Source organism: Brachybacterium massiliense (assembly GCF_900184245.1).
Lineage (GTDB): Bacteria > Actinomycetota > Actinomycetes > Actinomycetales > Dermabacteraceae > Brachybacterium > Brachybacterium massiliense.
Map to the genome: position 1 here is coordinate 1 of NZ_FXXB01000005.1, position 57,671 is coordinate 57,671.

General features: G+C 68.8%; 43 protein-coding genes, 1 pseudogene and 2 riboswitches (1 of these 46 running past the window's edge). Of the genes and pseudogenes, 24 read left to right on the top strand and 20 right to left on the bottom strand.

All coding sequences use genetic code 11. The features are described from left to right. Window positions 1–982 precede the first annotated feature (982 nt). Both BN4251_RS03045 and BN4251_RS03050 read right to left on the bottom strand, forming a co-directional pair. Window positions 983–1,996: an ABC transporter permease gene (locus BN4251_RS03045; protein WP_087483703.1), complete on the bottom strand. Its 1,014-nt coding sequence runs from the start codon at window positions 1,994–1,996 to the stop codon at window positions 983–985. Next, window positions 1,993–3,168, bottom strand: coding sequence for a glycoside hydrolase family 5 protein (locus tag BN4251_RS03050; protein ID WP_087483704.1), 1,176 nt, complete (start codon window positions 3,166–3,168; stop codon window positions 1,993–1,995). Before BN4251_RS03050 ends, BN4251_RS03045 begins: the two co-directional genes overlap by 4 nt. A 50-nt stretch (window positions 3,169–3,218) precedes the next feature. On the opposite strand from BN4251_RS03050, the gene BN4251_RS03055 reads away from it, so the two are divergent. Next, window positions 3,219–3,866: a TetR/AcrR family transcriptional regulator gene (locus tag BN4251_RS03055; RefSeq protein WP_170931810.1), complete on the top strand. Its 648-nt coding sequence runs from the start codon at window positions 3,219–3,221 to the stop codon at window positions 3,864–3,866. Window positions 3,867–3,872: 6 nt separating this feature from the next. Here BN4251_RS03055 and BN4251_RS03060 read toward each other — a convergent pair whose 3' ends face one another. Continuing rightward, window positions 3,873–5,552, bottom strand: a complete 1,680-nt coding sequence (locus BN4251_RS03060) for an extracellular solute-binding protein (RefSeq protein WP_087483706.1) — start codon at window positions 5,550–5,552, stop codon at window positions 3,873–3,875. Window positions 5,553–5,769: 217 nt separating this feature from the next. On the opposite strand from BN4251_RS03060, the gene BN4251_RS03065 reads away from it, so the two are divergent. Together BN4251_RS03065 and BN4251_RS03070 are read left to right on the top strand one after the other, a co-directional pair. Beyond that, window positions 5,770–7,242: a type I restriction-modification system subunit M gene (locus BN4251_RS03065; RefSeq protein ID WP_087483707.1), complete on the top strand. Its 1,473-nt coding sequence runs from the start codon at window positions 5,770–5,772 to the stop codon at window positions 7,240–7,242. Continuing rightward, window positions 7,239–8,318 (top strand): restriction endonuclease subunit S, encoded by a 1,080-nt coding sequence (locus BN4251_RS03070; protein WP_087483708.1) that lies wholly within the window; start codon window positions 7,239–7,241, stop codon window positions 8,316–8,318. The genes BN4251_RS03065 and BN4251_RS03070 overlap by 4 nt, the downstream gene beginning before the upstream one ends. Before the next feature lie 41 nt (window positions 8,319–8,359). Here BN4251_RS03070 and BN4251_RS03075 read toward each other — a convergent pair whose 3' ends face one another. Together BN4251_RS03075 and BN4251_RS03080 are read right to left on the bottom strand one after the other, a co-directional pair. Continuing rightward, on the bottom strand, window positions 8,360–8,899 hold the full coding sequence (locus tag BN4251_RS03075) for an RES family NAD+ phosphorylase (protein ID WP_140398376.1): 540 nt from the start codon (window positions 8,897–8,899) through the stop codon (window positions 8,360–8,362). A gap of 101 nt (window positions 8,900–9,000) precedes the next feature. Continuing rightward, window positions 9,001–9,594: a hypothetical protein gene (locus tag BN4251_RS03080; RefSeq protein WP_087483710.1), complete on the bottom strand. Its 594-nt coding sequence runs from the start codon at window positions 9,592–9,594 to the stop codon at window positions 9,001–9,003. 249 nt (window positions 9,595–9,843) lie between these two features. Here BN4251_RS03080 and BN4251_RS03085 point away from each other — a divergent pair, with 249 nt between their 5' ends. Continuing rightward, window positions 9,844–13,284 (top strand): DEAD/DEAH box helicase family protein, encoded by a 3,441-nt coding sequence (locus BN4251_RS03085; RefSeq protein ID WP_087483711.1) that lies wholly within the window; start codon window positions 9,844–9,846, stop codon window positions 13,282–13,284. Here the strand turns inward: BN4251_RS03085 and BN4251_RS03090 are convergent. Together BN4251_RS03090 and BN4251_RS03095 are read right to left on the bottom strand one after the other, a co-directional pair. Then, a complete protein-coding gene (locus tag BN4251_RS03090) occupies window positions 13,262–14,593 on the bottom strand; it encodes an LLM class flavin-dependent oxidoreductase (RefSeq protein WP_245810172.1) in 1,332 nt (443 codons plus the stop codon). The two genes, BN4251_RS03085 and BN4251_RS03090, sit on opposite strands and share 23 nt — an antisense overlap. Then, window positions 14,590–15,390: a 3-oxoacyl-ACP reductase gene (locus BN4251_RS03095; protein ID WP_087483712.1), complete on the bottom strand. Its 801-nt coding sequence runs from the start codon at window positions 15,388–15,390 to the stop codon at window positions 14,590–14,592. Before BN4251_RS03095 ends, BN4251_RS03090 begins: the two co-directional genes overlap by 4 nt. 245 nt (window positions 15,391–15,635) lie before the next feature. Continuing rightward, window positions 15,636–15,729, bottom strand: a riboswitch (TPP riboswitch). A 192-nt stretch (window positions 15,730–15,921) separates the two neighbouring features. Here BN4251_RS03095 and BN4251_RS03100 point away from each other — a divergent pair. From BN4251_RS03100 to BN4251_RS03115, 4 genes are read left to right on the top strand one after another with little or no spacing between them, the layout of a single operon-like run. Beyond that, window positions 15,922–17,193 (top strand): ABC transporter substrate-binding protein, encoded by a 1,272-nt coding sequence (locus tag BN4251_RS03100; protein WP_087483713.1) that lies wholly within the window; start codon window positions 15,922–15,924, stop codon window positions 17,191–17,193. 13 nt (window positions 17,194–17,206) lie between these two features. After that, window positions 17,207–18,154: a carbohydrate ABC transporter permease gene (locus BN4251_RS03105; RefSeq protein ID WP_087483895.1), complete on the top strand. Its 948-nt coding sequence runs from the start codon at window positions 17,207–17,209 to the stop codon at window positions 18,152–18,154. Next, window positions 18,151–18,972, top strand: a complete 822-nt coding sequence (locus BN4251_RS03110) for a carbohydrate ABC transporter permease (protein ID WP_212647578.1) — start codon at window positions 18,151–18,153, stop codon at window positions 18,970–18,972. Before BN4251_RS03105 ends, BN4251_RS03110 begins: the two co-directional genes overlap by 4 nt. A 10-nt stretch (window positions 18,973–18,982) precedes the next feature. Then, on the top strand, window positions 18,983–20,815 hold the full coding sequence (locus BN4251_RS03115; protein ID WP_087483714.1) for a hypothetical protein: 1,833 nt from the start codon (window positions 18,983–18,985) through the stop codon (window positions 20,813–20,815). A gap of 120 nt (window positions 20,816–20,935) precedes the next feature. On the opposite strand, the gene xylB (BN4251_RS03120) is transcribed toward BN4251_RS03115, so the two are convergent. Both xylB (BN4251_RS03120) and xylA (BN4251_RS03125) read right to left on the bottom strand, forming a co-directional pair. Then, the gene (gene xylB / locus BN4251_RS03120; protein ID WP_087483715.1) at window positions 20,936–22,327 is read right to left on the bottom strand and encodes a xylulokinase; all 1,392 of its coding nucleotides are present in this window, start codon (window positions 22,325–22,327) and stop codon (window positions 20,936–20,938) included. Between the two features lie 234 nt (window positions 22,328–22,561). After that, a pseudogene (gene xylA, locus BN4251_RS03125) lies at window positions 22,562–23,623 on the bottom strand (xylose isomerase); the annotation flags it as partial. Between xylA (BN4251_RS03125) and xylA (BN4251_RS03130) the strand changes: the two are divergent. Together xylA (BN4251_RS03130) and xylB (BN4251_RS03135) are read left to right on the top strand one after the other, a co-directional pair. Continuing rightward, window positions 23,591–24,673: a xylose isomerase gene (gene xylA, locus BN4251_RS03130; protein WP_425426178.1), complete on the top strand. Its 1,083-nt coding sequence runs from the start codon at window positions 23,591–23,593 to the stop codon at window positions 24,671–24,673. The pseudogene xylA (BN4251_RS03125) and the gene xylA (BN4251_RS03130) overlap by 33 nt on opposite strands. Before the next feature lie 234 nt (window positions 24,674–24,907). Next, window positions 24,908–26,299, top strand: a complete 1,392-nt coding sequence (xylB, locus tag BN4251_RS03135) for a xylulokinase (protein WP_087483715.1) — start codon at window positions 24,908–24,910, stop codon at window positions 26,297–26,299. Window positions 26,300–26,419: 120 nt separating this feature from the next. Here xylB (BN4251_RS03135) and BN4251_RS03140 read toward each other — a convergent pair whose 3' ends face one another. From BN4251_RS03140 to BN4251_RS03155, 4 genes are read right to left on the bottom strand one after another with little or no spacing between them, the layout of a single operon-like run. Beyond that, complete coding sequence (locus BN4251_RS03140) at window positions 26,420–28,252, bottom strand: hypothetical protein (protein ID WP_087483714.1); 1,833 nt, start codon at window positions 28,250–28,252, stop codon at window positions 26,420–26,422. A gap of 10 nt (window positions 28,253–28,262) precedes the next feature. Beyond that, entirely contained in the window at window positions 28,263–29,084 is an 822-nt protein-coding gene (locus BN4251_RS03145; RefSeq protein ID WP_212647578.1) for a carbohydrate ABC transporter permease, read from the bottom strand. Continuing rightward, the gene (locus tag BN4251_RS03150) at window positions 29,081–30,028 is read right to left on the bottom strand and encodes a carbohydrate ABC transporter permease (RefSeq protein ID WP_087483895.1); all 948 of its coding nucleotides are present in this window, start codon (window positions 30,026–30,028) and stop codon (window positions 29,081–29,083) included. The genes BN4251_RS03145 and BN4251_RS03150 overlap by 4 nt, the downstream gene beginning before the upstream one ends. 13 nt (window positions 30,029–30,041) lie before the next feature. After that, on the bottom strand, window positions 30,042–31,313 hold the full coding sequence (locus BN4251_RS03155) for an ABC transporter substrate-binding protein (RefSeq protein ID WP_087483713.1): 1,272 nt from the start codon (window positions 31,311–31,313) through the stop codon (window positions 30,042–30,044). 192 nt (window positions 31,314–31,505) lie between these two features. Beyond that, window positions 31,506–31,599, top strand: a riboswitch (TPP riboswitch). 245 nt (window positions 31,600–31,844) lie between these two features. Here BN4251_RS03155 and BN4251_RS03160 point away from each other — a divergent pair. Then, window positions 31,845–32,645 (top strand): 3-oxoacyl-ACP reductase, encoded by an 801-nt coding sequence (locus BN4251_RS03160; protein ID WP_087483712.1) that lies wholly within the window; start codon window positions 31,845–31,847, stop codon window positions 32,643–32,645. Then, complete coding sequence (locus tag BN4251_RS03165) at window positions 32,642–33,973, top strand: LLM class flavin-dependent oxidoreductase (protein ID WP_245810172.1); 1,332 nt, start codon at window positions 32,642–32,644, stop codon at window positions 33,971–33,973. Before BN4251_RS03160 ends, BN4251_RS03165 begins: the two co-directional genes overlap by 4 nt. Here BN4251_RS03165 and BN4251_RS03170 read toward each other — a convergent pair. Further along, window positions 33,951–37,391, bottom strand: coding sequence for a DEAD/DEAH box helicase family protein (locus tag BN4251_RS03170; RefSeq protein WP_087483711.1), 3,441 nt, complete (start codon window positions 37,389–37,391; stop codon window positions 33,951–33,953). The genes BN4251_RS03165 and BN4251_RS03170 overlap by 23 nt on opposite strands. Before the next feature lie 249 nt (window positions 37,392–37,640). Here BN4251_RS03170 and BN4251_RS03175 point away from each other — a divergent pair, with 249 nt between their 5' ends. Next, window positions 37,641–38,234: a hypothetical protein gene (locus BN4251_RS03175; protein ID WP_087483710.1), complete on the top strand. Its 594-nt coding sequence runs from the start codon at window positions 37,641–37,643 to the stop codon at window positions 38,232–38,234. A 101-nt stretch (window positions 38,235–38,335) separates the two neighbouring features. Then, a complete protein-coding gene (locus BN4251_RS03180; protein ID WP_140398376.1) occupies window positions 38,336–38,875 on the top strand; it encodes an RES family NAD+ phosphorylase in 540 nt (179 codons plus the stop codon). 41 nt (window positions 38,876–38,916) lie between these two features. On the opposite strand, the gene BN4251_RS03185 is transcribed toward BN4251_RS03180, so the two are convergent. After that, window positions 38,917–39,996: a restriction endonuclease subunit S gene (locus BN4251_RS03185; RefSeq protein ID WP_087483708.1), complete on the bottom strand. Its 1,080-nt coding sequence runs from the start codon at window positions 39,994–39,996 to the stop codon at window positions 38,917–38,919. Next, window positions 39,993–41,465 (bottom strand): type I restriction-modification system subunit M, encoded by a 1,473-nt coding sequence (locus tag BN4251_RS03190; RefSeq protein WP_087483707.1) that lies wholly within the window; start codon window positions 41,463–41,465, stop codon window positions 39,993–39,995. The genes BN4251_RS03185 and BN4251_RS03190 overlap by 4 nt, the downstream gene beginning before the upstream one ends. Before the next feature lie 217 nt (window positions 41,466–41,682). Here BN4251_RS03190 and BN4251_RS03195 point away from each other — a divergent pair, with 217 nt between their 5' ends. Continuing rightward, window positions 41,683–43,362 (top strand): extracellular solute-binding protein, encoded by a 1,680-nt coding sequence (locus tag BN4251_RS03195; protein WP_087483706.1) that lies wholly within the window; start codon window positions 41,683–41,685, stop codon window positions 43,360–43,362. Window positions 43,363–43,368: 6 nt separating this feature from the next. Here the strand turns inward: BN4251_RS03195 and BN4251_RS03200 are convergent, their stop codons facing one another. Beyond that, window positions 43,369–44,016 (bottom strand): TetR/AcrR family transcriptional regulator, encoded by a 648-nt coding sequence (locus BN4251_RS03200; RefSeq protein ID WP_170931810.1) that lies wholly within the window; start codon window positions 44,014–44,016, stop codon window positions 43,369–43,371. A 50-nt stretch (window positions 44,017–44,066) separates the two neighbouring features. Here BN4251_RS03200 and BN4251_RS03205 point away from each other — a divergent pair, with 50 nt between their 5' ends. The 4 genes from BN4251_RS03205 to BN4251_RS03220 are packed head-to-tail and all read left to right on the top strand — an operon-like array spanning window position 44,067 to window position 49,676. Beyond that, on the top strand, window positions 44,067–45,242 hold the full coding sequence (locus BN4251_RS03205; protein WP_087483704.1) for a glycoside hydrolase family 5 protein: 1,176 nt from the start codon (window positions 44,067–44,069) through the stop codon (window positions 45,240–45,242). Further along, the gene (locus BN4251_RS03210) at window positions 45,239–46,252 is read left to right on the top strand and encodes an ABC transporter permease (RefSeq protein ID WP_087483703.1); all 1,014 of its coding nucleotides are present in this window, start codon (window positions 45,239–45,241) and stop codon (window positions 46,250–46,252) included. Before BN4251_RS03205 ends, BN4251_RS03210 begins: the two co-directional genes overlap by 4 nt. Continuing rightward, window positions 46,252–47,274 carry an ABC transporter permease subunit gene (locus BN4251_RS03215; protein ID WP_087483716.1) on the top strand — a complete coding sequence of 341 codons (1,023 nt, stop codon included), beginning with the start codon at window positions 46,252–46,254 and terminating at the stop codon, window positions 47,272–47,274. Before BN4251_RS03210 ends, BN4251_RS03215 begins: the two co-directional genes overlap by 1 nt. After that, a complete protein-coding gene (locus BN4251_RS03220; RefSeq protein WP_087483717.1) occupies window positions 47,271–49,676 on the top strand; it encodes a glycoside hydrolase family 3 protein in 2,406 nt (801 codons plus the stop codon). The genes BN4251_RS03215 and BN4251_RS03220 overlap by 4 nt, the downstream gene beginning before the upstream one ends. A 12-nt stretch (window positions 49,677–49,688) precedes the next feature. On the opposite strand, the gene BN4251_RS03225 is transcribed toward BN4251_RS03220, so the two are convergent. Beyond that, window positions 49,689–50,600, bottom strand: a complete 912-nt coding sequence (locus BN4251_RS03225) for an ATP-grasp domain-containing protein (RefSeq protein WP_087483718.1) — start codon at window positions 50,598–50,600, stop codon at window positions 49,689–49,691. An 86-nt stretch (window positions 50,601–50,686) separates the two neighbouring features. On the opposite strand from BN4251_RS03225, the gene BN4251_RS03230 reads away from it, so the two are divergent. Next, complete coding sequence (locus BN4251_RS03230; protein ID WP_087483897.1) at window positions 50,687–51,118, top strand: MmcQ/YjbR family DNA-binding protein; 432 nt, start codon at window positions 50,687–50,689, stop codon at window positions 51,116–51,118. Window positions 51,119–51,178: 60 nt separating this feature from the next. Here BN4251_RS03230 and BN4251_RS03235 read toward each other — a convergent pair whose 3' ends face one another. Beyond that, entirely contained in the window at window positions 51,179–52,201 is a 1,023-nt protein-coding gene (locus tag BN4251_RS03235) for a Gfo/Idh/MocA family protein (RefSeq protein ID WP_087483719.1), read from the bottom strand. 521 nt (window positions 52,202–52,722) lie between these two features. On the opposite strand from BN4251_RS03235, the gene BN4251_RS03240 reads away from it, so the two are divergent. Beyond that, window positions 52,723–54,453 carry a sodium:solute symporter family protein gene (locus BN4251_RS03240; RefSeq protein ID WP_087483720.1) on the top strand — a complete coding sequence of 577 codons (1,731 nt, stop codon included), beginning with the start codon at window positions 52,723–52,725 and terminating at the stop codon, window positions 54,451–54,453. A gap of 61 nt (window positions 54,454–54,514) precedes the next feature. Then, a complete protein-coding gene (locus tag BN4251_RS18420; RefSeq protein ID WP_087483721.1) occupies window positions 54,515–54,643 on the top strand; it encodes a putative transporter small subunit in 129 nt (42 codons plus the stop codon). Between the two features lie 80 nt (window positions 54,644–54,723). On the opposite strand, the gene BN4251_RS03250 is transcribed toward BN4251_RS18420, so the two are convergent. Continuing rightward, window positions 54,724–55,659: an aldo/keto reductase gene (locus tag BN4251_RS03250; protein WP_087483722.1), complete on the bottom strand. Its 936-nt coding sequence runs from the start codon at window positions 55,657–55,659 to the stop codon at window positions 54,724–54,726. 235 nt (window positions 55,660–55,894) lie between these two features. On the opposite strand from BN4251_RS03250, the gene glpX reads away from it, so the two are divergent. Then, window positions 55,895–56,881 (top strand): class II fructose-bisphosphatase, encoded by a 987-nt coding sequence (gene glpX / locus BN4251_RS03255; protein ID WP_087483898.1) that lies wholly within the window; start codon window positions 55,895–55,897, stop codon window positions 56,879–56,881. An 81-nt stretch (window positions 56,882–56,962) separates the two neighbouring features. Beyond that, window positions 56,963–57,671, top strand: the 5' portion of a protein-coding gene (locus BN4251_RS03260; protein WP_087483723.1) for an NUDIX hydrolase. It continues 11 nt past the right edge of the window; 709 of the gene's 720 nt are visible here — the first part of the coding sequence; it begins with the start codon at window positions 56,963–56,965; its stop codon lies beyond the right edge, outside the window.

A 57,671-nucleotide genomic window follows, 5' to 3' on the forward strand; every position in this document is an offset into this window, starting at 1 on the left:
AAGGAGTATCGTCGGCAGCGTCAGAGGGGTATAAGAGACAGCTTGATCGCCCCCGTGAGCACGCCCTTGGTGAAGAAGCGCTGCGCGAACGGGTAGACGATGAGGATCGGCACCGTGGCGACCACGACGATCGCCATCTGCACGGTCTGGGCGGGCGGGGCAGGACGGTCCGGCGCCTGGAGGTCGCTCATCGCATTGCCCTGCACGACGTACTGGTTCAGCACCAGCTGGATCGGCCACTTGGTGGTGTCGTTGATGTACAGCAGCGCATTGAAGAACGAGTTCCAGTATCCGACGGCGTAGAACAGCGCGATCACGGCCAGCACCGCCTTCGACAGGGGTAGCACGATGGATCCGAAGATCCTGAACTCGCTGGCCCCGTCGATGCGGGCGGATTCGAGCAGCTCTTGCGGCAGCTCCATGAAGAAGTTGCGCATCACGATCATGTTGAACGCACTGATGAGCCCGGGAAGGATCAGCGCCCAGTAGCTGTCCAGCAGCCCGAGCTCCTTGATGAGCAGGTAGTTCGGGATGATCCCGGCGCCGAAGAACATGGTGCACAGCACCAGCACCATCGCGCCCTTGGAGAAGGGGACGTCACGCGTGCGGGTCAGCCCGTAAGCGAGCATCGAGGTGAACAGCAGCGACAGCAGGGTGCCCACGATGGTGATCCCGGCGGTCACCATCAGCGACCTGGTCACCACGCCGCCGGCGAAGATCGACTCGTAGGCCGCGGTGGAGAAGGAGGTGGGGAAAAGCTGCCCCGAGGTCACCGATCTGCCGTCCGCGAAGGAGAACATGATGACGTACAAGAACGGGTAGAGCATCACCAGCACGATCACGGCGATGACGACGACCTTGAGGGCCTGCATCGTCGGGGAGGGCCGGTCCATCCAGGGCGGTCGCCCGGAGGGCGCGCCCCGGGAGCGCCGTGCGGCACGGCCGGTCACGTCGGGGCGTGCGATCTGGTCGATGACGGCCATCAGTAGATCCCTCCGGTTCCGAGACGCTTCGCGATCCGATTCGCGAAAATGACGAGGATGGTGGCGATGACGCCCTTGAGCAGGCCGGCGGCTGCGGAGAGTCCCCAGTCGCCCCCTGCGATGCCGCGGAAGTACACGAACGTGTCCAGCACCTGGGCGGCGTTCGCGCCGACGGCGGGCTGCTGCAGCAGCAGCTGCTCGAAGCCGACGGTGAGCACGTTGCCGACGGTGAGAATGAGCAGCAGGGAGATCACGGGCACCAGTCCCGGCAGGGTGATGTGCCACATGCGGCGCCAGCTGCCTGCGCCGTCGGTGGCCGCCGATTCGTAGAGCTCGGTGGGGATCGACGAGATCGCCGCGAAGAAGATGATCGTCCCCCATCCGACGTCCTTCCAGATCACCTGGCTGACCAGGAGGATCTTGAAGGTCTCCGGGTTCGTCATGAGGTTGACGCCCTCGACCCCGATCATGTCGAAGAGCTGCGCGATCGGCCCGGCCCCGCCGAGGATCTTCTGCCAAATCGCGATGACAATGACCCAGGAGATGAAGTGCGGGAGGTAGACGACGGTCTGGATGATGCGCTTGATCCGCTCGCCCAGCAGGGAGTTCAGGAACAGCGCCAGGATGATCGGCGCGGGGAACGCGAACACGATCTGCAGGAACGAGATCACCAGGGTGTTGACCACCGCTCGCAGCACCTCGTCGTCCGTGAAGAGGTTCGCGAAGTTCTGCAGGCCCACCCACTGGGAGTCGAAGACTCCGCGGAAGGCGGAGTAGTCCTGGAAGGCGACCACGTTCCCCGCCAACGGCACGTACGCGAACAGGAGGAAGAACGCGACACCGGGCACGATGAACACGTACATCTGCCACTCGCGCTTCATCCGCTGCCACCGGGACCTGGTGCGAGGGCGCGATGCTCCACCCGCGCCGGGATTCGTGGGGCTCTCCTCGGGGACGCCGGCCACCGCCTGCTCGAGCGAGGGGGCTTCGGTGTCACGTGCTTCGATGCTCATCGGTTCGCTCCTTCCTGCAGCACGCCGGGGATCCGGTGGACGGACGGGGCGGCGGCGATCCCCGGGAGGGCGTCGAGCACGGCGGCACGCACCGTGCATCTCGAGGCCGCGACGTTCTCGAGGAGCTGCTCGAAGATCTCGTGCGCGCGCGGCGGTCTGGGCCCACGTCCGGCGGCGAACTGCCTGATCTCCTCCCACCTGTCCGGTGACGGGATGATCCGCGGCGAGGTGTCGCGGTCGATCTTCTTCCAGGTCCAGAAGGTCCAGGGGATGCCGTGCTGTGCGAACAGCGAGAACGCCTCGGCGTACCACCGGTCGTCGTTCTCGCCGCTCTCCCCCATCCACAGGGGCAGGCCCAGGCGCTCCCGCAGGTCGAGATACTGCTGGATGCTCCGGGTGGTGGGCTCCGACCAGTACTTGTGGAAGTGCAGGCAGGCGTTCTCGTCCCAGAGCCGATCGATCCCCTCGAAGCGTGTGGCCCAGTTCCAGCCCTCGATCGAGAGGAGGTGATGGGGGTCCTCCGCACGGATCACGGCGATGACGTCGCGGTAGAAGTCCGCGAGCCGGGGCACGAGGGACTCGTGCTTCTGCGGCAGCGGCTCGTTGAGGAGGTCGTAGGCGCTCACGGTCGTCTCCTCGGCGTAGCGCTGCGCGAGCAGCTCCCACAGCCGCAGGCCCTGGCGGTAGGCGGCCGGGTCGGTGAAGAGCTCGGGAAGCCGGTGCGGGGAGTCGTCGATGTTCGCTCCGGTCTGACCGCCCGGTGCCCCGTGGAGGTCGAGCACGCAGCTGATCCCGGCCTCGCGGCACCAGGAGATCGCGCGATCGACGTGCGCGATGCCCTCCTCGATCAGCTCGTCCCCGTCGAAGATCCCCCGGGCGTTCATCGGCAGTCGCACATGGTCGAAACCGGCGGCGGCGATCTCGGCGATGTCCTGTGCCGTGATGAACCGTGCGCGGTACTCCTCCCAGAACTCGGCGCCGGTGACCGGACCGATCAGCTCGGCGACGAGCTGCTCCATGCGCCGCGGGGAGTCCGCAGGCCCCTCGAGGTCCCACATGTAGCCCTCCGGGAGCAGCCAGCCCCCGAGCCCCATGCCGCGCTCGAAGGGCAGCGCCCCCTCGGGAGCGCGGATGCGATCACCCTCACGTCGGTAGTAGTCCTGTCCCGTCATCCCTGTCCCTCTGTTCTTGGTCGACGTGGTGAGGCGTTATGGTGCCGACCATGTCCAGCCCCACCACGGATCCGGCCGACGCCTCTCTCGGCCCTCGTGCGCGTCGCTCCGCGCTGCGGCGCAAGGAGATCCTCGAATCCGCCGTTCGCACGATCGGTCTGCGCGGCTATGCGGGGGCGACGCTCGCTGCGATCGCGGAGGACGTGGGCATCTCCGCCCCGAGCCTCCTGCACCATTTCCGCAACAAGCAGTCCCTGCTCATCGAGCTGATCGACTATCGCGACGACCTCTCGCGGCAGATCGGGGGCACGTCCTTCGACAGCGGCGGCCAGGCGGCGCTGGACCACCTCGGCGACACCGCAGCGGCCAACGCTGCCAGTCGCGGCCTGACCCAGCTCTACGCGGTGCTGCTGGGCGAGTCGATCACCGAGGACCACCCTGCGCAGTCGTACTTCCGGCGCCGGCTCTCCGGCCTTCGAGCCATGGTGAGCGATGCGATCCTCACGGCGATCGCGGATCCCGCAGTCCCCGAGGGCGATGTGCTCGAGACGGCGGCGGCGATCGTGGCCGTGATGGACGGCGTGCAGTACCAGTTCCTGCTGGACCCAGACGCGGTGGACATGGCCGCGGTGACGCGGAGGACCATCCGGGCGCTGCTGGCGGATCTGCGAACGGCCTCCGGCAGCGACGAGCGCTGACATTCCTCAGTCCGCCCCGTCGAGCGCGGCGGTGAACTCGTCGCACAGGGTCTGCCCGCCCGCGCTGAGCCAGGCCTCGCGGTACTCGGAGAGCTCACTGAGGGGCCGGCGGCCGGTGATGAATCCGTTGCGGTAGTCCTCATTGAGCGAGTCCAGCTTCGCGTTCAGCGACGCCGCGCTGGGGGCGACGATGCCCGCCACCGGGTTGGGGACGGTGGAGGCGACGAGCTGCTCCATCGTGGTGCGGAAGTTGTCCACGTAGTCGGTGAGCGTGGGGGCGATGGAGTAGATCGGCGAGTTGAACGCACCCAGCCACTGGAGGGCGGCACGGTCGGCATCGGCCTGGTCGTCACCGAGCCCGACGACCTCGTGGTCCGGGCCGAACTCGTAGTTGACGCCCTCCGTGCCGGATCCGATGAACAGGGCCTCCTCGGAGCCGAACGGCGCACGCCAGTAGTTGATGATCCCCAGCAGTTCGTGCAGGCGGGCCTCGTCCTCGGCGGCCGCGGCGGAGATCGCCACGATGCCCCAGTAGCCGTCATCCCGCTGGATGACGATATCGCCGCCGTCGAAGGCGGGCGGGACGAAGAACTCGGGCTCGGCCTCCGGGGTCGAGTCCACGACCTGGCCGATGATGGGGTTGCCGAAGAATCCGTTGAAGGAATCGATGGTCAGGGCGATCTGTCCGGTGGTGAAGAGGTCCCCGAGCTCGCCGCCGATGCCGTCGGGGTGGATGACCCCTGCATCCCACAGCTGCTTCTCGAACTCCATGACCTGCTCGAAGGCATCGGTCATGAGCACATTGACGATCTTGCCGGAATCGTCCACCTGCCAGGTGGTGCCCGCCCGGAACATCCACTCGAACATCGCCTGCTCGTTGCCACCGATGGTGGCCATGCCCCAGATCTTCTTGCCGTGGGCGGTCCCCAGCGCGGCGATGTCGCTCATCACCTGCAGCCACTCCTCCGCGGTGGAGCCCATGGACTCGTGGCCGGCGAGCCGCATGAGGTCGCCGCGCACCAGGGGGAAGTTCGTCAGGAACGGGTTCTCGTTCGGGACGCCGTAGATGTGGCCGTTCTTGGCGGAGACCTGCCAGGCGTTGGTGGAGATGTTGGCGAGGTTCGGCCACTGCAGGATGTTGTCTCCGGCGAGCACCTCGGAGAGGTCGGCGAACGCGCCGTCCGCCAGGGCTCGCTGTCCGATCGCGTCGGTGTCCTGCACGAAGGAGAGGTCCGGCACCGAGCCCGAGGCGATGGTGGTGGAGAACTTGTCGTTGTAGCCGTCCGCCGCGGTCAGCGTGGGGGTGAACGTGACGTTCAGCCGCTCCTCGAGCTGCTGCCAGTAGTCGTTCTGCTCGCGCGGACGAGGAGGCGCACCCCACAGCACCTGGAAGGTCGTCACCTCCTCGCCGCTGCCGGGCGGCTCCTCGACCGAGGTGAAGTACTCCTGCAGGGGCGAGGTGAAGATCATCGGCATGCCCTCGACCTCGGAGGCGATGCCGCCTTCGGGGACCGGTGGCTCGACGTGGGTGGGCAGAGTGAGCTCCTGCTCCTCGAAGCCGCCGGAGCCGGAGCCGCCGGAGGACCCGGAGCACGCGGCGAGCCCGGTGACCGAGACGGCGGCGGCGCCGAGGCCGAGGACGGAACGGCGCGAGGGACGGAACTGCGGGGATGACACGGTGGTCATGACGCTCTCCTTTGAGGTCGACTGGCACGATGCAGACCAAACGCCTAATAGCCGTTAGGCGTTCATGTCGAGGGACTCTACACGCCGCGCGACGATCCGCCAGAGGTCGACGATCACGATCGGGCAACGGCCCGGTGCCGAGGTGCACGGGGAGCACGCTCCGTCGCGACGAAGGCACGGCACTCACCGGTCGGAGGACGCACATAGACTCGCTCGGGTGATCACGGGAGAACTGAAGAACCGCGTGGACCGCGTCTGGGACGCCTTCTGGTCCGGAGGCATCTCGAACCCGCTCGAGGTGATCGAGCAGGTCACCTACCTGCTGTTCATGCGCCAGCTGGACGAACAGCAGATGCGAGCAGAGCGCGAGCTGCGCCGTCTGGGTCGCACCAGCACCCCCATGCCGTTCCCGGAGGGGACCTCGCACCTGCGCTGGTCGAAGATCAAGGTGATGACCGACACCGCGGAGATGCACCGCCTCATGGGTGACGAGGTGTTCCCGTTCCTGCGGTCGCTCGGAGACACGCCGGATGGTGCGACCAGCTCATACGGCGAGCACATGGCCGGGGCTCGCTACACGATCCCCAGCGCCGGGCTGCTGAGCAGGGTCGTGGACATGCTCGACGAGATCCCTCTGGATGATCGGGACACCAACGGGGACCTCTACGAGTACCTGCTCTCGAAGCTCGCGACCTCCGGCACCAACGGCCAGTTCCGCACCCCACGGCACATCATCTCGCTGATGGTCGACATGATGGCCCCCACCGCGCAGGACGTGGTCTGCGACCCCGCATGCGGCACGGCCGGCTTCCTGATGGCCGCGGGCGAGTACGTGCGCACGCACCACGGTGACGCCCTGATCGACCGCGCCCAGACCCCGGGCCGGGCTCCGGCGATGTTCCACGGCTTCGACTTCGATACGACGATGCTGCGGATCGGCAGCATGAACATGCTGATGCACGGGGTGGGCTCCGCGAAGATCGAGTACCGCGACTCGCTGTCCGAGGGGGCGGCGGGTGAGGCCTCGCGGTACACGATGATCCTCGCGAATCCGCCCTTCGCCGGGTCACTCAACTACGAGGAGACGAGCAAGGACCTCCAGAGCGTGGTGAAGACGAAGAAGACGGAGCTGCTGTTCCTGGCCCTCTTCCTGCGCCTGCTGAAGACGGGTGGTCGCGCCGCGGTGATCGTTCCGGACGGCGTGCTGTTCGGCTCCTCGAAGGCGCACAAGGATCTGCGGAGGTCCCTGGTCGAGAACCACAAGCTCGACGCGGTGGTGAAGCTGCCCTCGGGGGTGTTCAAGCCGTACGCCGGGGTCTCCACCGCGATCCTGTTCTTCACGAAGACGGGCGCCGGCGGCACGGAGGACGTCTGGTTCTACGACGTCACGGCCGACGGCTTCTCGCTCGATGACAAGCGCACCAAGATCACCGACGACGATCTGCCCGACGTGCTGGCCCGCTGGCAGAACCTCGACGGCGAACGAGATCGCGCCCGCACTGATCAGAGCTTCCTGGTGCCGAAGGCGGACATCGTCGCCGAGGGCTACGACCTCTCGATCAACCGCTACAAGGAGATCGAGCACGAGGAGATCGAGCACCGCCCGACAGCGGACATCCTCGCCGACGTCGAACGGCTGAACGGCGAGATCGCCGAGGGTGTGGCGCGGCTGCGGGAGGCGCTGGGGTGAGCAAGTGGGCCAGAGAAAAACTCGGTGACGTCGCGACGATTGACCGCGCCACAGTTAACCCGCGCAACCTTCCCGAATCGACTTACTATCTCGGGCTCGAGCATATCGCGCGCGGCGGGGAGATCATCGCTTCAAGCACTGTGGGCGATGCACAGCTGTCCAGCAACAAGTTCCACTTCGATACGCGGCACATTTTGTACGGAAAGTTGCGACCGAACTTAGTCAAGGTAGCCAACCCTACCAGGCACGGGGTCTGCAGCACAGATATCCTCCCAGTCCTGCCCGGAGAGCGCCTAACCCGACACTACCTACTTCATTACCTACGTCAGCCGTCAATGGTATCACTCGCTTCGTCACGAGCCTCTGGCGCAAATCTACCTCGGCTGAGTCCGGCGGAGCTTTTATCTTTCACAGTGCCGCTCCCACCCATCGAAGAACAGCGCCGCATCGCCTCAATCCTCGACGAGGCCGACGCGATCCGCGCGAAGCGCCGAACCCAGCTCAGCCACCTCGACAAGCTCCCGCTGGAGTTGTTCCACCAGCGGTTCGCCAACACCAACAATACGCACCCAACCATTCCACTCAGCGATATTGCTCGCTGGTCGAGCGGAAAATTCTTACCAGCCTCTAAGCAAGCAGGAGGTGACGTCCCCGTATATGGCGGCAATGGAATCACTGGCACTCACGACCGCGCCATGCACAAGCCGCGCCGACTGATAGTCGGGAGAGTTGGGGCGAACTGTGGCGCCGTGCACGTAACACGACCAAACTCTTGGGTTACCGATAATGCATTAGTCGCCGAGATCCTGCGCCCTGACGTTGATATCTCATACCTGGAATATGCACTCCGGTCTGCAGACCTGAATCAGTATTCAGCCCAGTCCGGCCAGCCTTCAATTAACGGTGCACGGATATCTGGAGTCCCAATCCGGCTGCCACCTCTCGAAGCTCAAGAGTCCTTCGCCGACGCTCTTAGGGAGATCCGCGCTGAGCGCGACCGCGTCGCCAAGGCGCTCGAAGCCGACGAGGAGCTGTTCGCCGCGCTCCAGCATCGAGCGTTCCGCGGCGAGCTCTGACCGGCGGCCGACGGCTGGACCACCGCTCTCCGGCGCGCCGGTCAGCGGATCGACCACCCCAGGCGCTCCCGCACCCGCGCGGCGAGCGTCAGCACATCAGCGTGCTCAAGGTTGCGGGAGAAGCTGGGCGCGGCGGGGAAGGCAGCGACCGAGCGGGAGAAGAGCACGATCACCGGGTCGCCGGTGACCGTCGAGGGGACCAGCAGCCCGTCGAGGCGATCTCCCAGCTGGTCATGGATGGCCGCGGCCCACGCACGGCAGATGTCTTTCGAGGCCTGCGGGAGCGAGGCGGACGCTCCGTGGCGCACGGCCCAGTCCCCGTTCCCCTCCCCGCCGATCAGGTTCAGCAGGTCCAGGGGTCGCGATGGGCGCCAACCGGACAAGGCTCGTTCGGCGGTGAGGGTGATCGCCCGGTCCCGTTGGAAGAGCTCGGCGAAGGCCGTGGTGTAGGCGGGTGCCGTGTAGGAGACGCCGGCTACGGAGCGGACGGAGAGCGGACCTGCCTGCGGGTCCCAGCGGTTGCTGCGGATCGGCCCGTTCCATCGCAGCTCGTCCCACGCCATCGGGTGCCTTCCGGCCACCGCATGGATCCTCCACAGCGGCCCGCCGAACGAGGCGACGGTGCCGTCCGGGAGTGTGAGCGGAACCGACGGGCGGCGGGGATTCTTCGCGTGCGCCGAGTTCACTCGTAGCCGAGCTCGTCGACCAGTGAGACCACAGCGTCCACCTGTCCCCCGTCGAGCAGCCATCGCACGGGAGACCGCTGATCGAGCGACTCGTTCGGCGTCGTCATGAAGCGCTGGATCGACAGAGGGTGCGTGTACTGCGGGAACGCCGGGATGATCGCGCGCAGCCCCGGAACCACCTCCCCGTCGTCGAACTGCCAGTGCGGGAATCGAGTCGTGCGCCCCCCGCTGCTCGGCAGCGCATACAGATCGCCCGTCGCCTTCGACCGCCGGATGCTCGCCTCATGTCGCTCGAGGAGCGTCGCGACCTCCGCCGTGCTGAGCGAGGCGCTGTGCACCTGCTCCTGCGCCGCCGCCCTGTCCCGTGCGACGCGGCTCTGCGAGAGGGTGCGCGCCGTGGGAGTCAGATCCTCCTCCGTGAGGTCCGTGTTCTCCAGCAGGAACTCCCGCTCCCCTGCGGAGAGCGACTCCGAGGTGGCATCGCTGGCCTCGCGCAGGAGGTCCAGGAGCGCGTCGACGCTCAGAGGATTGCCTCGCCGGTCCAAGGCGTCCTCCAGGCGAGCCGTGAAGTCATGCGTCGCGCTGCTCATGAGTATCATGTTACGCCGTAACCGTCTGCAACAGAAGGGTTCTCGTGGACTCACGGGAGATGCCTGCAAGGCGGCGCCCACCAGCATCGTTTCTCGGTTTACCGTGTTTCCCGTAGCGAGAAGCACGCTCGATCGAGAAGCAGTCGGTGGGCCACCCCTTCGACGTCGCGTCTCCCTACCCTCCGACATTCCCCGCCGTCGCACCCCGTCGATACACTCTGACCTGGGAAGCGACCGAGGAGGGCGGCAGTGAGCAACTTCGGATTCATCCGGGGGCAGTGGCCGGAGCTGTTCGACGTGTGCCAGCGCGCCGAGTCCTACGCCCTCTCCGACCCCGACAGCGCCGCCTTCCATGCTCGCGTCGCGGTGGAGAAGGTCGTCGAGTACCTCTTCGTGGACGTGTTCGGGCTGCCTGAGGGCTACCGCTCGGACCTCAGCGCCCGGATGAACGACCCGGCGTTCAAGAACCGCACCTACGCCATCAACAATCAGCTGAACCTCCTGCGCCGGCGCGGCAACGACGCTGCGCACGGCAACCGTCGACTCTCCCGCCAGGAGGGCGTCGCCACACTGCGGGATCTCTTCGACGTGATCGTCTGGACGGTCAAGCACCAGTCCACATTCCCCGAGGCCGCACCACTGGGCACCGCCTTCGACGTCTCCATCGTTCAGAAGCGCGCCCCGCTCGGCCCCGCCGAGCTCGCCAAGCTGGTGAAGCGCTTCACCGAGCAGCAGGAGACCTCCCGGCGCGAGATCGCCGAGCGCGATGACAAGCTCTCCGCCCTGGAGGAGGAGCTCGAGGCGCTGCGGAAGCAGATCGCCGACGCAAAGGCAGCCGACACCGCCGCCGACACCCACGACTACCGCGAGGACGAGACCCGCAACGACCTCATCGACGAGCAGCTGCGCGATGCGGGATGGGCCCTGGAGAACCCCGAGAATCGCGAGTACCCCGTGGACGGGCTCCCCGTCCTGCCGGGGGTCAACGAGAGCGGCACCGGCAGGGTCGACTACGTGCTGTGGGGAGAGGACGGCCGGCCGCTCGGCCTCGTCGAGGCCAAGCGCACCAGCCGTGACCCCTCCGTCGGCGCCCGCCAGGCCCAGCTCTACGCCGACGCTCTCGAGCGCAAGTTCGGTCGGCGGCCGATCATCTTCCTGACCAATGGCCGGCAGCACGAGATCTGGGACGATGCACCCTGGAACGGTGCTCCCGGCTACCCCGCCCGTGCGATCGAAGGGTTCTACACCCGCGGCGAGCTCGAGCAGCTCCACCACCGACGTACGCAACGCCGCCCGCTGAGCAGCGCGGGCGTCGACGCGGAGATCGCCGGTCGCCCGTACCAGCAGCGAGCGATCGCGAAGGTGGGAGCGCACTTCGACGCCCGTCAGCGCCGTGCCCTGCTGGTCATGGCAACCGGAACCGGCAAGACCCGCACCGCGATCGCCCTGGTGGACCAGCTGATGGAGCGCGGTTGGGCCAAGCGCGTGCTGTTCCTCGCCGACCGCACCGCCCTAGTGCGCCAGGCGCACAAGGCGTTCTCGAAGCTGTTACCGGGTGTGACGAGCATCGACCTCACCTCGGACAAGCACTCCGAGGCGCGCGTCCACCTGGCCACCTATCCCACGATGATGAACCTCGTCGATGCGGCGCGCGACGGCGGCGGGCGACGCTTCGGCCCGGGCTATTTCGACCTGGTGATCATCGATGAGGCCCACCGCTCCGCCTACCAGAAGTACGGAGCCCTGTTCGACTGGTTCGACGGCCTGCTGCTGGGACTGACCGCCACCCCGGTCGATGACATCGCCCGCAGCACCTACCGCCTCTTCGAGCTCGAGCCCGGCGTGCCAACCGACTCCTACCCGCTGGAGGAGGCCATCGGCGAGGGCTATCTCGTGGGCCCGGAGAACCTCGTCTACGACCTCGGCTTCCACCGCAGCGGCATCCGCTACGACCAGCTCTCCGAAGAGGAGAAGGAGCAGTGGGAGGAGATCGACTGGGACGAGGGCGAGGACTCCGACCCGGTGGAGGAGATGCCCACCGCGGTCGAGGCGCCGCGCGTGTTCCGCTCCCTGTTCAACGCCGACACCGCGGACAAGGCCCTCGCCGAGCTGATGCGCGCCGGCCACCACGTGGCCGGCGGCGACCGTCTCGGCAAGACCATCGTGTTCGCGATGAACCAGCGCCACGCCCAGTTCCTCAAGGAGCGCTTCGACGCCCAGTACCCACATCTGGGCGGAGACTTCGCCCAGGTGATCACCAGCGACTCCGCCTATGCGCAGGACCTCATCGAGTCCTTCTCGATCAGCGACCGGGCCCCGCACATCGCGATCAGCGTGGACATGCTCGACACTGGGATCGATGTCCCCGAGGTGCTGAACCTGGTGCTGTTCAAGCAGGTGCTCTCCAAAACCAAGTTCTGGCAGATGATCGGGCGCGGCACCCGGCTGTGCCCTGACGCCCACGGGGACGGAGCCGACAAGACCGGGTTCCGCGTCTTCGACTTCTGCGGCAACGTGGAGTACTTCGGGCAGGACCCCGCGGACCGCGCCTCGAGCGTGCAGAAGCCGCTGTCCCATCGACTGTTCGCCACCCGCGCCCGGATCGTGGCCGGCATCGACCTCACCGCAGGGGACCTGCAGGTGCGGGAGGGCGCGGTGGAATGGCTGAGCGAGTTCGTGGGCGGCATCCCCACCCACTCCTTCCTCGCGCGCAGGCATGGCGAGGCGATCTCGCGGTACTCGCGTCCCGAGGGCTGGGCGGCGCCGCTCGGCAGGATCGACGCGGAGGATGCCGCAGAGTCCCTGGGGTCCCTGCCCTCGGCCGGCACCACAGAGGACGAGCACGCCAAACGCTTCGACCTGCTCGTGCTGCGTCGCGAGCTCGCCCAGCTCGAGGGAGACGAGGCCCTGGCCGAGCGCACTCGCTCAGCGGTGCAGGAGGTCGCCTCTCAGCTGCTCGAGAAGCAGACGATCCCCCAGGTCGCCACCGCAGCCGCTCTGCTGCAGGAGGTCGCGGGCGAGGACTGGTGGGAGGGGGTCACCCTCGCGATGCTGGAGCGAGCCCGCCGAGAGCTGCGCTCCCTGGCGCAGTTCCTCGACGCACACCGACGCTGGAGCGTGGTGACCGACTTCGAGGACGACCTCGGCGAGGCCCGCTCCGCCGACCTTCCGCTGGTCGCCGTGGGCGTGGACCAGGCCAGGTTCCGGGAGAAGGTCACCGCGTACATCCGTGAGCACCGCGATCACGTCGCGATCCAGCGTCTGCGCCGCAACCTGCCGCTGACCGAGACGGATCTCAGTGAGCTCGAGCGGATCCTCGTCGAACAGGGAGACGGCACCCCCGAGGCGCTGGCGGCGCTCAGCGGCGAACGGGGCCTCGGAGTGTTCGTCCGCTCGCTCGTCGGCCTGGACCGCGCAGCCGCCGAGTCAGCCTTCGCCGAGAAGATCGCCCTGGGCGGCCTGAACTCAGCGCAGATGGAGTTTCTGACGATGGTGATCGACGAGCTCACCCGGCGCGGCGAGATGCGGCCCGAGCGCCTGTTCCAGTCGCCCTACGAGGACAGGGCCGCGACCCGCATCGACATCGTGTTCCCGGACGAGGCGGAGGCCGATGCGGTCATCACGGTGCTGCACGACATCGAGCGCGCCGCCACACCCGTCGACATCATCACGGAGAAGTCGCTGGCCTGACCTCGGGCAACCTCAGGTGCTCCCGCAATGTGGTCCCCTCGTACTCGCGCCGGAACCGGCCGCGCCGCTGCAGTACGGGCACGACCTGATCGACGAAGTCTGTGATCCCGCCGGGGAGGGTGGGCGGCATGAGATTGAAGCCGTCGGCCGCTCCCGCGTCGACCCAGCGCTCGATCTCGTCGGCCACCGACTCCGGTGTACCGATGACGGTCGCGTGGCCGCCACCGGCGGCGAGCAGACCCAGCAGTTCACGCACCGTCGGTCGCACAGAGTCGACGATGCGCAGCACCGTGGCATAGCGCCCCTTCGGGCCGGTGAACTCCTCGAGGGGCGGGAGCGGTGGCACGGAGGCGTCGAGCTCCCAGCCTGAGGCGTCCTGGCCGATGAAGAAGGAGAGCTGGCGCAGGGAATCCGCGACCGGCAGGCGGGAGTCGAGATCCGCGCGTATCCGCCGGGCTTCCGCCTCGGTCGAGGCCACGTGGACGACCAGGCCTGGCATCACCGCGATCGTCTCCGGGTCGCGGCCCAGCGCGGCGGCCCGCGCGCGGATGTCCGAGCGGTAGGCGCGCGCGGACTCGAGGTCCCAGGCCACCGCATAGATCCCCTCGGCGTGGCGGGCGGCGAGATCGCGACCCGGTTCGGAGGCTCCAGCCTGGAACAGCACCGGGCGGACCTGCGGCGGCGTCGGCACGTTCAACGGCCCGGCGACCTCGAAGGACTGACCGCGATGCTGCGGCGGTCGCAGCAGGGACGAGTCGACGTACACCCCCTCCGGATCGGCCAGGATGCTCTGAGCGGGCCAGGAATCCCACAGGCCCTGGAGCACCTCGATGAACTCCCCCGCGGTGGCGTAGCGCTTCGCATGATCGGGCAGCGCGGGCATGCCGTGGTTGCGAGCCTCCGCGTCGGTCATCGAGGTGACCACGTTGATCCCGGCCCGGCCGTGGGAAATGTGGTCGAGGCTCGCCAGCAGGCGAGCGGCGTGGAACGGGTCCCAGAATGTGCTCGACACCGTCGTGACCAGCCCGATCCGTGCGGTGGCGCGGGCCATCGCCGTGAGCACGGTGATCGGTTCCAGGAACCATGTCGGCCCGCGCTCGGCCCCGGCGGGCGCGATCGACTGGCCGTCGGCGAGGAAGATCGCATCGAGCCGTCCGCGCTCCGCGATCCGTGCGAGCCCCTCCCAGTACGTGATGTCACCCAGTCGCGATACCGAGGAGCCCGGCGCCCGCCAGGCCGCGGCGTGGTGGCCGCACGCATGGGCGAACAGGTTCAGCCGCACCTGGCGGCGAGGCGCAGCGATCCTCAATCCTTCACCAGCCCGCCGTCGACGACAAGGTTCTGCCCGGTCACGGACCGGGACCACGGAGAGGCGAAGAAGAGCGCGGCGTCGGCGAACTCCGCGGGTGTGGTGACCGACTGCAGCGGGGTTCCCGCGGCGATCGCGTCGAAGACCTCCTCGGGGGTCGCGGCGCTCGCGTCGGTGGTGCGCAGCAGCCCGCCGCTGACCATGTTCACGGTGATGCCGAGCGGGCCGAGGTCGGCGGCGAAGGTGCGTGTCAGCGCGAGCAGCGCCGCCTTCGCCGCGGTGTAGTCGTGATACGGAACGACCGGGTGCTGGAACAGGTTGGTGCCGACATTGACGACGCGCCCCGAACCTGCCCGGGCGAAGCCGGGCAGCGCCGCCTGGATCGTGTTCAGAGCGCCCTGCACCGCGCCGGAGAACTGCGCGGAGAAGGCGTCGTAGGAGATCTCGTGCGCCTTGGCGCGTGCGTCGCCGTTGAAGGAGAAGCCGGTCAGAGCGTTGTTCACGACGGTGTCGACAGGAGCGCCGAAGGCGTCCTCGGCCTGCGTGAACAGGGCCTCGACCTGGGCCCGGTCCCGCACGTCGGCGCGCACGGCGACGGCACGACCCGGATGGCGCTCGGCGAGCTCGAGTGCGGCGCCCTCGCTGGTGAGGTGGTTGATGACCACCCGGGCCCCTTCGTGCAGGAAAGCTTCGGTGAGTGCGCGCCCGAGGCCGCGGGCACCGCCGGTGACCAGCACGATCTGCTCGGCGAGGGCGGGCGTGGGGCGGGAGGTCTGCTCGGTGGTCGGTGAGGTCATGGTCGACAGGTCCTTTCGGGGCCGGCGAGCACGCCCGCCGCACAGCGGGCGGGAGCACATCGCGGAAGGAGCGACGCCGAGTGCCGGCGCCGCGTGGAAGAGGACACGGGGATCCGCCGGCGGACCCCGGTGAGCCCGTCTGCACGAAGGGGCCCGGACGCACTGCGGCGCCTCCTCCGACGGCGCGGCGAGGCCGGCGCAGCGAGGATCGATGCATGGGGCGACGGCGTGCATGGCGGCAGCACACAGCTCATCGACGACATCCCTCCGCGAGTACGAACTCGATCAGGTTCACCGGGTGTGATCTCAGCCCCCGTCGGGGCACCCCGTGTCACTCATGGATGCTACCCGCAGATCCACCGCCGTAAAGGTGCCGCCCACCGCTTCCACGACTCACCCACGGAAAGCGCTTGACAATTGCGCACCTTTGTCTGGACCATATGGGTCACCAGTCCTTGCTCCGCAGCCCAGCGTCGTTCGCGGTGGAGCGTCGGTCGCGTCAACGAAGCGCAGTCCTCCGAGGAGATCACCATGCACAGCCTGAATCGTCGCACCCTGCTCGCCGCAGGTCTCGCCGCCACCGCGGCACCCGCTCTCGCCGCCTGCGGAGGCGGCTCCTCCGCCTCCCCGGACGCCCCGGTCCAGTTCATGCTCTCCGGCGACGCCAACCAGGGCGGTGGCTACGCCGCGATGGCCGAGAAGTACCTCGAGGAGACCGGGATCCAGATCGAGATCGTCGATGTTCCCTACGATGACCTGCAGACCAAGGTGCGCAACGCCTCCAAGGCGAACGACCTCCCGGCGATCGGCCGCATGCCCTCGATCGACCCCGTCTGGCTGGATCGGACGGTGGACCTCTCGGAGGTCGCCGCCGAGGTCAAGCCCATCGAGGGCATGTACGCACGCGACGAGGAGGGCAAGGTCCCCGCGCTGCCGAGCGATCTCACCGCCGTCGGCATGTTCCTCAACAAGGACCTCTGGGACGAGGCCGGCGTCGAGTACCCCACTTCGTTCGACGATAATGTGTGGACATGGGATGAGTTCATCGAGTCCGCGAACAGCGTGCGCGAGGCGAACGGCATCCGGTTCTCTCTTGTCATGGACCGCAGCTCCCACCGGCTGAACTCGTTCCTGTACCAGAACGGCTCCGAGGGGCTGCGCCTGAACGAGGACCTCTCCCAGTACGAGGCGAACGATGCGACCGTCGAGGCGCTCGAGCGCTTCGTCGCGATGAATGACGACGAGGTGATGCCGCGCTCCGTCTGGCTGACGGAGGAGGATCCCAACGCCATGTTCAAGACCGGCCAGATCGCGGCCTATTACTCGGGCTCGTGGCAGATCGCGGACTTCGTCGCGAACATCGCCGATTTCGAGTGGGTCAGCGTGCCGATGCCGGCCCAGCCCGATCAGGCCACGAACTTCGGTGCCGCCGCCCAGATCGTGGTGTTCGAGGGGACGGGCCAGGAGCAGCAGGCGCTCGACTTCGTGAAGTGGCTGTACAGCCCGGAGAACTACGCGGAGATCTCGCGGATCTCCGGGTTCCTGCCCGCCACCGAGGGTGTGGAGGTCAGCTACGAGGACCGTCAGGAGGATTTCGACCTGTACAACGCCGCGATCGCGGCCTCACCCGCCTTCGTGGGCGAGATCAAGTCGCGCGACCTCGCGCTGCAGGCGGCCGGCACCGCCGCTCCGCTCAGCGGAGATCCGGTGCGTGACGAGGCGGTCAAGGCGATCGCCGGGGACATCTCCGCTGCGGACGCCGTGACCGCTGCGCTCGAGCAGCTCAACGAGAGCCTCGCCTGATCGCATGTCCACCATGACCACCCAGAGCGACCCCGCCGCGGGCCCGCGGCCGGTCCGTGCCGGCGACGGCGCGCGGCGTCCCAACGCCGTGCGTGAGCGTCGTCGGCGCGGGGTCATCGCCACGATCTTCCTGCTGCCGGCGATCGTGCTGTTCGTGATCTTCTTCGTGGGCCCGGCCGGGCTCGGCATCCTGTACTCCTTCACCGACTACCGGGGATACGGGGAGGCCGAGTTCGTGGGGGTGGAGAACTACACCTCTCTGTTCGCGGACGAGGAGTTCTACTCGAGCCTGCTGCGCACGGTGCTGTACACCGTGGTGGCGGTGCCCTTCGGGTATTTCCTGTCCCTGACCATCAGCGCGCTGCTGGTGTCCAAGGACGTCAAGGGCTCCGCCCTCGCCCAGGTGATCTTCTTCTTCCCCTGGCTGGTCTCCCCCATCGTCACCGGCGTCATCTTCCGGTGGCTGTTCGGGGAGAACTTCGGCCTGGTGAACTACCTGATCACCTCCGCGGGCCTGAATCCGGTGAAATGGGCCGCCGATCCCAACCTCGCCCTGGTGGTGGTGATCCTCGCCGGTTCCTGGGGCGGCACCGCGTTCTCGATGCTGCTGTTCATGGCCGCGATGCGGAACATCCCCGCCTCGTACCTCGAGGCGGCATCGCTCGACGGTGCCGGGCCCCTCACACGGTTCCGCCGGATCACCTGGCCGCTGCTGCGTCCCACCTCGTTCCTGGTGATCCTGCTGGGCACGATCGGGGCGATGAAGGAGTTCGCGATGATCCAGGCGCTCAACGGAGGCGGCCCCGGCACCTCGAACGTGCTGATCGTCCAGTACATCTACAAGACCGGCTTCGAGCAGTCCAAGATCGGCTACGCGAGCGCCGCCTCGATGGTGCTGATGGTGATCCTGCTGGCCATCGCCCTCATCCAGAAGCGGTTCGACAGGAGTGATCTCGAGTGAGCTTCTCTGCGCGTCAGATCGCGCCGAACATCCTGCTGTGGGCGCTCGCGGCGCTGTTCCTGTTCCCCGTCCTGTGGTTCCTGCTGAGCTCCTTCAAGCCGGGCAGCGAGCTGTTCACCTGGCCGCTGCGACTGTTCCCGCAGGATTGGACGCTCAGCGGGTATCAGACGGCCTGGACCCGCTTCGACTTCCAGACCTACTTCCTGAACACCGCGATCGTCGCAGTGGTCTCCACCGTGTTCACGGTGTTCGTCAGCGCGTGCACCGGCTTCGCCCTGGCGAAGTACCGCAACCGCCTGGTGCAGATCTTCTTCCTGCTGATCCTGGTCACCACGATGCTTCCCACCGAGGTCATCATGCCCTCGACCTTCGCGGTGATCCTGGGGCTGGGGCTGTACAACTCGCTGGCAGGCATCATCATCCCGTCGATCATCACGGCGACCGGCATCTTCATGTTCCGTCAGTTCTTCCTGACGGTCCCCGACGAGCTGCTGCAGGCCGCCCGCATCGACGGCGCGGGCGAGTTCCGGATCTTCTTCCGCCTGATGCTCCCGATCGCCCGTCCGATCATCGCGGTGCTCGCGATCTTCTCCTTCCAGTGGCGGTGGAACGACTACATCTGGCCGCTGCTGGTGCTGAACGACCAGAAGAAGTACACCCTGCAGATCGCTCTGCGCTCGATCGTGGGCGCTGAGAACATCGACTGGGCGGTGCTGCTGGGCGCCTCGGTGATCTCGCTGATCCCGATGGTGCTGCTGTTCCTGGTGTTCCGCCGTCAGATCATGAACTCCGACATCAGCTCCGGACTGAAGGACTGAGGACCCCTCGATGACCGCTGGCACCGCCCGCGCACCGTCTGCGCTCCTGGATCAGCTCCCTGCCGAGCACCGCCTGCTCGTGCAGGAGGCGGCGCGGCGACTGCCGCCGCATGCCGAGGAGATCCTCGCCGCCCCCACGCACCGTGCGCTCGGCAGGGTGGTGCGCGATGCGACGCTGCTGCTGCAGCTCGGGGCGGCGGCTCGCGATGTGCAGGCCGACGGGCCGCTCGTCGAGGCGGCGAGCACCGCGCTGCGGGCGCTCCGCGAGCTCCAGGGCCCCTCGGGCACCTTCCGCGGCGGGGACAACGTCGACTCCCCACCGGATTCGGCGTTCACGGTCAACGATCTCGCCTGGGCGCGGGTCCAGCTGGGCGGACTCCCGGCGAGCGTCTCCCCCGCCAAGGGTCTCATCGATCTGCTCGATGAGCTGCTCGGCGCGGTCGCACCCGCGCTCCTGCAGGGCGGCGTGCACACCCCGAACCACCGCTGGGAGATCGCCTCGGCGCTCGCCCGGCTGTGGGAGTCGGGCGGGTCCGAGCAGACCCGCGAGCGCGCTCTGCAGTGGCTCGCGGAGGGTGTGGACCTGCAGGCCGACGGCATGTTCTCCGAACGCAGCGCGAACTATGCAGCTCACGTCTCGGTGCCGTCGCTGCTGGTGATGGGCCGGATCCTCGAGCTGCCCGCACTTCGGGAGGCGGCGGATCGCGGCACGCGCATCCAGGCCCGGCTGACGGACGCTGACGGGCGAGTGGAGACCCTCGCCTCGCGGCGCCAGGACCAGTTCGAGCGCTTCGACGGCGGGGCCCTGCACCCCTGGTTCCGCTCCCACGCCGCCCGGACCGGCGATCCGTTCTCGGCCCGTGCCGAGCGCCGCACCTCGGCCCTCGCCGACGCGGACGCAGTGCTCACCCTGCTCGCCCACGCCCTGGAGGACCCGTCGGCCCTCGACCCCCTGCCCGACCCCGCCCCGTCGGCCGCTCCGGATCGCCCGGAGCTCGTGGAGCTCGATCCCTCGGGGCTGGTGCGCATCGATCACGGCGACTCGCGTGCGGTGCTGTTCGGCGGGACGGACACCGCCGCGATCGGACGGATCGCCTCGGGCACGTCGAGCCGGCCAGTGCTCGCGCGGCTCGTGGGGCGGAGCGTCGGGGTGCCGGAGGTGCGACTGTCCCGCGACTTCTTCTCGCTGGGGCCGCTGCGTCCGGGCCCGCCGCGACGGGTCGACGGCGACGAGGAGGCGGGCCGGTTCTCCTATGAGCTCCGCGAGGAGGTCCAGGCCGAATACTTCCATCCGCTCGCCCCCGCCCACCTCGACCCGCACGGCGTGTATCCGCTGGGCTTCAACGGGCGCTTCGCCGCCGCGATGGACTTTCCGCACCGGCCCGTGGACGTGCTGGCTCTGACCACCACGCTCCGTGCGGAACTGGCCCCAGGTCACCTCAATCTGCACTTCCGCTTCACTGGAACGGACACTCCCCTGTGCCTGCTGCTCGCTCTCGACGGCGGAAGTCTCTCCCCCGGCCTGCGGCGGGACGAGCGGGGGCGGCTCGTGCTCGAGCCTGCGGACGATGGCGCACCGGCGTCGGCCGGGGCCGTCTCGCGGGAAGCCCACTGCACCCTCGCAGGCGACGGCGAGACCCTCGAGATTTCAGCCGTCGGCGCTCTCGGAGGCCGCGCCTTCTACGACCCGGGTGAGCAGTACACCTTCCTCGGCGCGACCGACGAGCCGCGCGGCGAGGTGCTGCTGATCCCCGCGCGCTCCTCCGCGCCGCTCACGCTCAGCCTGTGCCTCGCCGCATCGAGCGCCTCGCCTCCCCGCGACGGGGGCGTGCGGCTGGTGTGAGCGGAGGCCGCAGGCGGTGCAGCGGGTCCGTCAGTCCGGTCGACAGGAGGAAGATCAGTCGAAACAGCCCGGCGTTCTTCGCGTCGGGGAGGATTCCCTACGTGCGCGATCGCCGCAGGCTCAGCCCCAGCTCTCGGTGCGGTCCTTGAGCTCGCGATACGCCTCGAGCACCTGGGGCGTCGGCTCGGCGCCGACGGTGCGGGAGCCGGTGATCTCCCAGGCCGGGGGCTGCTGCGCGCCGGAGAGGGCCCAGGCGGCCTGGCGGGCGGCGCCGAGGGCCACGTACTCGCCCTCGGGGGCGATAGTGACCTCGCGGCCGAAGATCGCGGGGGCCAGCTGCTGGATCGCCTGGCTGCGGGCGGCGCCGCCGATCAGGGTGATGCCGGCGGGGGCGGTGCCGGTGCGGTCCTCGAGCGCGGCGATGCCGTCGGCGAGAGAGCACAGCAGGCCCTCGACGTAGGCGCGGGCCACGTCCTCGCGGGTGGTGGCGGTGCTCATGCCGGTGAGGGTGGCGCGGGCGGTGGGACGGTTCGGGGTGCGCTCGCCGTCGAAGTAGGGCAGCAGAGTCACGCCGTTCGCGCCGGGCACGGAGGCGAGCGCGAGGCGGGAGAGCTCCTCGTGGTCCACGCCGAGCAGGGCGCGGGCGGCCTCGAGGATGCGGGAGGCGTTGATGGTGGTGGCCATGGGAAGGAACCGGCCGGTCGCATCAGCGAAACCGGTCACGGCGCCGCTCGCGTCACCGGGGCGGGAGTCGCTGACCATCGCGCACACCCCGGAGGTGCCGATCGAGACGGACACATCGCCCGGACCCTGGGACAGGCCCAGCGCGGCGCCCATGTTGTCCCCGGTGCCGGCGGCGATCACCGCACCGCTCGCGGTGCGGGCCATGATCTCCTGCGGGGAGCCGGGCAGGCGCGGCAGTTCGAGCGCGCGGCCCAGCGCCCGCTCGGCCAGCTCGGGGGCCCAGGCCTCGGCGCGGGTGGAGTAGTAGCCGGTGCCGGAGGCGTCGCCCCGGTCGGTGAAGGCGGCGGTGCCCTGCTCGGCCAGGTGCAGGGAGACGTAGTCGTGCGGCAGCAGCACGCTCGCGGCGCGCTGCGCGCTCTCGGGCTCGTGGTCCCGCACCCAGCGCAGCTTGGAGGCGGTGAAGGAGGCGACCATGAGGCTGCCGATCTCCTCGACCGAGGCCTCCGGCCCGCCCATCTCCTCGATCAGGGTCTGAGCCTGCGGGGCGGAGCGGGTGTCGTTCCACAGCAGCGCATCACGCACCACCTCGCCCTTCTCGTCCAGCAGCACCATGCCGTGCTGCTGACCGCCCACGGCTACGGCCTCGGCCCGCTCCAGCAGGGGTCCTGCGGCCTCGTCCACCGCGGCCAGCCACGCGCGAGGATCCACCTCGGTGCCGTCGGGGTGGGAGGCGCGACGCTCCTCGAGCACCTCCCCCGATTCCGCGTCGACCAGAAGGGCCTTGGTGGCCTGGGTGGAGGAATCGATGCCGAGGACCAGAGGTGCCATCAGGAGGCCTTTCCGTCAGTGAAGCTGGATGGAGCGCGGATATGTCGGGGTGTCGGGCGGGTGCGAGGGCGGGTGCCGGCGACAGCCCGCACGACCCACGCGCCCGGGCCCACCGGGCCGGGCCGATGCCCGAGAAATGCGCGCTGAGGACCGATGTCGGCGTGCGCATCGGTCCTCAGCGCTCAGAACTCCTGCCAGCGGGGCGAGGGGCAGGCCCCACCGGCGGAGCGAGGCTCAGGCGCGGAAGCCCAGCAGGTGCTGCATGGCCAGCTGCTGCAGGCGCACGAAGCCGTAGTTGCGCTCGCCGGCCTTGTCGGCGTCGAACTCCTCGAAGGTGGAGCGGTCCGCGAGGAGGTCCTCGAGGGTCTCGCCCTCGCCGAGGGTGGGCTCGGCGAGCTCCTCGATGCCGGAGTACTTCAGCGCCTCCTGGACCTCGGAGTCCTGACGGAACGCGAGCGCGCGCTCCTTGAGCATCAGGTACATCTCCATGTTCGCCGCGGCCGAGTCGTACTGGCCCTTCTCGTGCTCGGTGCGCGAGGGCTTGAAGTCGAAGTGGCGGGCACCCTCGTAGGCGCCCGGCTTCGAGGGGAAGCCGTTCTCGAGCAGGTCCACGGTGAAGAAGGCGCTGATCAGGTCGCCGTGACCGAACACGAGGTCCTGGTCGTACATCGGGCCGTGCTGGCCGTTGAGGTCGATGTGGAAGAGCTTGTCCGCCCACAGCGCCTGGGCGAGGCCGTGGGTGTAGTTCAGGGTGGCCATCTGCTCGTGGCCGGTCTCGGGGTTGATGCCCACGATGTCGCCGTTCTCGAGCTGCTCGATGAAGGCGAGGGCGTGGCCCACGGTGGGCAGGAAGATGTTGCCGCGGGGCTCGTTGGGCTTGGGCTCGAGGCCGATGCGCAGGTCGTAGCCCTTGGACTTGATGTAGCCGGCCACGGTGTCGACGCCCTCGGCGTAGCGCTGGTGGGCGGCGAGCAGGTCCTTGGAGCCGTCGTACTCGGAGCCCTCACGGCCGCCCCACATCACGAAGGTGGTGGCGCCGAGCTCGGCGGCGAGGTCCACGTTCGCGAGCACCTTGCGCAGGCCGAAGCGGCGCACAGAGCGGTCGTTGGAGGTGAAGGCGCCGTCCTTGAAGACGGGGTGGGCGAAGGTGTCGGTGGTGATCATCTCGATCACCAGGCCGGTCTCCTCGGTGACCTTCTTGAGCTCATCGATGATCTGCTGACGCTCCTGCGGGGTGGCGTCGAAGGGCACGATGTCGTTGTCGTGGAAGGTGAAGCCCCATGCGCCGAGCTCGGCGCATGGGGCTTCACCTTCCACGACAACGACATCGTGCCCTTCGACGCCACCCCGCAGGAGCGTCAGCAGATCATCGATGAGCTCAAGAAGGTCACCGAGGAGACCGGCCTGGTGATCGAGATGATCACCACCGACACCTTCGCCCACCCCGTCTTCAAGGACGGCGCCTTCACCTCCAACGACCGCTCTGTGCGCCGCTTCGGCCTGCGCAAGGTGCTCGCGAACGTGGACCTCGCCGCCGAGCTCGGCGCCACCACCTTCGTGATGTGGGGCGGCCGTGAGGGCTCCGAGTACGACGGCTCCAAGGACCTGCTCGCCGCCCACCAGCGCTACGCCGAGGGCGTCGACACCGTGGCCGGCTACATCAAGTCCAAGGGCTACGACCTGCGCATCGGCCTCGAGCCCAAGCCCAACGAGCCCCGCGGCAACATCTTCCTGCCCACCGTGGGCCACGCCCTCGCCTTCATCGAGCAGCTCGAGAACGGCGACATCGTGGGCATCAACCCCGAGACCGGCCACGAGCAGATGGCCACCCTGAACTACACCCACGGCCTCGCCCAGGCGCTGTGGGCGGACAAGCTCTTCCACATCGACCTCAACGGCCAGCACGGCCCGATGTACGACCAGGACCTCGTGTTCGGTCACGGCGACCTGATCAGCGCCTTCTTCACCGTGGACCTGCTCGAGAACGGCTTCCCCTCGAAGCCGGGCGCCTACGAGGGTGCCCGCCACTTCGACTTCAAGCCCTCGCGCACCGAGCACGAGAAGGGCCAGTACGACTCGGCCGCGGCGAACATGGAGATGTACCTGATGCTCAAGGAGCGCGCGCTCGCGTTCCGTCAGGACTCCGAGGTCCAGGAGGCGCTGAAGTACTCCGGCATCGAGGAGCTCGCCGAGCCCACCCTCGGCGAGGGCGAGACCCTCGAGGACCTCCTCGCGGACCGCTCCACCTTCGAGGAGTTCGACGCCGACAAGGCCGGCGAGCGCAACTACGGCTTCGTGCGCCTGCAGCAGCTGGCCATGCAGCACCTGCTGGGCTTCCGCGCCTGAGCCTCGCTCCGCCGGTGGGGCCTGCCCCTCGCCCCGCTGGCAGGAGTTCTGAGCGCTGAGGACCGATGCGCACGCCGACATCGGTCCTCAGCGCGCATTTCTCGGGCATCGGCCCGGCCCGGTGGGCCCGGGCGCGTGGGTCGTGCGGGCTGTCGCCGGCACCCGCCCTCGCACCCGCCCGACACCCCGACATATCCGCGCTCCATCCAGCTTCACTGACGGAAAGGCCTCCTGATGGCACCTCTGGTCCTCGGCATCGATTCCTCCACCCAGGCCACCAAGGCCCTTCTGGTCGACGCGGAATCGGGGGAGGTGCTCGAGGAGCGTCGCGCCTCCCACCCCGACGGCACCGAGGTGGATCCTCGCGCGTGGCTGGCCGCGGTGGACGAGGCCGCAGGACCCCTGCTGGAGCGGGCCGAGGCCGTAGCCGTGGGCGGTCAGCAGCACGGCATGGTGCTGCTGGACGAGAAGGGCGAGGTGGTGCGTGATGCGCTGCTGTGGAACGACACCCGCTCCGCCCCGCAGGCTCAGACCCTGATCGAGGAGATGGGCGGGCCGGAGGCCTCGGTCGAGGAGATCGGCAGCCTCATGGTCGCCTCCTTCACCGCCTCCAAGCTGCGCTGGGTGCGGGACCACGAGCCCGAGAGCGCGCAGCGCGCCGCGAGCGTGCTGCTGCCGCACGACTACGTCTCCCTGCACCTGGCCGAGCAGGGCACCGCCGCCTTCACCGACCGGGGCGACGCCTCCGGCACCGGCTACTACTCCACCCGCGCCGAGGCCTGGGCCCCCGAGCTGGCCGAGCGGGCGCTGGGCCGCGCGCTCGAACTGCCGCGCCTGCCCGGCTCCCCGCAGGAGATCATGGCCCGCACCGCGAGCGGTGCGGTGATCGCCGCCGGCACCGGGGACAACATGGGCGCCGCGCTGGGCCTGTCCCAGGGTCCGGGCGATGTGTCCGTCTCGATCGGCACCTCCGGGGTGTGCGCGATGGTCAGCGACTCCCGCCCCGGTGACGCGAGCGGCGCCGTGACCGGTTTCGCTGATGCGACCGGCCGGTTCCTTCCCATGGCCACCACCATCAACGCCTCCCGCATCCTCGAGGCCGCCCGCGCCCTGCTCGGCGTGGACCACGAGGAGCTCTCCCGCCTCGCGCTCGCCTCCGTGCCCGGCGCGAACGGCGTGACTCTGCTGCCCTACTTCGACGGCGAGCGCACCCCGAACCGTCCCACCGCCCGCGCCACCCTCACCGGCATGAGCACCGCCACCACCCGCGAGGACGTGGCCCGCGCCTACGTCGAGGGCCTGCTGTGCTCTCTCGCCGACGGCATCGCCGCGCTCGAGGACCGCACCGGCACCGCCCCCGCCGGCATCACCCTGATCGGCGGCGCCGCCCGCAGCCAGGCGATCCAGCAGCTGGCCCCCGCGATCTTCGGCCGCGAGGTCACTATCGCCCCCGAGGGCGAGTACGTGGCCCTCGGCGCCGCCCGCCAGGCCGCCTGGGCCCTCTCCGGCGCGCAGCAGCCCCCGGCCTGGGAGATCACCGGCTCCCGCACCGTCGGCGCCGAGCCGACGCCCCAGGTGCTCGAGGCGTATCGCGAGCTCAAGGACCGCACCGAGAGCTGGGGCTGAGCCTGCGGCGATCGCGCACGTAGGGAATCCTCCCCGACGCGAAGAACGCCGGGCTGTTTCGACTGATCTTCCTCCTGTCGACCGGACTGACGGACCCGCTGCACCGCCTGCGGCCTCCGCTCACACCAGCCGCACGCCCCCGTCGCGGGGAGGCGAGGCGCTCGATGCGGCGAGGCACAGGCTGAGCGTGAGCGGCGCGGAGGAGCGCGCGGGGATCAGCAGCACCTCGCCGCGCGGCTCGTCGGTCGCGCCGAGGAAGGTGTACTGCTCACCCGGGTCGTAGAAGGCGCGGCCTCCGAGAGCGCCGACGGCTGAAATCTCGAGGGTCTCGCCGTCGCCTGCGAGGGTGCAGTGGGCTTCCCGCGAGACGGCCCCGGCCGACGCCGGTGCGCCATCGTCCGCAGGCTCGAGCACGAGCCGCCCCCGCTCGTCCCGCCGCAGGCCGGGGGAGAGACTTCCGCCGTCGAGAGCGAGCAGCAGGCACAGGGGAGTGTCCGTTCCAGTGAAGCGGAAGTGCAGATTGAGGTGACCTGGGGCCAGTTCCGCACGGAGCGTGGTGGTCAGAGCCAGCACGTCCACGGGCCGGTGCGGAAAGTCCATCGCGGCGGCGAAGCGCCCGTTGAAGCCCAGCGGATACACGCCGTGCGGGTCGAGGTGGGCGGGGGCGAGCGGATGGAAGTATTCGGCCTGGACCTCCTCGCGGAGCTCATAGGAGAACCGGCCCGCCTCCTCGTCGCCGTCGACCCGTCGCGGCGGGCCCGGACGCAGCGGCCCCAGCGAGAAGAAGTCGCGGGACAGTCGCACCTCCGGCACCCCGACGCTCCGCCCCACGAGCCGCGCGAGCACTGGCCGGCTCGACGTGCCCGAGGCGATCCGTCCGATCGCGGCGGTGTCCGTCCCGCCGAACAGCACCGCACGCGAGTCGCCGTGATCGATGCGCACCAGCCCCGAGGGATCGAGCTCCACGAGCTCCGGGCGATCCGGAGCGGCCGACGGGGCGGGGTCGGGCAGGGGGTCGAGGGCCGACGGGTCCTCCAGGGCGTGGGCGAGCAGGGTGAGCACTGCGTCCGCGTCGGCGAGGGCCGAGGTGCGGCGCTCGGCACGGGCCGAGAACGGATCGCCGGTCCGGGCGGCGTGGGAGCGGAACCAGGGGTGCAGGGCCCCGCCGTCGAAGCGCTCGAACTGGTCCTGGCGCCGCGAGGCGAGGGTCTCCACTCGCCCGTCAGCGTCCGTCAGCCGGGCCTGGATGCGCGTGCCGCGATCCGCCGCCTCCCGAAGTGCGGGCAGCTCGAGGATCCGGCCCATCACCAGCAGCGACGGCACCGAGACGTGAGCTGCATAGTTCGCGCTGCGTTCGGAGAACATGCCGTCGGCCTGCAGGTCCACACCCTCCGCGAGCCACTGCAGAGCGCGCTCGCGGGTCTGCTCGGACCCGCCCGACTCCCACAGCCGGGCGAGCGCCGAGGCGATCTCCCAGCGGTGGTTCGGGGTGTGCACGCCGCCCTGCAGGAGCGCGGGTGCGACCGCGCCGAGCAGCTCATCGAGCAGATCGATGAGACCCTTGGCGGGGGAGACGCTCGCCGGGAGTCCGCCCAGCTGGACCCGCGCCCAGGCGAGATCGTTGACCGTGAACGCCGAATCCGGTGGGGAGTCGACGTTGTCCCCGCCGCGGAAGGTGCCCGAGGGGCCCTGGAGCTCGCGGAGCGCCCGCAGCGCGGTGCTCGCCGCCTCGACGAGCGGCCCGTCGGCCTGCACATCGCGAGCCGCCGCCCCGAGCTGCAGCAGCAGCGTCGCATCGCGCACCACCCTGCCGAGCGCACGGTGCGTGGGGGCGGCGAGGATCTCCTCGGCATGCGGCGGCAGTCGCCGCGCCGCCTCCTGCACGAGCAGGCGGTGCTCGGCAGGGAGCTGATCCAGGAGCGCAGACGGTGCGCGGGCGGTGCCAGCGGTCATCGAGGGGTCCTCAGTCCTTCAGTCCGGAGCTGATGTCGGAGTTCATGATCTGACGGCGGAACACCAGGAACAGCAGCACCATCGGGATCAGCGAGATCACCGAGGCGCCCAGCAGCACCGCCCAGTCGATGTTCTCAGCGCCCACGATCGAGCGCAGAGCGATCTGCAGGGTGTACTTCTTCTGGTCGTTCAGCACCAGCAGCGGCCAGATGTAGTCGTTCCACCGCCACTGGAAGGAGAAGATCGCGAGCACCGCGATGATCGGACGGGCGATCGGGAGCATCAGGCGGAAGAAGATCCGGAACTCGCCCGCGCCGTCGATGCGGGCGGCCTGCAGCAGCTCGTCGGGGACCGTCAGGAAGAACTGACGGAACATGAAGATGCCGGTCGCCGTGATGATCGACGGGATGATGATGCCTGCCAGCGAGTTGTACAGCCCCAGCCCCAGGATCACCGCGAAGGTCGAGGGCATGATGACCTCGGTGGGAAGCATCGTGGTGACCAGGATCAGCAGGAAGAAGATCTGCACCAGGCGGTTGCGGTACTTCGCCAGGGCGAAGCCGGTGCACGCGCTGACGAACACCGTGAACACGGTGGAGACCACTGCGACGATCGCGGTGTTCAGGAAGTAGGTCTGGAAGTCGAAGCGGGTCCAGGCCGTCTGATACCCGCTGAGCGTCCAATCCTGCGGGAACAGTCGCAGCGGCCAGGTGAACAGCTCGCTGCCCGGCTTGAAGGAGCTCAGCAGGAACCACAGGACGGGGAACAGGAACAGCGCCGCGAGCGCCCACAGCAGGATGTTCGGCGCGATCTGACGCGCAGAGAAGCTCACTCGAGATCACTCCTGTCGAACCGCTTCTGGATGAGGGCGATGGCCAGCAGGATCACCATCAGCACCATCGAGGCGGCGCTCGCGTAGCCGATCTTGGACTGCTCGAAGCCGGTCTTGTAGATGTACTGGACGATCAGCACGTTCGAGGTGCCGGGGCCGCCTCCGTTGAGCGCCTGGATCATCGCGAACTCCTTCATCGCCCCGATCGTGCCCAGCAGGATCACCAGGAACGAGGTGGGACGCAGCAGCGGCCAGGTGATCCGGCGGAACCGTGTGAGGGGCCCGGCACCGTCGAGCGATGCCGCCTCGAGGTACGAGGCGGGGATGTTCCGCATCGCGGCCATGAACAGCAGCATCGAGAACGCGGTGCCGCCCCAGGAACCGGCGAGGATCACCACCACCAGGGCGAGGTTGGGATCGGCGGCCCATTTCACCGGATTCAGGCCCGCGGAGGTGATCAGGTAGTTCACCAGGCCGAAGTTCTCCCCGAACAGCCACCGGAAGATGACGCCGGTGACGATGGGGGAGACCAGCCAGGGGAAGAAGAAGATCACCTGGGCGAGGGCGGAGCCCTTGACGTCCTTGGACACCAGCAGCGCGCTGATGGTCAGGGACAGGAAATACCCGAAGGGCACCGCCACCACGGTGTACAGCACCGTGCGCAGCAGGCTCGAGTAGAACTCCTCGTCCGCGAACAGAGAGGTGTAGTTCTCCACCCCCACGAACTCGGCCTCCCCGTATCCCCGGTAGTCGGTGAAGGAGTACAGGATGCCGAGCCCGGCCGGGCCCACGAAGAAGATCACGAACAGCACGATCGCCGGCAGCAGGAAGATCGTGGCGATGACCCCGCGCCGACGACGCTCACGCACGGCGTTGGGACGCCGCGCGCCGTCGCCGGCACGGACCGGCCGCGGGCCCGCGGCGGGGTCGCTCTGGGTGGTCATGGTGGACATGCGATCAGGCGAGGCTCTCGTTGAGCTGCTCGAGCGCAGCGGTCACGGCGTCCGCAGCGGAGATGTCCCCGGCGATCGCCTTGACCGCCTCGTCACGCACCGGATCTCCGCTGAGCGGAGCGGCGGTGCCGGCCGCCTGCAGCGCGAGGTCGCGCGACTTGATCTCGCCCACGAAGGCGGGTGAGGCCGCGATCGCGGCGTTGTACAGGTCGAAATCCTCCTGACGGTCCTCGTAGCTGACCTCCACACCCTCGGTGGCGGGCAGGAACCCGGAGATCCGCGAGATCTCCGCGTAGTTCTCCGGGCTGTACAGCCACTTCACGAAGTCGAGCGCCTGCTGCTCCTGGCCCGTCCCCTCGAACACCACGATCTGGGCGGCGGCACCGAAGTTCGTGGCCTGATCGGGCTGGGCCGGCATCGGCACGCTGACCCACTCGAAATCGGCGATGTTCGCGACGAAGTCCGCGATCTGCCACGAGCCCGAGTAATAGGCCGCGATCTGGCCGGTCTTGAACATGGCGTTGGGATCCTCCTCCGTCAGCCAGACGGAGCGCGGCATCACCTCGTCGTCATTCATCGCGACGAAGCGCTCGAGCGCCTCGACGGTCGCATCGTTCGCCTCGTACTGGGAGAGGTCCTCGTTCAGGCGCAGCCCCTCGGAGCCGTTCTGGTACAGGAACGAGTTCAGCCGGTGGGAGCTGCGGTCCATGACAAGAGAGAACCGGATGCCGTTCGCCTCGCGCACGCTGTTCGCGGACTCGATGAACTCATCCCATGTCCACACATTATCGTCGAACGAAGTGGGGTACTCGACGCCGGCCTCGTCCCAGAGGTCCTTGTTGAGGAACATGCCGACGGCGGTGAGATCGCTCGGCAGCGCGGGGACCTTGCCCTCCTCGTCGCGTGCGTACATGCCCTCGATGGGCTTGACCTCGGCGGCGACCTCCGAGAGGTCCACCGTCCGATCCAGCCAGACGGGGTCGATCGAGGGCATGCGGCCGATCGCCGGGAGGTCGTTCGCCTTGGAGGCGTTGCGCACCTTGGTCTGCAGGTCATCGTAGGGAACATCGACGATCTCGATCTGGATCCCGGTCTCCTCGAGGTACTTCTCGGCCATCGCGGCGTAGCCACCGCCCTGGTTGGCGTCGCCGGAGAGCATGAACTGGACCGGGGCGTCCGGGGAGGCGGAGGAGCCGCCTCCGCAGGCGGCGAGAGCGGGTGCCGCGGTGGCGGCGAGACCTGCGGCGAGCAGGGTGCGACGATTCAGGCTGTGCATGGTGATCTCCTCGGAGGACTGCGCTTCGTTGACGCGACCGACGCTCCACCGCGAACGACGCTGGGCTGCGGAGCAAGGACTGGTGACCCATATGGTCCAGACAAAGGTGCGCAATTGTCAAGCGCTTTCCGTGGGTGAGTCGTGGAAGCGGTGGGCGGCACCTTTACGGCGGTGGATCTGCGGGTAGCATCCATGAGTGACACGGGGTGCCCCGACGGGGGCTGAGATCACACCCGGTGAACCTGATCGAGTTCGTACTCGCGGAGGGATGTCGTCGATGAGCTGTGTGCTGCCGCCATGCACGCCGTCGCCCCATGCATCGATCCTCGCTGCGCCGGCCTCGCCGCGCCGTCGGAGGAGGCGCCGCAGTGCGTCCGGGCCCCTTCGTGCAGACGGGCTCACCGGGGTCCGCCGGCGGATCCCCGTGTCCTCTTCCACGCGGCGCCGGCACTCGGCGTCGCTCCTTCCGCGATGTGCTCCCGCCCGCTGTGCGGCGGGCGTGCTCGCCGGCCCCGAAAGGACCTGTCGACCATGACCTCACCGACCACCGAGCAGACCTCCCGCCCCACGCCCGCCCTCGCCGAGCAGATCGTGCTGGTCACCGGCGGTGCCCGCGGCCTCGGGCGCGCACTCACCGAAGCTTTCCTGCACGAAGGGGCCCGGGTGGTCATCAACCACCTCACCAGCGAGGGCGCCGCACTCGAGCTCGCCGAGCGCCATCCGGGTCGTGCCGTCGCCGTGCGCGCCGACGTGCGGGACCGGGCCCAGGTCGAGGCCCTGTTCACGCAGGCCGAGGACGCCTTCGGCGCTCCTGTCGACACCGTCGTGAACAACGCTCTGACCGGCTTCTCCTTCAACGGCGACGCACGCGCCAAGGCGCACGAGATCTCCTACGACGCCTTCTCCGCGCAGTTCTCCGGCGCGGTGCAGGGCGCTCTGAACACGATCCAGGCGGCGCTGCCCGGCTTCGCCCGGGCAGGTTCGGGGCGCGTCGTCAATGTCGGCACCAACCTGTTCCAGCACCCGGTCGTTCCGTATCACGACTACACCGCGGCGAAGGCGGCGCTGCTCGCGCTGACACGCACCTTCGCCGCCGACCTCGGCCCGCTCGGCATCACCGTGAACATGGTCAGCGGCGGGCTGCTGCGCACCACCGACGCGAGCGCCGCGACCCCCGAGGAGGTCTTCGACGCGATCGCCGCGGGAACCCCGCTGCAGTCGGTCACCACACCCGCGGAGTTCGCCGACGCCGCGCTCTTCTTCGCCTCTCCGTGGTCCCGGTCCGTGACCGGGCAGAACCTTGTCGTCGACGGCGGGCTGGTGAAGGATTGAGGATCGCTGCGCCTCGCCGCCAGGTGCGGCTGAACCTGTTCGCCCATGCGTGCGGCCACCACGCCGCGGCCTGGCGGGCGCCGGGCTCCTCGGTATCGCGACTGGGTGACATCACGTACTGGGAGGGGCTCGCACGGATCGCGGAGCGCGGACGGCTCGATGCGATCTTCCTCGCCGACGGCCAGTCGATCGCGCCCGCCGGGGCCGAGCGCGGGCCGACATGGTTCCTGGAACCGATCACCGTGCTCACGGCGATGGCCCGCGCCACCGCACGGATCGGGCTGGTCACGACGGTGTCGAGCACATTCTGGGACCCGTTCCACGCCGCTCGCCTGCTGGCGAGCCTCGACCACATTTCCCACGGCCGGGCCGGGATCAACGTGGTCACCTCGATGACCGACGCGGAGGCTCGCAACCACGGCATGCCCGCGCTGCCCGATCATGCGAAGCGCTACGCCACCGCGGGGGAGTTCATCGAGGTGCTCCAGGGCCTGTGGGATTCCTGGCCCGCTCAGAGCATCCTGGCCGATCCGGAGGGGGTGTACGTCGACTCGTCCCTGCTGCGACCGCCGCAGCATCGCGGTCAGTCCTTCGAGGTCGCCGGGCCGTTGAACGTGCCGACGCCGCCGCAGGTCCGCCCGGTGCTGTTCCAGGCTGGAGCCTCCGAACCGGGTCGCGATCTCGCCGCCCGCCACGCCGAGGGGATCTATGCGGTGGCCTGGGACCTCGAGTCCGCGCGCGCCTACCGCTCGGACATCCGCGCGCGGGCCGCCGCGCTGGGCCGCGACCCGGAGACGATCGCGGTGATGCCAGGCCTGGTCGTCCACGTGGCCTCGACCGAGGCGGAAGCCCGGCGGATACGCGCGGATCTCGACTCCCGCCTGCCGGTCGCGGATTCCCTGCGCCAGCTCTCCTTCTTCATCGGCCAGGACGCCTCAGGCTGGGAGCTCGACGCCTCCGTGCCACCGCTCCCGCCCCTCGAGGAGTTCACCGGCCCGAAGGGGCGCTATGCCACGGTGCTGCGCATCGTCGACTCTGTGCGACCGACGGTGCGTGAACTGCTGGGTCTGCTCGCCGCCGGTGGCGGCCACGCGACCGTCATCGGTACACCGGAGTCGGTGGCCGACGAGATCGAGCGCTGGGTCGACGCGGGAGCGGCCGACGGCTTCAATCTCATGCCGCCCACCCTCCCCGGCGGGATCACAGACTTCGTCGATCAGGTCGTGCCCGTACTGCAGCGGCGCGGCCGGTTCCGGCGCGAGTACGAGGGGACCACATTGCGGGAGCACCTGAGGTTGCCCGAGGTCAGGCCAGCGACTTCTCCGTGATGATGTCGACGGGTGTGGCGGCGCGCTCGATGTCGTGCAGCACCGTGATGACCGCATCGGCCTCCGCCTCGTCCGGGAACACGATGTCGATGCGGGTCGCGGCCCTGTCCTCGTAGGGCGACTGGAACAGGCGCTCGGGCCGCATCTCGCCGCGCCGGGTGAGCTCGTCGATCACCATCGTCAGAAACTCCATCTGCGCTGAGTTCAGGCCGCCCAGGGCGATCTTCTCGGCGAAGGCTGACTCGGCGGCTGCGCGGTCCAGGCCGACGAGCGAGCGGACGAACACTCCGAGGCCCCGTTCGCCGCTGAGCGCCGCCAGCGCCTCGGGGGTGCCGTCTCCCTGTTCGACGAGGATCCGCTCGAGCTCACTGAGATCCGTCTCGGTCAGCGGCAGGTTGCGGCGCAGACGCTGGATCGCGACGTGATCGCGGTGCTCACGGATGTACGCGGTGACCTTCTCCCGGAACCTGGCCTGGTCCACGCCCACGGCGACCAGCGGAAGGTCGGCGGAGCGGGCCTCGCCGAGGTCGTCCTCGAAGTCGGTCACCACGCTCCAGCGTCGGTGTGCGTCGAGGAACTGCGCCAGGGAGCGCAGCTCTCGGCGGGCTCGCTCCAGCATCGCGAGGGTGACCCCCTCCCACCAGTCCTCGCCCGCGACCTCCTGCAGCAGAGCGGCTGCGGTGGCGACCTGGGGGATCGTCTGCTTCTCGAGCAGCTGAGAGGCGACCTCCTGCACCGCTGAGCGAGTGCGCTCGGCCAGGGCCTCGTCTCCCTCGAGCTGGGCGAGCTCGCGACGCAGCACGAGCAGGTCGAAGCGTTTGGCGTGCTCGTCCTCTGTGGTGCCGGCCGAGGGCAGGGACCCCAGGGACTCTGCGGCATCCTCCGCGTCGATCCTGCCGAGCGGCGCCGCCCAGCCCTCGGGACGCGAGTACCGCGAGATCGCCTCGCCATGCCTGCGCGCGAGGAAGGAGTGGGTGGGGATGCCGCCCACGAACTCGCTCAGCCATTCCACCGCGCCCTCCCGCACCTGCAGGTCCCCTGCGGTGAGGTCGATGCCGGCCACGATCCGGGCGCGGGTGGCGAACAGTCGATGGGACAGCGGCTTCTGCACGCTCGAGGCGCGGTCCGCGGGGTCCTGCCCGAAGTACTCCACGTTGCCGCAGAAGTCGAAGACGCGGAACCCGGTCTTGTCGGCTCCGTCCCCGTGGGCGTCAGGGCACAGCCGGGTGCCGCGCCCGATCATCTGCCAGAACTTGGTTTTGGAGAGCACCTGCTTGAACAGCACCAGGTTCAGCACCTCGGGGACATCGATCCCAGTGTCGAGCATGTCCACGCTGATCGCGATGTGCGGGGCCCGGTCGCTGATCGAGAAGGACTCGATGAGGTCCTGCGCATAGGCGGAGTCGCTGGTGATCACCTGGGCGAAGTCTCCGCCCAGATGTGGGTACTGGGCGTCGAAGCGCTCCTTGAGGAACTGGGCGTGGCGCTGGTTCATCGCGAACACGATGGTCTTGCCGAGACGGTCGCCGCCGGCCACGTGGTGGCCGGCGCGCATCAGCTCGGCGAGGGCCTTGTCCGCGGTGTCGGCGTTGAACAGGGAGCGGAACACGCGCGGCGCCTCGACCGCGGTGGGCATCTCCTCCACCGGGTCGGAGTCCTCGCCCTCGTCCCAGTCGATCTCCTCCCACTGCTCCTTCTCCTCTTCGGAGAGCTGGTCGTAGCGGATGCCGCTGCGGTGGAAGCCGAGGTCGTAGACGAGGTTCTCCGGGCCCACGAGATAGCCCTCGCCGATGGCCTCCTCCAGCGGGTAGGAGTCGGTTGGCACGCCGGGCTCGAGCTCGAAGAGGCGGTAGGTGCTGCGGGCGATGTCATCGACCGGGGTGGCGGTCAGTCCCAGCAGCAGGCCGTCGAACCAGTCGAACAGGGCTCCGTACTTCTGGTAGGCGGAGCGGTGGGCCTCATCGATGATCACCAGGTCGAAATAGCCCGGGCCGAAGCGTCGCCCGCCGCCGTCGCGCGCCGCATCGACGAGGTTCATCATCGTGGGATAGGTGGCCAGGTGGACGCGCGCCTCGGAGTGCTTGTCCGAGGTGAGGTCGATGCTCGTCACACCCGGTAACAGCTTCGAGAACGCCTTGTGCGCCTGGCGCACTAGGGCGGTGCGGTCGGCGAGGAACAGCACGCGCTTGGCCCAACCGCGCTCCATCAGCTGGTCCACCAGGGCGATCGCGGTGCGGGTCTTGCCGGTTCCGGTTGCCATGACCAGCAGGGCACGGCGCTGACGGGCGTCGAAGTGCGCTCCCACCTTCGCGATCGCTCGCTGCTGGTACGGGCGACCGGCGATCTCCGCGTCGACGCCCGCGCTGCTCAGCGGGCGGCGTTGCGTACGTCGGTGGTGGAGCTGCTCGAGCTCGCCGCGGGTGTAGAACCCTTCGATCGCACGGGCGGGGTAGCCGGGAGCACCGTTCCAGGGTGCATCGTCCCAGATCTCGTGCTGCCGGCCATTGGTCAGGAAGATGATCGGCCGCCGACCGAACTTGCGCTCGAGAGCGTCGGCGTAGAGCTGGGCCTGGCGGGCGCCGACGGAGGGGTCACGGCTGGTGCGCTTGGCCTCGACGAGGCCGAGCGGCCGGCCGTCCTCTCCCCACAGCACGTAGTCGACCCTGCCGGTGCCGCTCTCGTTGACCCCCGGCAGGACGGGGAGCCCGTCCACGGGGTACTCGCGATTCTCGGGGTTCTCCAGGGCCCATCCCGCATCGCGCAGCTGCTCGTCGATGAGGTCGTTGCGGGTCTCGTCCTCGCGGTAGTCGTGGGTGTCGGCGGCGGTGTCGGCTGCCTTTGCGTCGGCGATCTGCTTCCGCAGCGCCTCGAGCTCCTCCTCCAGGGCGGAGAGCTTGTCATCGCGCTCGGCGATCTCGCGCCGGGAGGTCTCCTGCTGCTCGGTGAAGCGCTTCACCAGCTTGGCGAGCTCGGCGGGGCCGAGCGGGGCGCGCTTCTGAACGATGGAGACGTCGAAGGCGGTGCCCAGTGGTGCGGCCTCGGGGAATGTGGACTGGTGCTTGACCGTCCAGACGATCACGTCGAAGAGATCCCGCAGTGTGGCGACGCCCTCCTGGCGGGAGAGTCGACGGTTGCCGTGCGCAGCGTCGTTGCCGCGCCGGCGCAGGAGGTTCAGCTGATTGTTGATGGCGTAGGTGCGGTTCTTGAACGCCGGGTCGTTCATCCGGGCGCTGAGGTCCGAGCGGTAGCCCTCAGGCAGCCCGAACACGTCCACGAAGAGGTACTCGACGACCTTCTCCACCGCGACGCGAGCATGGAAGGCGGCGCTGTCGGGGTCGGAGAGGGCGTAGGACTCGGCGCGCTGGCACACGTCGAACAGCTCCGGCCACTGCCCCCGGATGAATCCGAAGTTGCTCACTGCCGCCCTCCTCGGTCGCTTCCCAGGTCAGAGTGTATCGACGGGGTGCGACGGCGGGGAATGTCGGAGGGTAGGGAGACGCGACGTCGAAGGGGTGGCCCACCGACTGCTTCTCGATCGAGCGTGCTTCTCGCTACGGGAAACACGGTAAACCGAGAAACGATGCTGGTGGGCGCCGCCTTGCAGGCATCTCCCGTGAGTCCACGAGAACCCTTCTGTTGCAGACGGTTACGGCGTAACATGATACTCATGAGCAGCGCGACGCATGACTTCACGGCTCGCCTGGAGGACGCCTTGGACCGGCGAGGCAATCCTCTGAGCGTCGACGCGCTCCTGGACCTCCTGCGCGAGGCCAGCGATGCCACCTCGGAGTCGCTCTCCGCAGGGGAGCGGGAGTTCCTGCTGGAGAACACGGACCTCACGGAGGAGGATCTGACTCCCACGGCGCGCACCCTCTCGCAGAGCCGCGTCGCACGGGACAGGGCGGCGGCGCAGGAGCAGGTGCACAGCGCCTCGCTCAGCACGGCGGAGGTCGCGACGCTCCTCGAGCGACATGAGGCGAGCATCCGGCGGTCGAAGGCGACGGGCGATCTGTATGCGCTGCCGAGCAGCGGGGGGCGCACGACTCGATTCCCGCACTGGCAGTTCGACGACGGGGAGGTGGTTCCGGGGCTGCGCGCGATCATCCCGGCGTTCCCGCAGTACACGCACCCTCTGTCGATCCAGCGCTTCATGACGACGCCGAACGAGTCGCTCGATCAGCGGTCTCCCGTGCGATGGCTGCTCGACGGGGGACAGGTGGACGCTGTGGTCTCACTGGTCGACGAGCTCGGCTACGAGTGAACTCGGCGCACGCGAAGAATCCCCGCCGCCCGTCGGTTCCGCTCACACTCCCGGACGGCACCGTCGCCTCGTTCGGCGGGCCGCTGTGGAGGATCCATGCGGTGGCCGGAAGGCACCCGATGGCGTGGGACGAGCTGCGATGGAACGGGCCGATCCGCAGCAACCGCTGGGACCCGCAGGCAGGTCCGCTCTCCGTCCGCTCCGTAGCCGGCGTCTCCTACACGGCACCCGCCTACACCACGGCCTTCGCCGAGCTCTTCCAACGGGACCGGGCGATCACCCTCACCGCCGAACGAGCCTTGTCCGGTTGGCGCCCATCGCGACCCCTGGACCTGCTGAACCTGATCGGCGGGGAGGGGAACGGGGACTGGGCCGTGCGCCACGGAGCGTCCGCCTCGCTCCCGCAGGCCTCGAAAGACATCTGCCGTGCGTGGGCCGCGGCCATCCATGACCAGCTGGGAGATCGCCTCGACGGGCTGCTGGTCCCCTCGACGGTCACCGGCGACCCGGTGATCGTGCTCTTCTCCCGCTCGGTCGCTGCCTTCCCCGCCGCGCCCAGCTTCTCCCGCAACCTTGAGCACGCTGATGTGCTGACGCTCGCCGCGCGGGTGCGGGAGCGCCTGGGGTGGTCGATCCGCTGACCGGCGCGCCGGAGAGCGGTGGTCCAGCCGTCGGCCGCCGGTCAGAGCTCGCCGCGGAACGCTCGATGCTGGAGCGCGGCGAACAGCTCCTCGTCGGCTTCGAGCGCCTTGGCGACGCGGTCGCGCTCAGCGCGGATCTCCCTAAGAGCGTCGGCGAAGGACTCTTGAGCTTCGAGAGGTGGCAGCCGGATTGGGACTCCAGATATCCGTGCACCGTTAATTGAAGGCTGGCCGGACTGGGCTGAATACTGATTCAGGTCTGCAGACCGGAGTGCATATTCCAGGTATGAGATATCAACGTCAGGGCGCAGGATCTCGGCGACTAATGCATTATCGGTAACCCAAGAGTTTGGTCGTGTTACGTGCACGGCGCCACAGTTCGCCCCAACTCTCCCGACTATCAGTCGGCGCGGCTTGTGCATGGCGCGGTCGTGAGTGCCAGTGATTCCATTGCCGCCATATACGGGGACGTCACCTCCTGCTTGCTTAGAGGCTGGTAAGAATTTTCCGCTCGACCAGCGAGCAATATCGCTGAGTGGAATGGTTGGGTGCGTATTGTTGGTGTTGGCGAACCGCTGGTGGAACAACTCCAGCGGGAGCTTGTCGAGGTGGCTGAGCTGGGTTCGGCGCTTCGCGCGGATCGCGTCGGCCTCGTCGAGGATTGAGGCGATGCGGCGCTGTTCTTCGATGGGTGGGAGCGGCACTGTGAAAGATAAAAGCTCCGCCGGACTCAGCCGAGGTAGATTTGCGCCAGAGGCTCGTGACGAAGCGAGTGATACCATTGACGGCTGACGTAGGTAATGAAGTAGGTAGTGTCGGGTTAGGCGCTCTCCGGGCAGGACTGGGAGGATATCTGTGCTGCAGACCCCGTGCCTGGTAGGGTTGGCTACCTTGACTAAGTTCGGTCGCAACTTTCCGTACAAAATGTGCCGCGTATCGAAGTGGAACTTGTTGCTGGACAGCTGTGCATCGCCCACAGTGCTTGAAGCGATGATCTCCCCGCCGCGCGCGATATGCTCGAGCCCGAGATAGTAAGTCGATTCGGGAAGGTTGCGCGGGTTAACTGTGGCGCGGTCAATCGTCGCGACGTCACCGAGTTTTTCTCTGGCCCACTTGCTCACCCCAGCGCCTCCCGCAGCCGCGCCACACCCTCGGCGATCTCGCCGTTCAGCCGTTCGACGTCGGCGAGGATGTCCGCTGTCGGGCGGTGCTCGATCTCCTCGTGCTCGATCTCCTTGTAGCGGTTGATCGAGAGGTCGTAGCCCTCGGCGACGATGTCCGCCTTCGGCACCAGGAAGCTCTGATCAGTGCGGGCGCGATCTCGTTCGCCGTCGAGGTTCTGCCAGCGGGCCAGCACGTCGGGCAGATCGTCGTCGGTGATCTTGGTGCGCTTGTCATCGAGCGAGAAGCCGTCGGCCGTGACGTCGTAGAACCAGACGTCCTCCGTGCCGCCGGCGCCCGTCTTCGTGAAGAACAGGATCGCGGTGGAGACCCCGGCGTACGGCTTGAACACCCCCGAGGGCAGCTTCACCACCGCGTCGAGCTTGTGGTTCTCGACCAGGGACCTCCGCAGATCCTTGTGCGCCTTCGAGGAGCCGAACAGCACGCCGTCCGGAACGATCACCGCGGCGCGACCACCCGTCTTCAGCAGGCGCAGGAAGAGGGCCAGGAACAGCAGCTCCGTCTTCTTCGTCTTCACCACGCTCTGGAGGTCCTTGCTCGTCTCCTCGTAGTTGAGTGACCCGGCGAAGGGCGGATTCGCGAGGATCATCGTGTACCGCGAGGCCTCACCCGCCGCCCCCTCGGACAGCGAGTCGCGGTACTCGATCTTCGCGGAGCCCACCCCGTGCATCAGCATGTTCATGCTGCCGATCCGCAGCATCGTCGTATCGAAGTCGAAGCCGTGGAACATCGCCGGAGCCCGGCCCGGGGTCTGGGCGCGGTCGATCAGGGCGTCACCGTGGTGCGTGCGCACGTACTCGCCCGCGGCCATCAGGAAGCCGGCCGTGCCGCATGCGGGGTCGCAGACCACGTCCTGCGCGGTGGGGGCCATCATGTCGACCATCAGCGAGATGATGTGCCGTGGGGTGCGGAACTGGCCGTTGGTGCCGGAGGTCGCGAGCTTCGAGAGCAGGTACTCGTAGAGGTCCCCGTTGGTGTCCCGATCATCCAGAGGGATCTCGTCGAGCATGTCCACGACCCTGCTCAGCAGCCCGGCGCTGGGGATCGTGTAGCGAGCCCCGGCCATGTGCTCGCCGTATGAGCTGGTCGCACCATCCGGCGTGTCTCCGAGCGACCGCAGGAACGGGAACACCTCGTCACCCATGAGGCGGTGCATCTCCGCGGTGTCGGTCATCACCTTGATCTTCGACCAGCGCAGGTGCGAGGTCCCCTCCGGGAACGGCATGGGGGTGCTGGTGCGACCCAGACGGCGCAGCTCGCGCTCTGCTCGCATCTGCTGTTCGTCCAGCTGGCGCATGAACAGCAGGTAGGTGACCTGCTCGATCACCTCGAGCGGGTTCGAGATGCCTCCGGACCAGAAGGCGTCCCAGACGCGGTCCACGCGGTTCTTCAGTTCTCCCGTGATCACCCGAGCGAGTCTATGTGCGTCCTCCGACCGGTGAGTGCCGTGCCTTCGTCGCGACGGAGCGTGCTCCCCGTGCACCTCGGCACCGGGCCGTTGCCCGATCGTGATCGTCGACCTCTGGCGGATCGTCGCGCGGCGTGTAGAGTCCCTCGACATGAACGCCTAACGGCTATTAGGCGTTTGGTCTGCATCGTGCCAGTCGACCTCAAAGGAGAGCGTCATGACCACCGTGTCATCCCCGCAGTTCCGTCCCTCGCGCCGTTCCGTCCTCGGCCTCGGCGCCGCCGCCGTCTCGGTCACCGGGCTCGCCGCGTGCTCCGGGTCCTCCGGCGGCTCCGGCTCCGGCGGCTTCGAGGAGCAGGAGCTCACTCTGCCCACCCACGTCGAGCCACCGGTCCCCGAAGGCGGCATCGCCTCCGAGGTCGAGGGCATGCCGATGATCTTCACCTCGCCCCTGCAGGAGTACTTCACCTCGGTCGAGGAGCCGCCCGGCAGCGGCGAGGAGGTGACGACCTTCCAGGTGCTGTGGGGTGCGCCTCCTCGTCCGCGCGAGCAGAACGACTACTGGCAGCAGCTCGAGGAGCGGCTGAACGTCACGTTCACCCCCACGCTGACCGCGGCGGACGGCTACAACGACAAGTTCTCCACCACCATCGCCTCGGGCTCGGTGCCGGACCTCTCCTTCGTGCAGGACACCGACGCGATCGGACAGCGAGCCCTGGCGGACGGCGCGTTCGCCGACCTCTCCGAGGTGCTCGCCGGAGACAACATCCTGCAGTGGCCGAACCTCGCCAACATCTCCACCAACGCCTGGCAGGTCTCCGCCAAGAACGGCCACATCTACGGCGTCCCGAACGAGAACCCGTTCCTGACGAACTTCCCCCTGGTGCGCGGCGACCTCATGCGGCTCGCCGGCCACGAGTCCATGGGCTCCACCGCGGAGGAGTGGCTGCAGGTGATGAGCGACATCGCCGCGCTGGGGACCGCCCACGGCAAGAAGATCTGGGGCATGGCCACCATCGGTGGCAACGAGCAGGCGATGTTCGAGTGGATGTTCCGGGCGGGCACCACCTGGCAGGTGGACGATTCCGGCAAGATCGTCAATGTGCTCATGACCGATGCCTTCGAGCAGGTCATGGAGTTCGAGAAGCAGCTGTGGGATGCAGGGGTCATCCACCCCGACGGCATCGGCGGCGAGCTCGGGGACCTCTTCACCACCGGACAGATCGCCCTGACCATCGATTCCTTCAACGGATTCTTCGGCAACCCCATCATCGGCCAGGTCGTGGACTCGACCCCGGAGGCCGAGCCCGAGTTCTTCGTCCCGCCCGCCTTCGACGGCGGCGATATCGTCATCCAGCGGGATGACGGCTACTGGGGCATCGTGGCGATCTCCGCCGCGGCCGCCGAGGACGAGGCCCGCCTGCACGAACTGCTGGGGATCATCAACTACTGGCGTGCGCCGTTCGGCTCCGAGGAGGCCCTGTTCATCGGATCCGGCACGGAGGGCGTCAACTACGAGTTCGGCCCGGACCACGAGGTCGTCGGGCTCGGTGACGACCAGGCCGATGCCGACCGTGCCGCCCTCCAGTGGCTGGGTGCGTTCAACTCGCCGATCTACTCCATCGCCCCCACGCTCACCGACTACGTGGACAACTTCCGCACCACGATGGAGCAGCTCGTCGCCTCCACCGTCCCCAACCCGGTGGCGGGCATCGTCGCCCCCAGCGCGGCGTCGCTGAACGCGAAGCTGGACTCGCTCAATGAGGACTACCGCAACGGATTCATCACCGGCCGCCGGCCCCTCAGTGAGCTCTCCGAGTACCGCGAGGCCTGGCTCAGCGCGGGCGGGCAGACCCTGTGCGACGAGTTCACCGCCGCGCTCGACGGGGCGGACTGAGGAATGTCAGCGCTCGTCGCTGCCGGAGGCCGTTCGCAGATCCGCCAGCAGCGCCCGGATGGTCCTCCGCGTCACCGCGGCCATGTCCACCGCGTCTGGGTCCAGCAGGAACTGGTACTGCACGCCGTCCATCACGGCCACGATCGCCGCCGCCGTCTCGAGCACATCGCCCTCGGGGACTGCGGGATCCGCGATCGCCGTGAGGATCGCATCGCTCACCATGGCTCGAAGGCCGGAGAGCCGGCGCCGGAAGTACGACTGCGCAGGGTGGTCCTCGGTGATCGACTCGCCCAGCAGCACCGCGTAGAGCTGGGTCAGGCCGCGACTGGCAGCGTTGGCCGCTGCGGTGTCGCCGAGGTGGTCCAGCGCCGCCTGGCCGCCGCTGTCGAAGGACGTGCCCCCGATCTGCCGCGAGAGGTCGTCGCGATAGTCGATCAGCTCGATGAGCAGGGACTGCTTGTTGCGGAAATGGTGCAGGAGGCTCGGGGCGGAGATGCCCACGTCCTCCGCGATCGCAGCGAGCGTCGCCCCCGCATAGCCGCGCAGACCGATCGTGCGAACGGCGGATTCGAGGATCTCCTTGCGCCGCAGCGCGGAGCGACGCGCACGAGGGCCGAGAGAGGCGTCGGCCGGATCCGTGGTGGGGCTGGACATGGTCGGCACCATAACGCCTCACCACGTCGACCAAGAACAGAGGGACAGGGATGACGGGACAGGACTACTACCGACGTGAGGGTGATCGCATCCGCGCTCCCGAGGGGGCGCTGCCCTTCGAGCGCGGCATGGGGCTCGGGGGCTGGCTGCTCCCGGAGGGCTACATGTGGGACCTCGAGGGGCCTGCGGACTCCCCGCGGCGCATGGAGCAGCTCGTCGCCGAGCTGATCGGTCCGGTCACCGGCGCCGAGTTCTGGGAGGAGTACCGCGCACGGTTCATCACGGCACAGGACATCGCCGAGATCGCCGCCGCCGGTTTCGACCATGTGCGACTGCCGATGAACGCCCGGGGGATCTTCGACGGGGACGAGCTGATCGAGGAGGGCATCGCGCACGTCGATCGCGCGATCTCCTGGTGCCGCGAGGCCGGGATCAGCTGCGTGCTCGACCTCCACGGGGCACCGGGCGGTCAGACCGGAGCGAACATCGACGACTCCCCGCACCGGCTTCCCGAGCTCTTCACCGACCCGGCCGCCTACCGCCAGGGCCTGCGGCTGTGGGAGCTGCTCGCGCAGCGCTACGCCGAGGAGACGACCGTGAGCGCCTACGACCTCCTCAACGAGCCGCTGCCGCAGAAGCACGAGTCCCTCGTGCCCCGGCTCGCGGACTTCTACCGCGACGTCATCGCCGTGATCCGTGCGGAGGACCCCCATCACCTCCTCTCGATCGAGGGCTGGAACTGGGCCACACGCTTCGAGGGGATCGATCGGCTCTGGGACGAGAACGCCTGCCTGCACTTCCACAAGTACTGGTCGGAGCCCACCACCCGGAGCATCCAGCAGTATCTCGACCTGCGGGAGCGCCTGGGCCTGCCCCTGTGGATGGGGGAGAGCGGCGAGAACGACGACCGGTGGTACGCCGAGGCGTTCTCGCTGTTCGCACAGCACGGCATCCCCTGGACCTTCTGGACCTGGAAGAAGATCGACCGCGACACCTCGCCGCGGATCATCCCGTCACCGGACAGGTGGGAGGAGATCAGGCAGTTCGCCGCCGGACGTGGGCCCAGACCGCCGCGCGCGCACGAGATCTTCGAGCAGCTCCTCGAGAACGTCGCGGCCTCGAGATGCACGGTGCGTGCCGCCGTGCTCGACGCCCTCCCGGGGATCGCCGCCGCCCCGTCCGTCCACCGGATCCCCGGCGTGCTGCAGGAAGGAGCGAACCGATGAGCATCGAAGCACGTGACACCGAAGCCCCCTCGCTCGAGCAGGCGGTGGCCGGCGTCCCCGAGGAGAGCCCCACGAATCCCGGCGCGGGTGGAGCATCGCGCCCTCGCACCAGGTCCCGGTGGCAGCGGATGAAGCGCGAGTGGCAGATGTACGTGTTCATCGTGCCCGGTGTCGCGTTCTTCCTCCTGTTCGCGTACGTGCCGTTGGCGGGGAACGTGGTCGCCTTCCAGGACTACTCCGCCTTCCGCGGAGTCTTCGACTCCCAGTGGGTGGGCCTGCAGAACTTCGCGAACCTCTTCACGGACGACGAGGTGCTGCGAGCGGTGGTCAACACCCTGGTGATCTCGTTCCTGCAGATCGTGTTCGCGTTCCCCGCGCCGATCATCCTGGCGCTGTTCCTGAACTCCCTGCTGGGCGAGCGGATCAAGCGCATCATCCAGACCGTCGTCTACCTCCCGCACTTCATCTCCTGGGTCATTGTCATCGCGATTTGGCAGAAGATCCTCGGCGGGGCCGGGCCGATCGCGCAGCTCTTCGACATGATCGGGGTCGAGGGCGTCAACCTCATGACGAACCCGGAGACCTTCAAGATCCTCCTGGTCAGCCAGGTGATCTGGAAGGACGTCGGATGGGGGACGATCATCTTCTTCGCGGCGATCTCGTCGATCCCCACCGAGCTCTACGAATCGGCGGCCACCGACGGCGCAGGCAGCTGGCGCCGCATGTGGCACATCACCCTGCCGGGACTGGTGCCCGTGATCTCCCTGCTGCTCATTCTCACCGTCGGCAACGTGCTCACCGTCGGCTTCGAGCAGCTGCTGCTGCAGCAGCCCGCCGTCGGCGCGAACGCCGCCCAGGTGCTGGACACGTTCGTGTACTTCCGCGGCATCGCAGGGGGCGACTGGGGACTCTCCGCAGCCGCCGGCCTGCTCAAGGGCGTCATCGCCACCATCCTCGTCATTTTCGCGAATCGGATCGCGAAGCGTCTCGGAACCGGAGGGATCTACTGATGGCCGTCATCGACCAGATCGCACGCCCCGACGTGACCGGCCGTGCCGCACGGCGCTCCCGGGGCGCGCCCTCCGGGCGACCGCCCTGGATGGACCGGCCCTCCCCGACGATGCAGGCCCTCAAGGTCGTCGTCATCGCCGTGATCGTGCTGGTGATGCTCTACCCGTTCTTGTACGTCATCATGTTCTCCTTCGCGGACGGCAGATCGGTGACCTCGGGGCAGCTTTTCCCCACCTCCTTCTCCACCGCGGCCTACGAGTCGATCTTCGCCGGCGGCGTGGTGACCAGGTCGCTGATGGTGACCGCCGGGATCACCATCGTGGGCACCCTGCTGTCGCTGCTGTTCACCTCGATGCTCGCTTACGGGCTGACCCGCACGCGTGACGTCCCCTTCTCCAAGGGCGCGATGGTGCTGGTGCTGTGCACCATGTTCTTCGGCGCCGGGATCATCCCGAACTACCTGCTCATCAAGGAGCTCGGGCTGCTGGACAGCTACTGGGCGCTGATCCTTCCCGGGCTCATCAGTGCGTTCAACATGATCGTGATGCGCAACTTCTTCATGGAGCTGCCGCAAGAGCTGCTCGAATCCGCCCGCATCGACGGGGCCAGCGAGTTCAGGATCTTCGGATCCATCGTGCTACCCCTGTCGAAGGCGGTGCTGGCCGTGATCGCGCTGTTCTACGCCGTCGGATACTGGAACTCGTTCTTCAATGCGCTGCTGTACATCAACGACACCACCAAGTGGCCGATCCAGCTGGTGCTGAACCAGTACGTCGTGCAGGGCAATGCGATGAGCGACCTCCAGGCGCCGGACCGTCCTGCCCCGCCCGCCCAGACCGTGCAGATGGCGATCGTCGTGGTCGCCACGGTGCCGATCCTCATCGTCTACCCGTTCGCGCAGCGCTTCTTCACCAAGGGCGTGCTCACGGGGGCGATCAAGCTGTCTCTTATACCCATCAGACGCTGCCGACGATACTCCTCGCAGAACGCGGAGCCGCCGACGAAAGCTCCTGCTCCATGACCGAGACCCTGCTCTCACAGTCCTCCACCTCCGGCGCGCGCGTCCAGAGCGCGCAGCTCGACCCGGCCCTCGCCGCACGGGCCCGCTCCCTCGCTGCTCGTGGCATCATCCTGCTGCGCAACGACGGAACGCTGCCCCTCGCACCGGGTGCGCGCCTCGCCGTCTTCGGCCGCACCCAGAAGGACTGGATCGCCGTCGGCTACGGCTCGGGCGGTGACGTCAACCCGCCGTACGTCACGAACCTGCTGGACTCGCTGCGGGAAGGCCGGCGGGTCCTCCTCGACGAGGAACTCGCGGCGCGCTACGAGAGGCACAGTCGCGAGCACCCTGCGGAACCCGGCCAGGAATGGGGCCGCTGGCCTCGCTCCTTCCCGGAGCCCGACCTCACGGAGGCCGAGGTGTCCGTCGCCGCAGAGCGCAGCGACACAGCGGTGGTCGTGATCGGCCGCGCGGCGGGCGAGGACCGCGACAACGTCCTGGAGCCGGGGGCGTACCACCTCACCGCCGCGGAACGAGAGTTGCTGCGCCAGGTCACCGCCGCGTTCCCCCGCACCATCGCCCTGGTGGACACGGGGAACGTCATCGACCTCGCCTGGACCGAGGAGTTCCCGCTCTCGGCCGTGGTGCTGGCCTGGTCGGGCGGGATGGAGGGAGGCCGCGCCGCAGCGGATGTGCTCACCGGGATCGCCGAGCCGGGCGGGCGGCTCACCGACACCATCGCCCGCCGCTACGAGGACTACCCCTCCGCCGGGCACTTCGGGGACCCGGAGGTGAGCGAGTACGTCGAGGACGTCTTCGTGGGCTACCGCTACTTCGAGACCTTCGCGCCGGAGAGGGTCCTGTTCCCCTTCGGTCACGGGCTGAGCTACACCACCTTCGAGATCACCGCACAGGACGTCGCGCTCGAGGCGAACGTGCTGGCCGTCCGCGCCCATGTCGCCAACACCGGGGCCCGCCCGGGCTCCCAGGTCGTGCAGCTCTACGTCCAAGCGCCGGACGGCGCGCTCTCCAAGCCCGCCCGGTCGCTCGCCGCCTTCGCACGCACCGACGAGATCGCACCGAGCCGCGGCACGGAGCTGTCGTTGCAGGTGGCCATGGAGGACCTCGCCTCCTACGACGACGCGGGGACGACCGGGCACCGCAGCGCCTGGGTGCTCGAGCCGGGCGAATACCGCATCTTCCTCGGCGCGGACGTACGGCACGCGCAGCCCGTCGGCTCGTTCCACCTCGGGGAGCTCGCCGTGGTGCGGCAGCTCGAGGAGGTGGCCGCGGTCCCACCCGGCCACGGCTTCGACAGGATGGCGCTGCACCGGGACGCCGACGGTCGCGCGCAGATCTGCTGGGAGCCCGTGCCCACTTCGACCGTCGACCTCGCCGAGCGGATCCTGGACCGCCTCCCGGCCCCGCTCGACCCCGTCGAGGAGCCGACGGTGCGCTTCGAGGACGTGCTCGCGGGGCGCGCCGAGCTCGAGCACTTCGTGGCGGCGCTGCGCCCCGAGGAGCTGACGAGCCTCGCCTACGGAGACATCGTGATGGACAGCCCCCTGGGCCCGCCCGGGAACGCGGGAGCTCTCGGAGGCGTGACGCAGGCGCTGCGGGACCGCGGCATCCCGCCCGCGATCACCACCGATGGACCCTCGGGACTGAGGCTGTCGAGCATCGCCTCGCTGCTACCCTGCGGGACGGCGCTCGCCTCCTCATGGGATGTCGCCGCCGTGCGTGAGCTCGCCGAGCTCCACGGCAGGGAGATGCTGGACAAGGGCTCCGACATGCTCCTCGCCCCCGGGATGAACATCCATCGCGACCCGCTGTGCGGTCGCAATTTCGAGTACTTCGCAGAGGACCCGCTGCTCACCGGGAAGATGGCCACTGCGGTGGTGAGCGGCGTGCAGGCGCAGGGCGTCTCCGCCTGCCCCAAGCATTTCGCGGCCAACAACCAGGAGACCCACCGCACCGTCAACGACTCCCGGGTCTCGGAACGGGCGCTGCGCGAGATCTATCTGCGCGGCTTCGAGATGATGGTCCGCGAGTCCTCCCCGCAGAACATCATGACGTCGTACAACCGCATCAACGGGGTGTGGGGTCATTACCACTACGACCTGGCCACCACCGTCCTGCGCGGGGAGTGGGGCTATGACGGCAACGTCGTCACCGACTGGTGGATGCGTATGGAGCCGGATCCGCACTTCCCTGCCCTGCGCGACAGCGCGTACCGCGTGCGGGCCCAGGTCGATGTGCTGATGCCCGGCTCGGAGGTCCATTTCGGCATCACCCGGGAGGACTCGATCATGGACTCCTTCCGCAGCGAGGACGGCATCACCCTGGGCGAGATGCAGCGCACGGCCACGAACGTGCTGCGTTACCTGCTGCGCAGCGGCATCACCGAACGCCGACCGGGGTGACGGCGGCCGCAATCAGCCGTCCTGCGCCGCCCGCGCGAGGATCGCCTCGGCGAACACCTCCGCCACCTCGGGGGCGAGGTGCAGGTTGAACAGGGGCTCGAACAGCTCCGCCTCGAGCAGCAGCAGGCCGTGCGCGGCGGTGTCGACCAGGTCGATCCGCGCGTACAGCGGCAGCTGCAGCCCGGTGGCCTCGGCGGTCGCCGCGAGCACGCGCTCGGCGAACTGCCGCTCCCACTCGGTGGGCTCGACGCGCTCGGGCGTCTCGCGGTAGTTGCCCCCGCGCAGTCCGCCGCCGCGAGCCAGCAGGGCGCCCTTGGCGATCGCGTGGGTGAAGCGCCCATCGATCAGATACAGCGCCTTCTCCCGCCCCGCGGAGAGCTCGGGCACCTCCTCCTGCAACATCACCGTGCCTCGCGTCGCGAGGATCTCGCGGCCGAGCGCGAGGGCCGCGGGGTCGCCCGGGTGCAGCAGTCCCGTCAGCCGCGCGCCCGCGCCCACCGTCGGCTTGAGCACCACATGCCCGTCGTGGGCTCCGGCCGACGCCGCAGACAGCGCCGCGGCCAGGGAGGACTCGTCCACATGGAGGGTGGTGGGGATCCCCGGGATCCCGGCGCGCTCGAGCTGAGCGAGGTAGCGCTTGTCCATGTTCCAGCGCACCAGCTCAGGATCGTTGAGGATCCGGGTGGCCGCCCCTGCCCGGTCGAGCCAGGCGTCGAACTCCGCAGGGCGCACCGAGTAGTCCCAGGGGCTGCGCAGCACCACCAGGTCGAACTCCGACCAGTCCACTGTGGGGTCCGCCCAATCCACGGCCCGGGCGTCGCCGCCACGTGCCCGCAGCGCCTCGAGCAGCGGGTGCACATCGAGCATCGTGTCGGCGGCGGTGAAGCGGGCGGGATCGGTGATGACGAGTCCGAGGGAGGGCATGGGCCGACCCTAGCGGGGCCGCGCGGCGAGGGGACGGGCGGAGGCGGGGAGTGGACTGGGCCGTGCCCGCCGCGCATCATGACCGCATGCCGCACCCGCCCCGCTCGCCGCACACACCGGGCCCGTCGGGCCTGGAGCCCGCCGCGCTGCACGAGATCGCGCTCGAGCGCGCGCTGCAGCTGCCCGCCACCGCCCTCGAGAAGCCCTTCGGCCCCGAGCATGAGGTGGTCAAGGTGGTCGGGAAGGTGTTCCTGCTGGCCACGGAGCTGCGCGGCACACCGATCGTGACGCTGAAGTCCGATCCGCGCGATGCCGAGGTGCTGCGCGAGAACGTCCCCGCGATCAGCCCCGGCTATCACATGAACAAGCGCCACTGGATCACCGCGGAGGCCGGGGAGGGCCTGGACGAGCAGCTGCTGCTCGACCTGGTGACCGACTCCTACCGTCTCGTGGTCGCCGCTCTGCCGCGCAGGCTGCGCCCGATCGACCCGGAGACCTTCGAGGACCCGCGAGAGTGACCCGCCCGGGGCGGACTGCCTCGGAGCGGCTCGACCGGAGGTGACCGGGCCCGGCGCAGGTCAGGCGCCCGGGCCCACGCCGCTCAGCCGGTAGGCCTCGGTGAGGATCTCCATCGAGGCCATCGCCTCGCGAGGACCGATCCAGAACGGCTCCGGCTCCTCGAGGCGCTCGTAGAAGTCACGGATCAGCAGCTCGTGGGAGACGCCCCAGTAGGAGCGGCCGCCCGAGGTCACCGAGCGCTCGCCGACGGTGTCCACTCGCCCGTCGGCCCAGCGGATCGTCAGCCCGCCCTCGGTGCCGCCGCGCAGGCTCACATACGCCTTCTCGCAGTCCAGCTCGATCTCCACCGGCCGGTGCTGGGGAGCGGTGAGCGTCGCGTAGAAGGAGGTGGTCACGCCGCCGGGATGGTGCAGCAGCAGCTCCGCGGTGTCCTCCACCTCGATCACGTCGGCGAAGCGGCGGGTAGCCACGTGACCATCGGTGCGCTCCACCCCGCCCAGCAGCCACTGGACCAGGTCGAGGGTGTGGATCGCCTGGTTGATCAGCAGTCCGCCGCCCGAGCCCTCCCAGGTGCCGCGCCAGGGCTTCGCGCGGTAGTAGTCGGCGCTGCGGGTCCAGACGACCGAGGCCCAGGCACCGCGCACCGCGCCCAGCGCTCCGGAGGCGAGCAGATCGTGCAGGCGCTGGCTGGCGAGGTTGTAGCGGTTCTGGAAGCAGATGCCCACTTTGGCTGCGCCCGGTGCGCTCTCGAGCGCGTCCACCAGGCGCTGCCCCTCGTCGAGGGTGTGCGCGATGGGCTTCTCCTGCAGCACGTGCACGCCCGCGGCGAGAGCGGTGAGGGAGGGGTCGATGTGTTCGTGGTGCGGGGTGGTCACGTGCACCGCCTCCGGGTGCACGCCGTCGATCAGCTCCTGCGTGCTCGCGAACCCGGGCACCCCGGTCAGCTCGACTGCTCGCGCGAGCGCCTGCGGGTCGGTGTCGGCGACGCCCACCAGCTCGAGGCCCTCGATGTCGTGGATCGCCTCGACGTGGACCACCGAGACATCTCCGCATCCGATCAGGCCGATGCGCCTGCTGGTCATGTCTCCTCATCCCTGGCCGCCTCTGCGGGGCCGCTGCCGCTCGAGGATCACTGTAGTGGCAGTGCCCTGAGGGCCGACGCGGCACGGCCCTGCGGGCTGTTCCGTCGGCCGTTCGTGGATGTGCACCAGAGTGAATGGAGATGCGCGACACCCTTCGGATCCGGTTGTCTGACAATGCCTTTGTTGTCTGTGACCTGTGGATGTAATCGATAAGTTACCGTCGAGGTGGATATCTCGCGCCTACTGTGCGAGTATCTATGCGGCCCCAAGCGCACAGAGTGCTGGCGGCGCCGCCCCGACGAGGGGTCGGAGCCCGCCCCTCGCCGTCGCGGTCCCCTCCTCGGAGCAGGTGAGCAACCGCCCGAGTCGACACCGGACGGCATGCGCCCAGGGGGTTGATTGCCGGTCGGCCCACTGGGGGTGCCACCCCTGAGCGCAACGCGCCGCCTCACCGCGGCTCGGGCATAGCGACGTCAGGGTGACGGACCGGTCGAAGTGCAGAAGTGCCACAGTTCGCCGCGATGAAAGGAAGTTCAGTGCCGCCCTCTTCAGGAGAGATAGTCCAGCTCGGGGTCGTCGGAGTGATCGCGCTCCTGCTCCTGTTCTACGGGGGCACGATATGGATGTCGGTGGCGATCTCCCGCAAGAAGGAGAACGCCGACGACTACATGACCGCCGGCAACTCCATCGGCTTCGGCGTCTCCGCCGCCTCGATGACCGCCACCTGGATCTGGGCGTCCTCGATGTACGCCTCGGTCACCGCGGGCTACACCTACGGCGTCTCCGGCCCCATCCACTACGGGCTCTGGGGCGCGCTGATGATCCTGTTCATCTACCCCTTCGGCAAACGGATCCGCGCGGTCGCCCCGCGTGCCCACACGCTCGCCGAGGTGATGTACGCCCGCCACGGCCGCTCCTCGCAGCTGATGCTCGCCGGCTCCAACGTGCTCGGCTCGGTCATCTCCCTGACCTCGAACTTCATCGCCGGCGGCGCGATCATCGCGATGCTCTCCCCCCTCAGCTTCGGCGCGGGCATCCTGATCATCGCCGGCGGCGTGCTGCTGTACACCCTGTGGTCCGGCTTCCGCGCCTCCGTGCTCACCGACTTCGCGCAGGTGATGGCCATGCTCGGCGCCGCCGTGGTGATCATCCCGGCCGTGTTCTTCCTGGCCGGCGGCCCCTCGATGTTCGCCGAGGGCGTGGCCAGCGGCAACGTCACCCCGCAGCAGGAGAGCTTCTTCTCCTCCGAGGCGTTCATGAACCAGGGCGCCCCCTACATCGCCGCCGTGCTCGCCTACGCGATCGGCAACCAGACCATCGCCCAGCGCCTCTTCGCCGTGCGCGAGGACCTCATCAAGCCCACCTTCATCACCGCGACCGTCGGCTACGGCGGCACCGTGATCGGTATCGGCATGCTCGGCGTGATGGCGCTGTACCTGGGCATCGAGCCCATGGGCGGCGACGTCAACAACCTGATGCCGCAGATGGTGGGCACCTACCTGCCCGTCGTGCTGGTGGCGCTCGCGTTCATCATGATCATCGGCTCGCTCTCCTCGACCGCGGACTCCGACCTCGCGGCGCTCAGCTCGATCGTGATGGCGGACATCTACGGCCAGTCCGTGGGTCGCAAGAACGTCAACCCCAAGCTGATGCTGCTGATCGGCCGCATCACGATGATCGTCGCGACGGGCCTCGCGCTGTTCTTCGCCACCGCCCGCTTCAACATCCTGGACCTGCTGGTCTTCGTGGGCGCGCTGTGGGGCTGCCTGGTGTTCCCGGTCATCGCCTCCTTCTACTGGAAGAAGGTCACCAACCTCGCCTTCTCCCTCTCCGTGGTCGCGGCGCTCGCGGTGTTCCTGCCGGTGCGCTTCACGCTCATCCCGCTCACCGGCGCCTGGGCGCTGGCGGTCGAGCTGCTCGCCATCATCGGCGTGGGCGTGGTGCTGGGCATCATGTCCTTCGGCTTCTTCGGCAAGCGGGTCGCCGTGATCGTCGGCGCCGTCGCCACCCTCGCCACGCTGCCCTTCGGCTTCGGCTTCCTGCGCGACTACGAGACCCTCTCCGGCTCGCTGGTGGCCTACTCGGTCTCCTTCCTGGTCTGCTACCTGCTGAGCTTCCGCTCGACGCAGGACTTCGACTTCTCCGTGATCCGCAAGGTCACCGGAGACTTCGACGAGGAGACCCTCACCGCCGACGAGGACGCCATGCGCCCCGAGGGTGCGGCGGCCGCCGCGCGCGCCCGAAAGAACTGACCCGCTCATCCGCGGCGCCCCGCCGGGGCGCCGCACCCCACCTCACGAGAGGAGAACAGCCATGACCGCACTGCTGACCGCCTATCTGCTGATGTGGCCGGTGATCGTGCTCGGCATCCTGGTCACGATCGCCCGCGGCTTCCTGAAGGACGCGAAGGCAGCCCGCAAGGAAGGCCGCATGATCATCTGATCCGCCGCCTCATGACAGCGCCCGCCGCCCCGTGACCAGACGGGACGGCGGGCGCTGTCATGCGTGCGTGACGAACCGGCTCAGGGCACGATCCACCCCGCCGCGCGGAACAGCTCGTACCACTCGGCCCGGGTCAGCGGGATCTCGGAGCCGTCCGCGGAGTCAGCGACGCGCTGCGGGGTGGTGGTGCCGAGCACCACCTGCATCTGCGCGGGATGGCGGGTGATCCAGGCCGTCGCGATCGCCTCCGGGCTCACCTCGTACTGCGCCGCGAGCCGGTCGATCACGGCATTGAGCTCGGCGTACTCGGGATGGCTCAGGAACACCCCGTCGAAGAACCTCGCCTGGAACGGGGACCAGGCCTGCACGGTGATCTCGTGCAGGCGGCAGAAGTCGAGGATCCCGCCGCCGTCGCGCACCACCGACTGCTCGGTGCCCTGCATGTTCGCGGCCACGCCCTGGGCGATGAACGTCGAGTGCGTGATCGACAGCTGCAGCTGGTTCGCCACGATCGGCTGGTCCAGATGCTTCTGCAGCAGCTCGATCTGGCGTGGGGTGTGGTTGGAGACGCCGAAGTGGCGCACCTTGCCGCTCGCGTGCAGCTCGTCGAAGGCACGGGCCACCTCCTCCGGCTCGACCAGCGCATCGGGGCGGTGCAGCAGCAGGATGTCGAGGTGGTCCGTCTGCAGAGCCTTCAGGGAGCCCTCCACCGAGCGCACCAGATGCTCGGAGGAGTAGTCGAAATAGGGGCCGTCCGTCACGATCCCGGCCTTGGACTGGATCGTGACCTGCTCGCGCTCGGAGGGGCTCAGCTGCATCGCCTGCGCGAACCGCTCCTCGCAGCGGTGGGTGGTGCCGCCGTAGATGTCGGCGTGATCGAAGAAGTCGATGCCCACATTGCGCGCAGTGCGCACCAGCGTGCGTATCTCCTCGTCGGACTTCTCGGCGATGCGCATCAGACCGAGCACCACGTTGGGCGCGGTGATCTCGGTGTGCGGCATGGTGAACTGCTTCATGGCATGACCTCGGCTTCGAGTCGGCGATGGTGGCCGCCGACGTCGGCGGGCCCGGGGCGAGACTACGCCCGCCGACGCGGGCAGGGGAGGGGCCGGACCCGTCCCCGCCGAGGCAGTGACCGCGAGAGCTTCCGCAGGTAGGCTCCGAGGAGCACGTCAGGTGCCGCTCGGCCCGCCAGGACTGCGGGTCGGGGGCGACGGCGCCGCCCGAGCACTCGACGACGAGGAGATCTCCATGACCGCACCTGCCTCCACCTCCCCCGACCGCAACCTCGCCCTCGAACTGGTCCGTGTGACCGAGGCCGCCGCCATCGCCGGGGGACGCTGGGTGGGCGCCGGTGACAAGAACCGGGCCGACGGCGCCGCGGTCGATGCGATGCGCTCCTTCATGGACACGGTGCGGATGAACGGCACGGTGGTGATCGGAGAGGGTGAGAAGGACGAGGCGCCGATGCTGTTCAACGGCGAGTCCGTGGGCGACGGCAACGGGCCCGAGGTGGATGTCGCGGTGGACCCGATCGACGGCACCCGACTGACCGCGATGGGCTACAACAACGCCCTGTCCGTCTTCGCGGTCGCCGAGAAGGGCAGCATGTACGACCCCTCTGCCGTGTTCTACATGGACAAGATGGTGGTGGGGCCCGAGGCCGCGGAGTACGTGGACCTGCGACTGCCCGTCGAGCAGAACATCAAGCTGGTGGCCAAGGCGCTCGACAAGCCCGTACGCGAGGTGACCGTGTGCGTGCTCGAGCGCCCCCGCCACGAAAACCTGGTCGATGAGATCCGGGCGGCCGGTGCGAGGGTCAAGTTCATCATGGACGGCGACGTGGCCGGGGCGATCGCCGCCGCCCGCGGCGCCGGGGTGGACATGCTGCTGGGTCAGGGCGGCACCCCCGAGGGCATCATCGCCGCCTGCGCCGTCAAGGCCACCGGCGGCATGATCCAGGGACGCCTCGCCCCCATCGACGACGCCGAGCGGCAGAAGGCGCTCGACGCCGGCCACGACCTGGACCGGGTGCTGACCACGAACGACCTCGTCACCTCGGACAACTGCTACTTCGCCGCCACCGGCATCACCGACGGCGACCTGCTGCGCGGGGTGCGCTACCGCAGCGATCGCCTGTTCACCGAGTCGATCGTGATGCGCTCGACCTCCGGCACCGTGCGCATCGTCGAGGCCGAGCACCGCGCGGAGAAGTGGCAGCGCTGGCTCGAGGACTGACACGACGACCACCCGGTCACTACCGGTGAGTCACCTTGCAGATGCAGTCATCCTGACAATGACTGCGCATACCCTGACGGTATGGCTCCTCCCTCCTCCGAGATCCACGTCGCCGTCGACCTCACCGTCCTGACTCTCCGGGACGGGGCGCTGAACGTGCTGCTGATCCAGCGCGAGGACGACCCGCACCGGGGGGCCTGGGCGCTGCCCGGCGGGTTCATCCAGCACGGCGAGGACCTTGAGGCGGCCGCCTACCGGGTGCTCTCCGACGAGGCGTCCCTCGGCAGCGGGGCCGTGCATCTCGAGCAGGTGCGCACCTTCGGCGCTCCCGGCCGCGACCCCCGCGGCCACGTGGTCTCGGTGTCGTTCATGGCGCTCGGCGCGAACCTCCCCGACCCCCTCCGCGGCGACGACGTCGCCGATGCGCGCTGGTGGGCGCTCGAGGACCTCGGCGACGTGCCGCTGGCCTTCGATCACGCCGAGGTGCTCGCCAGCTCGATCGAGCGGGCACGCTCCAAGCTCGAGTACACGACCCTCGCCGTGACCTTCCTGCCCGAGGAGTTCACCGTCTCCCAGCTGCGCGGGGTGTATGAGAGCGTCTGGGGCACCACCCTCGACGCCGGCAACTTCCACCGCAAGGCCACCCGCTCCGAGGGCTTCCTCGAGGAGCTCGACCGCCACGCCGCCCCCCTCGAGGAGCTCGACCGCCACGCCGCCCCCACCGGCGGCCGCCCCGCCCGCCTCTACCGCGCCGGCCAGGGCACCTCCCTCATGCCCCCGCTGCTCCGCG

Coding starts and splice junctions, on each gene's coding strand:
- BN4251_RS03195 (WP_087483706.1), top strand. CDS start 41,683: ATGACCACCGTGTCATCCCCGCAGTTCCGTCCCTCGCGCCGTTCCGTC.
- BN4251_RS03045 (WP_087483703.1), bottom strand. CDS start 1,996: ATGAGCATCGAAGCACGTGACACCGAAGCCCCCTCGCTCGAGCAGGCG.
- BN4251_RS03055 (WP_170931810.1), top strand. CDS start 3,219: ATGTCCAGCCCCACCACGGATCCGGCCGACGCCTCTCTCGGCCCTCGT.
- BN4251_RS03100 (WP_087483713.1), top strand. CDS start 15,922: ATGCACAGCCTGAATCGTCGCACCCTGCTCGCCGCAGGTCTCGCCGCC.
- BN4251_RS03225 (WP_087483718.1), bottom strand. CDS start 50,600: ATGCCCTCCCTCGGACTCGTCATCACCGATCCCGCCCGCTTCACCGCC.
- BN4251_RS03210 (WP_087483703.1), top strand. CDS start 45,239: ATGAGCATCGAAGCACGTGACACCGAAGCCCCCTCGCTCGAGCAGGCG.
- BN4251_RS03215 (WP_087483716.1), top strand. CDS start 46,252: ATGGCCGTCATCGACCAGATCGCACGCCCCGACGTGACCGGCCGTGCC.
- BN4251_RS03060 (WP_087483706.1), bottom strand. CDS start 5,552: ATGACCACCGTGTCATCCCCGCAGTTCCGTCCCTCGCGCCGTTCCGTC.
- BN4251_RS03050 (WP_087483704.1), bottom strand. CDS start 3,168: ATGACGGGACAGGACTACTACCGACGTGAGGGTGATCGCATCCGCGCT.
- BN4251_RS03240 (WP_087483720.1), top strand. CDS start 52,723: ATGAAAGGAAGTTCAGTGCCGCCCTCTTCAGGAGAGATAGTCCAGCTC.
- BN4251_RS03175 (WP_087483710.1), top strand. CDS start 37,641: ATGAGCAGCGCGACGCATGACTTCACGGCTCGCCTGGAGGACGCCTTG.
- BN4251_RS03140 (WP_087483714.1), bottom strand. CDS start 28,252: ATGACCGCTGGCACCGCCCGCGCACCGTCTGCGCTCCTGGATCAGCTC.
- BN4251_RS03235 (WP_087483719.1), bottom strand. CDS start 52,201: ATGACCAGCAGGCGCATCGGCCTGATCGGATGCGGAGATGTCTCGGTG.
- BN4251_RS03160 (WP_087483712.1), top strand. CDS start 31,845: ATGACCTCACCGACCACCGAGCAGACCTCCCGCCCCACGCCCGCCCTC.
- xylB (WP_087483715.1), bottom strand. CDS start 22,327: ATGGCACCTCTGGTCCTCGGCATCGATTCCTCCACCCAGGCCACCAAG.
- BN4251_RS18420 (WP_087483721.1), top strand. CDS start 54,515: ATGACCGCACTGCTGACCGCCTATCTGCTGATGTGGCCGGTGATCGTG.
- BN4251_RS03095 (WP_087483712.1), bottom strand. CDS start 15,390: ATGACCTCACCGACCACCGAGCAGACCTCCCGCCCCACGCCCGCCCTC.
- BN4251_RS03080 (WP_087483710.1), bottom strand. CDS start 9,594: ATGAGCAGCGCGACGCATGACTTCACGGCTCGCCTGGAGGACGCCTTG.
- xylB (WP_087483715.1), top strand. CDS start 24,908: ATGGCACCTCTGGTCCTCGGCATCGATTCCTCCACCCAGGCCACCAAG.
- BN4251_RS03250 (WP_087483722.1), bottom strand. CDS start 55,659: ATGAAGCAGTTCACCATGCCGCACACCGAGATCACCGCGCCCAACGTG.
- BN4251_RS03115 (WP_087483714.1), top strand. CDS start 18,983: ATGACCGCTGGCACCGCCCGCGCACCGTCTGCGCTCCTGGATCAGCTC.
- BN4251_RS03150 (WP_087483895.1), bottom strand. CDS start 30,028: ATGACCACCCAGAGCGACCCCGCCGCGGGCCCGCGGCCGGTCCGTGCC.
- BN4251_RS03220 (WP_087483717.1), top strand. CDS start 47,271: ATGACCGAGACCCTGCTCTCACAGTCCTCCACCTCCGGCGCGCGCGTC.
- BN4251_RS03205 (WP_087483704.1), top strand. CDS start 44,067: ATGACGGGACAGGACTACTACCGACGTGAGGGTGATCGCATCCGCGCT.
- BN4251_RS03230 (WP_087483897.1), top strand. CDS start 50,687: ATGCCGCACCCGCCCCGCTCGCCGCACACACCGGGCCCGTCGGGCCTG.
- BN4251_RS03105 (WP_087483895.1), top strand. CDS start 17,207: ATGACCACCCAGAGCGACCCCGCCGCGGGCCCGCGGCCGGTCCGTGCC.
- glpX (WP_087483898.1), top strand. CDS start 55,895: ATGACCGCACCTGCCTCCACCTCCCCCGACCGCAACCTCGCCCTCGAA.
- BN4251_RS03200 (WP_170931810.1), bottom strand. CDS start 44,016: ATGTCCAGCCCCACCACGGATCCGGCCGACGCCTCTCTCGGCCCTCGT.
- BN4251_RS03155 (WP_087483713.1), bottom strand. CDS start 31,313: ATGCACAGCCTGAATCGTCGCACCCTGCTCGCCGCAGGTCTCGCCGCC.